Source organism: Cytobacillus sp. MT66 (assembly GCF_058792595.1).
On the sequence record NZ_JBXAFB010000007.1, the window covers coordinates 173,014 to 230,684 of the forward strand.

59 protein-coding genes (1 of these 59 running past the window's edge) are annotated in these 57,671 nt (G+C 42.8%); 58 read left to right on the forward strand and 1 reads right to left on the reverse strand.

The window, feature by feature from the left end; all coding sequences use genetic code 11:
* The 4 genes from icmF to pyrG form a co-directional block, all read left to right on the forward strand.
* Positions 1-2,780: the 3' portion of a fused isobutyryl-CoA mutase/GTPase IcmF gene (gene icmF / locus AC1Q59_RS14585; protein ID WP_492366576.1), read on the forward strand. Its footprint begins 487 nt before the window's first position; 2,780 of the gene's 3,267 nt are visible here — the last part of the coding sequence; the start codon falls outside the window, past its left edge; it ends in the stop codon at positions 2,778-2,780.
* 94 nt (positions 2,781-2,874) lie between these two features.
* Positions 2,875-3,060: a hypothetical protein gene (locus AC1Q59_RS14590; RefSeq protein WP_492366577.1), complete on the forward strand. Its 186-nt coding sequence runs from the start codon at positions 2,875-2,877 to the stop codon at positions 3,058-3,060.
* A gap of 185 nt (positions 3,061-3,245) precedes the next feature.
* Entirely contained in the window at positions 3,246-3,827 is a 582-nt protein-coding gene (gene rpoE / locus AC1Q59_RS14595; protein WP_492366578.1) for a DNA-directed RNA polymerase subunit delta, read from the forward strand.
* Between the two features lie 234 nt (positions 3,828-4,061).
* Complete coding sequence (pyrG, locus tag AC1Q59_RS14600; protein WP_492366579.1) at positions 4,062-5,663, forward strand: CTP synthase; 1,602 nt, start codon at positions 4,062-4,064, stop codon at positions 5,661-5,663.
* An 85-nt stretch (positions 5,664-5,748) separates the two neighbouring features.
* Here the strand turns inward: pyrG and AC1Q59_RS14605 are convergent, their stop codons facing one another.
* The gene (locus tag AC1Q59_RS14605; RefSeq protein ID WP_492366580.1) at positions 5,749-6,276 is read right to left on the reverse strand and encodes a DUF2529 domain-containing protein; all 528 of its coding nucleotides are present in this window, start codon (positions 6,274-6,276) and stop codon (positions 5,749-5,751) included.
* A 177-nt stretch (positions 6,277-6,453) separates the two neighbouring features.
* On the opposite strand from AC1Q59_RS14605, the gene AC1Q59_RS14610 reads away from it, so the two are divergent.
* From AC1Q59_RS14610 to AC1Q59_RS14875, 54 genes are all read left to right on the forward strand, one after another.
* Positions 6,454-6,828 carry a response regulator gene (locus AC1Q59_RS14610; protein ID WP_492366581.1) on the forward strand — a complete coding sequence of 125 codons (375 nt, stop codon included), beginning with the start codon at positions 6,454-6,456 and terminating at the stop codon, positions 6,826-6,828.
* A 234-nt stretch (positions 6,829-7,062) separates the two neighbouring features.
* Entirely contained in the window at positions 7,063-7,920 is an 858-nt protein-coding gene (locus AC1Q59_RS14615; protein ID WP_492366582.1) for a class II fructose-bisphosphate aldolase, read from the forward strand.
* A gap of 95 nt (positions 7,921-8,015) precedes the next feature.
* Entirely contained in the window at positions 8,016-8,663 is a 648-nt protein-coding gene (gene fsa, locus AC1Q59_RS14620; RefSeq protein ID WP_492366583.1) for a fructose-6-phosphate aldolase, read from the forward strand.
* A 156-nt stretch (positions 8,664-8,819) separates the two neighbouring features.
* Positions 8,820-10,106, forward strand: coding sequence for a UDP-N-acetylglucosamine 1-carboxyvinyltransferase (gene murA / locus AC1Q59_RS14625; RefSeq protein ID WP_492366584.1), 1,287 nt, complete (start codon positions 8,820-8,822; stop codon positions 10,104-10,106).
* 38 nt (positions 10,107-10,144) lie between these two features.
* Positions 10,145-11,107, forward strand: coding sequence for a class II fructose-bisphosphatase (glpX, locus tag AC1Q59_RS14630; RefSeq protein WP_492366585.1), 963 nt, complete (start codon positions 10,145-10,147; stop codon positions 11,105-11,107).
* A 368-nt stretch (positions 11,108-11,475) separates the two neighbouring features.
* Positions 11,476-12,741: a transcription termination factor Rho gene (rho, locus tag AC1Q59_RS14635; RefSeq protein ID WP_492366660.1), complete on the forward strand. Its 1,266-nt coding sequence runs from the start codon at positions 11,476-11,478 to the stop codon at positions 12,739-12,741.
* Positions 12,742-12,909: 168 nt separating this feature from the next.
* Positions 12,910-13,116: a 50S ribosomal protein L31 gene (gene rpmE / locus AC1Q59_RS14640; RefSeq protein ID WP_492366586.1), complete on the forward strand. Its 207-nt coding sequence runs from the start codon at positions 12,910-12,912 to the stop codon at positions 13,114-13,116.
* A gap of 113 nt (positions 13,117-13,229) precedes the next feature.
* Positions 13,230-13,850 (forward strand): thymidine kinase, encoded by a 621-nt coding sequence (locus tag AC1Q59_RS14645; RefSeq protein ID WP_492366587.1) that lies wholly within the window; start codon positions 13,230-13,232, stop codon positions 13,848-13,850.
* Between the two features lie 187 nt (positions 13,851-14,037).
* Positions 14,038-14,481 carry a hypothetical protein gene (locus tag AC1Q59_RS14650; protein WP_492366588.1) on the forward strand — a complete coding sequence of 148 codons (444 nt, stop codon included), beginning with the start codon at positions 14,038-14,040 and terminating at the stop codon, positions 14,479-14,481.
* 108 nt (positions 14,482-14,589) lie between these two features.
* Positions 14,590-15,570 carry a DMT family transporter gene (locus AC1Q59_RS14655; protein WP_492366589.1) on the forward strand — a complete coding sequence of 327 codons (981 nt, stop codon included), beginning with the start codon at positions 14,590-14,592 and terminating at the stop codon, positions 15,568-15,570.
* Positions 15,571-15,738: 168 nt separating this feature from the next.
* Complete coding sequence (gene prfA, locus AC1Q59_RS14660; RefSeq protein WP_492366590.1) at positions 15,739-16,812, forward strand: peptide chain release factor 1; 1,074 nt, start codon at positions 15,739-15,741, stop codon at positions 16,810-16,812.
* The gene (gene prmC, locus AC1Q59_RS14665; RefSeq protein WP_492366591.1) at positions 16,805-17,674 is read left to right on the forward strand and encodes a peptide chain release factor N(5)-glutamine methyltransferase; all 870 of its coding nucleotides are present in this window, start codon (positions 16,805-16,807) and stop codon (positions 17,672-17,674) included. Before prfA ends, prmC begins: the two co-directional genes overlap by 8 nt.
* Positions 17,675-17,835: 161 nt before the next feature.
* Entirely contained in the window at positions 17,836-18,492 is a 657-nt protein-coding gene (spoIIR, locus tag AC1Q59_RS14670) for a stage II sporulation protein R (protein WP_492366592.1), read from the forward strand.
* Between the two features lie 117 nt (positions 18,493-18,609).
* A complete protein-coding gene (locus AC1Q59_RS14675; RefSeq protein WP_492366593.1) occupies positions 18,610-19,059 on the forward strand; it encodes a GNAT family N-acetyltransferase in 450 nt (149 codons plus the stop codon).
* Positions 19,060-19,238: 179 nt separating this feature from the next.
* Positions 19,239-20,285, forward strand: coding sequence for an L-threonylcarbamoyladenylate synthase (locus AC1Q59_RS14680; protein ID WP_492366594.1), 1,047 nt, complete (start codon positions 19,239-19,241; stop codon positions 20,283-20,285).
* Between the two features lie 272 nt (positions 20,286-20,557).
* Positions 20,558-21,109 carry a manganese efflux pump MntP gene (locus tag AC1Q59_RS14685; RefSeq protein ID WP_492366661.1) on the forward strand — a complete coding sequence of 184 codons (552 nt, stop codon included), beginning with the start codon at positions 20,558-20,560 and terminating at the stop codon, positions 21,107-21,109.
* A gap of 209 nt (positions 21,110-21,318) precedes the next feature.
* The gene (locus AC1Q59_RS14690) at positions 21,319-21,777 is read left to right on the forward strand and encodes a low molecular weight protein arginine phosphatase (protein ID WP_492366595.1); all 459 of its coding nucleotides are present in this window, start codon (positions 21,319-21,321) and stop codon (positions 21,775-21,777) included.
* Complete coding sequence (locus AC1Q59_RS14695; RefSeq protein WP_492366596.1) at positions 21,777-23,072, forward strand: methyl-accepting chemotaxis protein; 1,296 nt, start codon at positions 21,777-21,779, stop codon at positions 23,070-23,072. The genes AC1Q59_RS14690 and AC1Q59_RS14695 overlap by 1 nt, the downstream gene beginning before the upstream one ends.
* 254 nt (positions 23,073-23,326) lie before the next feature.
* Positions 23,327-23,767: a ribose 5-phosphate isomerase B gene (rpiB, locus tag AC1Q59_RS14700; protein WP_492366597.1), complete on the forward strand. Its 441-nt coding sequence runs from the start codon at positions 23,327-23,329 to the stop codon at positions 23,765-23,767.
* 23 nt (positions 23,768-23,790) lie between these two features.
* Positions 23,791-24,366 carry a TIGR01440 family protein gene (locus tag AC1Q59_RS14705; RefSeq protein ID WP_492366598.1) on the forward strand — a complete coding sequence of 192 codons (576 nt, stop codon included), beginning with the start codon at positions 23,791-23,793 and terminating at the stop codon, positions 24,364-24,366.
* 171 nt (positions 24,367-24,537) lie between these two features.
* Positions 24,538-25,779, forward strand: coding sequence for a serine hydroxymethyltransferase (glyA, locus tag AC1Q59_RS14710; RefSeq protein WP_492366599.1), 1,242 nt, complete (start codon positions 24,538-24,540; stop codon positions 25,777-25,779).
* Between the two features lie 325 nt (positions 25,780-26,104).
* Positions 26,105-26,734 (forward strand): uracil phosphoribosyltransferase, encoded by a 630-nt coding sequence (upp, locus tag AC1Q59_RS14715; protein WP_492366600.1) that lies wholly within the window; start codon positions 26,105-26,107, stop codon positions 26,732-26,734.
* 186 nt (positions 26,735-26,920) lie between these two features.
* Positions 26,921-29,176 carry a S8 family serine peptidase gene (locus tag AC1Q59_RS14720; RefSeq protein ID WP_492366601.1) on the forward strand — a complete coding sequence of 752 codons (2,256 nt, stop codon included), beginning with the start codon at positions 26,921-26,923 and terminating at the stop codon, positions 29,174-29,176.
* Between the two features lie 291 nt (positions 29,177-29,467).
* On the forward strand, positions 29,468-29,689 hold the full coding sequence (locus tag AC1Q59_RS14725) for an AtpZ/AtpI family protein (RefSeq protein WP_492366602.1): 222 nt from the start codon (positions 29,468-29,470) through the stop codon (positions 29,687-29,689).
* 5 nt (positions 29,690-29,694) lie between these two features.
* On the forward strand, positions 29,695-30,069 hold the full coding sequence (locus tag AC1Q59_RS14730) for an ATP synthase subunit I (RefSeq protein ID WP_492366603.1): 375 nt from the start codon (positions 29,695-29,697) through the stop codon (positions 30,067-30,069).
* Between the two features lie 23 nt (positions 30,070-30,092).
* Positions 30,093-30,803, forward strand: a complete 711-nt coding sequence (gene atpB / locus AC1Q59_RS14735) for a F0F1 ATP synthase subunit A (RefSeq protein ID WP_492366604.1) — start codon at positions 30,093-30,095, stop codon at positions 30,801-30,803.
* Between the two features lie 74 nt (positions 30,804-30,877).
* On the forward strand, positions 30,878-31,090 hold the full coding sequence (atpE, locus tag AC1Q59_RS14740; RefSeq protein WP_492366605.1) for a F0F1 ATP synthase subunit C: 213 nt from the start codon (positions 30,878-30,880) through the stop codon (positions 31,088-31,090).
* A gap of 138 nt (positions 31,091-31,228) precedes the next feature.
* Positions 31,229-31,735, forward strand: a complete 507-nt coding sequence (atpF, locus tag AC1Q59_RS14745) for a F0F1 ATP synthase subunit B (RefSeq protein ID WP_492366606.1) — start codon at positions 31,229-31,231, stop codon at positions 31,733-31,735.
* Positions 31,732-32,268: a F0F1 ATP synthase subunit delta gene (locus tag AC1Q59_RS14750; RefSeq protein WP_492366607.1), complete on the forward strand. Its 537-nt coding sequence runs from the start codon at positions 31,732-31,734 to the stop codon at positions 32,266-32,268. The genes atpF and AC1Q59_RS14750 overlap by 4 nt, the downstream gene beginning before the upstream one ends.
* A 24-nt stretch (positions 32,269-32,292) precedes the next feature.
* On the forward strand, positions 32,293-33,801 hold the full coding sequence (gene atpA / locus AC1Q59_RS14755; protein WP_492366608.1) for a F0F1 ATP synthase subunit alpha: 1,509 nt from the start codon (positions 32,293-32,295) through the stop codon (positions 33,799-33,801).
* 103 nt (positions 33,802-33,904) lie between these two features.
* Positions 33,905-34,762, forward strand: coding sequence for a F0F1 ATP synthase subunit gamma (locus AC1Q59_RS14760; RefSeq protein ID WP_492366609.1), 858 nt, complete (start codon positions 33,905-33,907; stop codon positions 34,760-34,762).
* A gap of 18 nt (positions 34,763-34,780) precedes the next feature.
* Entirely contained in the window at positions 34,781-36,202 is a 1,422-nt protein-coding gene (atpD, locus tag AC1Q59_RS14765; RefSeq protein ID WP_492366610.1) for a F0F1 ATP synthase subunit beta, read from the forward strand.
* A 22-nt stretch (positions 36,203-36,224) separates the two neighbouring features.
* Positions 36,225-36,632, forward strand: a complete 408-nt coding sequence (locus AC1Q59_RS14770; protein WP_492366611.1) for a F0F1 ATP synthase subunit epsilon — start codon at positions 36,225-36,227, stop codon at positions 36,630-36,632.
* Between the two features lie 510 nt (positions 36,633-37,142).
* Positions 37,143-37,517 (forward strand): NADH-quinone oxidoreductase subunit A, encoded by a 375-nt coding sequence (locus tag AC1Q59_RS14775; RefSeq protein WP_492366662.1) that lies wholly within the window; start codon positions 37,143-37,145, stop codon positions 37,515-37,517.
* Positions 37,508-38,020, forward strand: a complete 513-nt coding sequence (locus AC1Q59_RS14780; RefSeq protein WP_492366612.1) for a NuoB/complex I 20 kDa subunit family protein — start codon at positions 37,508-37,510, stop codon at positions 38,018-38,020. Before AC1Q59_RS14775 ends, AC1Q59_RS14780 begins: the two co-directional genes overlap by 10 nt.
* A 3-nt stretch (positions 38,021-38,023) precedes the next feature.
* Entirely contained in the window at positions 38,024-39,127 is a 1,104-nt protein-coding gene (locus AC1Q59_RS14785) for an NADH-quinone oxidoreductase subunit C (protein ID WP_492366613.1), read from the forward strand.
* 3 nt (positions 39,128-39,130) lie between these two features.
* Positions 39,131-40,231: an NADH-quinone oxidoreductase subunit D gene (locus tag AC1Q59_RS14790; RefSeq protein WP_492366614.1), complete on the forward strand. Its 1,101-nt coding sequence runs from the start codon at positions 39,131-39,133 to the stop codon at positions 40,229-40,231.
* Positions 40,231-41,241 carry an NADH-quinone oxidoreductase subunit NuoH gene (nuoH, locus tag AC1Q59_RS14795; RefSeq protein WP_492366615.1) on the forward strand — a complete coding sequence of 337 codons (1,011 nt, stop codon included), beginning with the start codon at positions 40,231-40,233 and terminating at the stop codon, positions 41,239-41,241. The genes AC1Q59_RS14790 and nuoH overlap by 1 nt, the downstream gene beginning before the upstream one ends.
* Before the next feature lie 59 nt (positions 41,242-41,300).
* On the forward strand, positions 41,301-41,726 hold the full coding sequence (nuoI, locus tag AC1Q59_RS14800; protein WP_492366616.1) for an NADH-quinone oxidoreductase subunit NuoI: 426 nt from the start codon (positions 41,301-41,303) through the stop codon (positions 41,724-41,726).
* The gene (locus tag AC1Q59_RS14805; protein ID WP_492366617.1) at positions 41,723-42,244 is read left to right on the forward strand and encodes an NADH-quinone oxidoreductase subunit J; all 522 of its coding nucleotides are present in this window, start codon (positions 41,723-41,725) and stop codon (positions 42,242-42,244) included. Before nuoI ends, AC1Q59_RS14805 begins: the two co-directional genes overlap by 4 nt.
* Positions 42,241-42,555 carry an NADH-quinone oxidoreductase subunit NuoK gene (gene nuoK, locus AC1Q59_RS14810; RefSeq protein WP_492366618.1) on the forward strand — a complete coding sequence of 105 codons (315 nt, stop codon included), beginning with the start codon at positions 42,241-42,243 and terminating at the stop codon, positions 42,553-42,555. The genes AC1Q59_RS14805 and nuoK overlap by 4 nt, the downstream gene beginning before the upstream one ends.
* A gap of 73 nt (positions 42,556-42,628) precedes the next feature.
* Positions 42,629-44,494 (forward strand): NADH-quinone oxidoreductase subunit L, encoded by a 1,866-nt coding sequence (gene nuoL, locus AC1Q59_RS14815; RefSeq protein ID WP_492366619.1) that lies wholly within the window; start codon positions 42,629-42,631, stop codon positions 44,492-44,494.
* Positions 44,494-46,005 (forward strand): NADH-quinone oxidoreductase subunit M, encoded by a 1,512-nt coding sequence (locus AC1Q59_RS14820; protein WP_492366663.1) that lies wholly within the window; start codon positions 44,494-44,496, stop codon positions 46,003-46,005. Before nuoL ends, AC1Q59_RS14820 begins: the two co-directional genes overlap by 1 nt.
* 6 nt (positions 46,006-46,011) lie before the next feature.
* Complete coding sequence (nuoN, locus tag AC1Q59_RS14825; protein ID WP_492366620.1) at positions 46,012-47,529, forward strand: NADH-quinone oxidoreductase subunit NuoN; 1,518 nt, start codon at positions 46,012-46,014, stop codon at positions 47,527-47,529.
* A gap of 109 nt (positions 47,530-47,638) precedes the next feature.
* A complete protein-coding gene (locus tag AC1Q59_RS14830; protein ID WP_492366621.1) occupies positions 47,639-47,911 on the forward strand; it encodes a DUF1146 family protein in 273 nt (90 codons plus the stop codon).
* A 222-nt stretch (positions 47,912-48,133) separates the two neighbouring features.
* Positions 48,134-48,874 carry a YwmB family TATA-box binding protein gene (locus tag AC1Q59_RS14835; RefSeq protein WP_492366622.1) on the forward strand — a complete coding sequence of 247 codons (741 nt, stop codon included), beginning with the start codon at positions 48,134-48,136 and terminating at the stop codon, positions 48,872-48,874.
* A 33-nt stretch (positions 48,875-48,907) separates the two neighbouring features.
* Entirely contained in the window at positions 48,908-50,221 is a 1,314-nt protein-coding gene (gene murA / locus AC1Q59_RS14840; RefSeq protein ID WP_492366623.1) for a UDP-N-acetylglucosamine 1-carboxyvinyltransferase, read from the forward strand.
* 310 nt (positions 50,222-50,531) lie between these two features.
* A complete protein-coding gene (gene spoIID, locus AC1Q59_RS14845) occupies positions 50,532-51,563 on the forward strand; it encodes a stage II sporulation protein D (RefSeq protein ID WP_492366624.1) in 1,032 nt (343 codons plus the stop codon).
* A gap of 262 nt (positions 51,564-51,825) precedes the next feature.
* Positions 51,826-52,788, forward strand: a complete 963-nt coding sequence (gene spoIIQ, locus AC1Q59_RS14850) for a stage II sporulation protein SpoIIQ (protein ID WP_492366625.1) — start codon at positions 51,826-51,828, stop codon at positions 52,786-52,788.
* Between the two features lie 466 nt (positions 52,789-53,254).
* On the forward strand, positions 53,255-53,527 hold the full coding sequence (spoIIID, locus tag AC1Q59_RS14855) for a sporulation transcriptional regulator SpoIIID (RefSeq protein WP_492366626.1): 273 nt from the start codon (positions 53,255-53,257) through the stop codon (positions 53,525-53,527).
* 420 nt (positions 53,528-53,947) lie between these two features.
* Positions 53,948-54,949 (forward strand): rod shape-determining protein, encoded by a 1,002-nt coding sequence (locus AC1Q59_RS14860; RefSeq protein ID WP_492366627.1) that lies wholly within the window; start codon positions 53,948-53,950, stop codon positions 54,947-54,949.
* Between the two features lie 476 nt (positions 54,950-55,425).
* Positions 55,426-56,232 carry a flagellar hook-basal body protein gene (locus AC1Q59_RS14865; protein ID WP_492366628.1) on the forward strand — a complete coding sequence of 269 codons (807 nt, stop codon included), beginning with the start codon at positions 55,426-55,428 and terminating at the stop codon, positions 56,230-56,232.
* 93 nt (positions 56,233-56,325) lie between these two features.
* Complete coding sequence (locus AC1Q59_RS14870) at positions 56,326-57,150, forward strand: flagellar hook-basal body protein (protein ID WP_492366629.1); 825 nt, start codon at positions 56,326-56,328, stop codon at positions 57,148-57,150.
* Positions 57,151-57,269: 119 nt separating this feature from the next.
* Positions 57,270-57,581 (forward strand): DNA-directed RNA polymerase subunit beta, encoded by a 312-nt coding sequence (locus AC1Q59_RS14875; RefSeq protein ID WP_492366630.1) that lies wholly within the window; start codon positions 57,270-57,272, stop codon positions 57,579-57,581.
* The last annotated feature ends 90 nt before the right edge of the window (positions 57,582-57,671 follow it).

Genomic DNA, 57,671 nt, shown 5'->3' on the forward strand with positions numbered 1-57,671 from the left:
ATGTGAATGCCGTTGCCAGGCTCATTACGTTGGCTGAACATCATGTCAGTGCAGACAAGGAAGCAGCCGCAGCGCTTGATACTGTAATGGAAAAAGTAAAGTCACTGGAAAAGCAGGTTCCAGTCCTCGGTATCACAGGTACAGGTGGAGCGGGGAAAAGCTCACTGACAGACGAATTGATTCGCCGGTTTATCAATGAGGTTCCCGAAAAGAAAGTCGCTATTCTCTCTGTTGACCCAACAAAGCAAAAGACAGGCGGAGCTCTTCTCGGTGACCGAATCCGGATGAATTCCATCTTTAATCCTCGTGTATACATGAGAAGCTTAGCGACAAGGAAGTCAAAATCCGAACTGTCGCTGGCAATCAGGGATGCAATCTCTGTTGCTAAAGCAGCAGGCTTTGATTTAATCGTCGTAGAAACAAGCGGAATCGGGCAAGGGGATGCGGAAATAACTGAAATTTGTGACGTCTCTATGTACGTTATGACCAGCGAATTTGGTGCTCCATCCCAGCTTGAGAAGATTGATATGATTGACTTTGCAGATCTGATTGTCATAAATAAATTTGAACGAAAAGGCTCAGAAGATGCCAAGCGCCAGGTGCAAAAGCAATTCCAGCGAAGCCGCATGCTTTTTGAAAAGGATTTAGACGAGATGCCGGTTTACGGCACGATTGCCAGCCAATTTAACGATCCTGGCACAAATGCTGTTTTTGCCGTACTTCTTGAAAAAATCAACGAAAAAGCTGGAACTGACTGGAAGACGCGTTTGTCCAAGCATGCTGTTGTTGAAAAACAAAATGTCATTATTCCAAATGAGCAAAGATATTATTTAAGGGAAGTATCCGAAACCGTCCGCACTTACCACCGCAAAGCTGAGGAACAGGCAGAGCTTGCCCGGAAATTATTCCAGCTGGAAGGTGCGATACTGGAGGTTAAAGAGCAGGGTGAAAGTGCAGAAGTAATCGCTTCCCTTGAGGCCATTAAAGCAAGCACAGAAGCAAAGCTTACGGCCGAAACAAAGAACATTTTAAATGGCTGGGAAGCATTAAAGGAAAAATACTCCGGTGATCAGTTTGTCACAAGAATCCGTGATAAAGAAATTATTACTGTGCTAAAAACAAAAAGTCTTTCTGGTTTAAGCATTCCAAAGGTGGCATTGCCGAAGTATAAGGACTATGGCGAGATTATCCGCTGGGTGTATCGGGAAAATGTCCCGGGATCTTTCCCATATACAGCAGGTGTATTTCCGTTTAAGCGGGAAGGCGAGGATCCGAAAAGACAGTTTGCCGGTGAAGGAACGCCTGAAAGAACAAACCGCCGTTTCCATTATTTATCTAAGGATGACAGTGCTAAGCGTCTAAGTACAGCTTTTGATTCTGTTACTTTATATGGCGAGGACCCTGACTATCGTCCAGATATCTATGGGAAGGTCGGCGAAAGCGGTGTCAGCGTTTGTACATTGGATGATATGAAGAAGCTTTATAAAGGCTTTGATTTATGCCATCCGGCGACATCGGTGTCCATGACGATTAATGGTCCGGCACCAATCATTCTGGCTATGTTTATGAATACGGCAATCGAGCAGCAAATAGAAGCAAAGGAAAATGAACTGGGGCGGAAGTTGACAGACACTGAGTATGAAGAAGTAAGGGCGTATACGTTAAAAACAGTCAGAGGCACGGTTCAGGCAGATATTTTAAAAGAGGATCAGGGCCAGAATACATGCATTTTCTCTACAGAATTTGCTCTGCGCATGATGGGAGATATCCAGCAGTATTTTATTGACCAAAAGGTTCGCAATTACTATTCCGTTTCGATTTCTGGCTATCACATTGCCGAGGCAGGGGCGAACCCGATTTCGCAGCTGGCATTTACGCTTGCGAATGGCTTTACGTATGTTGAGTATTATTTAAGCCGGGGAATGAATATTGATGACTTTGCACCAAACCTATCATTCTTCTTCTCCAATGGTCTAGATCCGGAATATACCGTGCTTGGCCGGGTTGCCCGCCGTATTTGGGCAACGGTGATGAGGGAAAAATATGGCGCCAACGAACGAAGCCAAAAGCTGAAGTACCACGTTCAGACTTCTGGACGATCACTGCATGCACAGGAAATTGACTTTAATGATATCAGAACAACGCTGCAGGCACTGATGGCTCTGCAGGATAATTGTAACTCTTTGCACACGAATGCGTATGATGAAGCCATAACAACGCCAACAGAGGAATCAGTGAGACGGGCAATGGCGATTCAGATGATTATCACAAAGGAGCATGGATTATCAAAGAATGAAAATCCGCTTCAGGGTGCCTTTATCATTGATGAACTGACAGACTTGGTTGAGGAACAGGTGCTAAAGGAATTCGAGAGAATCAATGACCGCGGCGGTGTTCTCGGTGCTATGGAAACCCAGTACCAGCGCGGGAAAATCCAAGATGAATCCATGTATTATGAAATGAAAAAGCATAGTGGCGAGCTGCCGATAATTGGCGTGAACACATATTTAAATCCAAATCCGCCGTCTGAAGAAGATATGAACAATATGGAGCTAGCGCGGGCTACGCAGGAAGAAAAGGAAACTCAAATCCGTAACCTGCGCAGCTTCCAGGAGCGAAATAAAGATCAGTCCGCGGAGGCGCTGAATCGCTTAAAAGAAGCAGCCGTGAGCGGAGGCAATATTTTTGCCGAACTGATGGAAACCGTCAAATTTGCCAGTCTCGGCCAAATTACGCGGGCATTATACGAAGTAGGCGGACAATACCGCAGAAATATGTAATACTAAGGGACAGGGGACAGGTTTCCTGTCCCATTATTTATTTTGAGAGCGGGACAAGGTGCCTGTCCCTCTGTCTCTTTGGGATGTGTGGAATGTGAGGGCAATAGGGAGATTTGTCATTGTATTGGGCGTTTTGGCTGGTGTTTATTTTCTTTATACGAAGCAGCTTGGGTCTGCTGCTTTTTTATTGCTTTCTATTTATTTCTTTGTTTTGGCCTATCGGCAGGTTGCTAAAAAGCAAAGTAAGGAAAATGAGAATGGAAACGATAGATATAGCTAGCATAAACACCAAATATTTGTTTATAATGAAGAATATGCATTATTTTGGATAATAATAAGGCTGGAATAGCCTTGTGTTTACAGGCATATTCGGCTAAAATAAAACGTATTTTTGAAAAACATATTTTAATTTAGAGGTATTTTTGCTTGCATGCAAGCGTTACATAGGGAAAGGACGTGCTAATCGTGAGCTTATTGGATTACTCAAAGGAAGAATTGCTTGAAATATCTTTAATTGAGGTTGCTTATGAACTATTAAAGGACAAGAAAGAAGCAATGGCATTTAAAGATATTATGGATGAAATCCAAAATCTTCTTGGGATATCAGAAAAAGAAGTAAAGGCGAAAATTGCGCAATTTTATACTGATATAAATATAGACGGGCGATTCCTTGGTTTGGGAGATAACCGCTGGGGCCTTCGCGTCTGGTATCCAATTGAGCAGGTAGAAGAAGATGTCGTCACTGAAATCAAGCCGAAGAAGAAGAAATCAAAGAAAAAGGCAAAAGACGAAGATCTTGATGATTATGATGAACTTGATGAAGAGGATATCGATTACGATGATATCGATGGATTTGATGATGACGAGGAAGAGGAAGAAGAAGAGATTTTGGATGATGAAGAAGTAGACGAAGATCTTCTTGAAGAAGATGAAGACGAGGATTTAGAAGAGGATCTTATAGATGATGAAGAATATGATCTGGGCGATGAGGATGAAGTGATTGAAGATGAGGACCTGGATCTGGATGAAGACGAGGAAGATTTATAATCTTGACTTTTTTTTCACAGGCTTGTAGAATACTTTTTGGGCTCCTTAAAAGGAACGAATCAATAGAAGAGTCATGCGCTCCCTTACTTTTATGAAGTAAGCGGGGCGTTTTTTGTTTTTTTTCAAAAGGTGAATCAAACCCCTAATTGACAGGCAAAATCAAGATAAGTTAAGTCAGCTAAATTTAGTTAAATAAAAGCTAATATGCACAAACTGTAATAAGGGGGAATTTAGATGACAAAGTATATTTTTGTTACAGGCGGCGTTGTTTCATCATTAGGGAAGGGGATTACGGCAGCTTCCTTAGGCCGATTGCTGAAAAATCGCGGATTAAGCGTAACAATGCAAAAGTTTGATCCATACATAAATGTGGATCCTGGAACAATGAGTCCATATCAGCATGGTGAAGTGTTCGTCACAGCAGATGGAGCAGAAACAGATTTAGACCTTGGACACTATGAGCGTTTTGTTGATATTAATTTAACAAAATATAGCAGTGTAACGACAGGTAAGATTTATTCAACGGTTCTTAGAAAAGAACGCCGCGGGGAATATAATGGCGGTACGGTACAGGTTATTCCTCATATTACAAATGAAATTAAGGAAAGAGTGTTCCGTGCAGGACATGAAACAAATTCCGATGTGGTTATCACTGAAATCGGCGGTACAGTAGGGGATATTGAATCTCTTCCTTTCTTGGAAGCCATCAGACAAATCAAAAGTGATGTTGGCCGGGATAATGTGATGTATATTCATTGTACGCTAGTTCCTTATATTAAAGCTGCTGGCGAAATGAAAACAAAACCTACTCAGCATAGTGTTAAGGAATTAAGAAGCTTGGGCATTCAGCCAAATGTGGTTGTTGTTCGTACAGAAATGCCAATTTCTCAAGATATGAAGGACAAGCTTGCCTTATTCTGTGATATTGATAAAGAAGCGGTTATTGAATGCCGCGATGCGGATACATTATATTCCATTCCGCTTGCACTTCAGGAGCAAAATCTTGACAGCATTGTCTGCAACCATCTAAAACTTGTGTGCGGAGACGCTGACATGACGGAGTGGAAAGAGCTTGTCAATAAGGTTACTCATTTAACCAAGACAACGAAGATTGCACTTGTAGGTAAATATGTTGAGCTTCAGGATGCTTATATTTCCGTTGTTGAAGCATTAAAGCATGCTGGTTATGCACATGATGCTGACATTGACATTAAGTGGGTTAATGCAGAAGAAGTAACAAAGGATAATGTGGCAGAACTTCTTGGCGATGCCAATGGAATTCTTGTTCCAGGCGGATTTGGTGACCGAGGTGTAGAAGGCAAAATCCTTGCGATCCAATATGCCCGAGAGCAGAAAAAGCCGTTCTTGGGAATTTGCTTAGGCATGCAGCTGGCATCGATTGAATATGCAAGAAATGTGTTAAATCTGCAAGGTGCCCATTCTTCTGAAATCAATCCTGAAACGAAACATCCAATCATTGACCTTCTTCCTGAACAGAAGGATATTGAGGACCTTGGCGGAACACTAAGACTTGGCATTCAGGCATGTAAATTAGCTGAAGGCACAAAAGCCTATGAGGCTTATCAGGATGAAGTGATTTATGAGCGCCATCGTCATCGCTATGAATTTAACAACCATTACCGTCAGGATATGGAGGATGCTGGCTTTGTCTTCTCTGGTACAAGCCCAGACGGCCGTTTAGTTGAAATCATTGAATTGAAAGACCATCCTTGGTTTGTGGCATCACAATTCCATCCAGAATTTATCTCAAGACCAAACCGTCCGCAGCCGCTATTCCGTGAATTTGTTGGTGCGGCAGTAAAAATGAGTGAATAATTGAGGATAAATAGGGGGGACAGTCCCTTCGGTGCTTTAAAGCACCGGGGGACTGTCCCCCATTTGTTTAATGCACTAAATTGTTTTATTCATATTCGCTGAGGATCTCGTCCAAGGTGAATTTGATGCCGTAGTAGACAAACAGTGCAGCCATGGATGATGGGAAGCCGAAGCGATTGCCTGTCTCATCCGGGAGCAGTCCCTTTGTGAGCCTTAGGTTGATATGAACATCAGCTAGGCCGTCTAAGCCTTTTCCTTCATCATTGACCGTTGAAATGGCAACGAATGGAGTTTCCCTTTCCTTCAGCCCATGGGCAAATGCAATGGCATCTTTGTCTGCAGAATCTCTTGCCACAATTAAAAATCGGTCAACATCAGAAACAGTATCCAACGACTGCCCATCAGGCCAGGTGGCTGCGTTTTTTAATGGCTCTCTGCTCTCTGCCGCTTCAAAGGCGACGGCTTTCATTTCCTCTTTGGCATAAATATATATTTTTCCATCCCCGACCGCTGCTTGGGCCAGAAGGCGGGCACCATCCTCAATGGCAAAATCCTCATGTTCTTGAATCCTGTTAAAAAGGCCGGAAAGCTGGGTTGAAAACATTTTTAGCATAAATAAACTCCTCCCTATGTAAAGCCGACTATCTGCATATAATTATAGTAAACAAAAATTACGATTGCCAATTCATATGGAAGGCAGGAATTTACAGCGGAAAAATCGAATAAATTGAATGGGAATAAAAAGAGGAGCCAGAACTGCAGATAATTAAATTAAATAGGAAGAGGTGGCTTGATGAAGGGGAAAATTTTAATCGTTGATGATCAATTCGGTATTCGTATTTTGCTTAATGAAGTGTTGCAAAGAGAAGGGTACGAAACATACCAGGCTGCTAACGGCATCCAGGCTCTTGATATTGTAACAAACCATTCACCGGATTTAGTATTGCTTGATATGAAAATCCCCGGAATGGACGGGATTGAAATTTTAAAACGAATGAGAAAGATTGACCAGGAGATCAGTGTTATTATAATGACTGCCTATGGCGAGCTGGATATGATTCAGGAGGCAAAGGATTTAGGAGCATTAACCCACTTTGCCAAACCATTTGATATTGATGATATCCGTTCGGCTGTGAAAAAATATCTTCCTGCACCAAAAGTATAAAGAAAAATTTTTTAAACTGTATAACATAATTGAAAAATTGTCCTGCATAATAGCAATTCTTTTTCCAATTTGGTATGATACAAATGAATTCAACAAGATCGTTCCAATTGGGCAGGAAGTACATAATTGATTGGACCAAAGGAAAGACTCATAGAAGAAAAATGATTTTTTTTATGTGCAAACAAACATACCTTCCTGTTGAAGTAAAACGATGAATAGTTAGGAGGACGTAAGATGCCTTTAGTATCAATGACCGATATGCTTAACAAAGGAAAATCAGAAGGCTATGCTGTAGGTCAGTTCAATTTAAATAACCTTGAATTTACACAAGCAATTCTTCAAGCAGCAGAGGAAGAAAAATCCCCTGTTATTCTTGGTGTTTCTGAAGGAGCCGGCCGTTATATGGGCGGTTTTAAAACAGTTGTTAAAATCGTCGAGGGATTGCTTGAAGATTATAAAATTACAGTTCCGGTGGCTATTCATTTGGACCATGGCTCAAGCTTCGAAAAATGTAAAGAAGCTATCGATGCTGGTTTCACATCTGTCATGATTGATGCGTCACACCATCCATTTGAAGAAAATATTGAGCTTACTTCTCAGGTGGTTGAGTATGCTCATGCAAAAGGTGTATCTGTAGAGGCCGAATTAGGCACTGTCGGCGGACAGGAAGATGATGTGATTGGCGAAGGCGTCATTTATGCAGATCCAAAGGAATGCGAGGAGCTTGTGAAGCGTACGAAAATTGATTGCTTAGCACCTGCTTTAGGCTCTGTACACGGTCCATATAAAGGTGAACCAAATCTTGGCTTTGCTGAGATGGAGGAAATCGGCCAACTTACTGGTGTTCCTCTTGTCCTTCATGGTGGTACTGGAATCCCAACAAAAGATATTCAAAAGGCTGTTTCTCTAGGAACGGCAAAAATAAACGTAAATACTGAAAACCAGATTGCTTCTGCCAAACGTGTCCGCGAAGTGCTGGCGGCTAACCCCGACATGTATGATCCACGCAAATACTTAGGGCCTGCCAGAGAGGCTATTAAAGAGACAGTCATTGGTAAAATGCGTGAATTTGGCTCTTCAGGCAAAGCATAAAAGGTATGTCTTATCATGGAAACCGCTTCTGAACATGAGGCGGTTTCCATGCATTTGTAACACCTTTTGCAAAATTCATTAAGGAGGGAATATTCTTGAAATTTTTTATCGATACTGCAAATATGGAAGAGATCAAAGAAGCGTATTCACTTGGCATTTTATCGGGTGTAACGACAAACCCATCTTTGGTCGCAAAAGAAAAAAATATTACATTTGAAGACCGTCTTCGCGAAATTACTTCCTTGGTTTCCGGCTCTGTAAGTGCAGAGGTGATTGCCCTTGATGCTGAGGGAATGATTAGAGAGGGAAAAGAACTGGCTGCCATCGCACCGAATATTACGATTAAAGTGCCAATGACTCCTGATGGACTTAAGGCGGTTCATGCTTTTTCGCAAGTTGGTATTAAGACAAACGTTACACTGATTTTCAGTGCAAACCAGGCTCTTTTAGCTGCAAGAGCTGGTGCCACATATGTTTCTCCATTCCTTGGAAGACTCGATGATATTGGGCATAATGGACTTGAGCTTATTTCAACGATTGCTGATATTTTTGCTATCCATGATATCAAGACAGAAATCATCGCGGCTTCCATCAGACATCCGCAGCATGTGACTGATGCGGCATTAAGAGGAGCTCACATCGCAACTGTTCCTTATAAGGTCATCATGCAACTATTCAAACATCCATTAACTGATAAGGGAATTGAAGCATTTCTTAATGACTGGAATTCCCGAGAAAAATAAAATTAGCGAAAAATGTTTTATTGGCCCTGAAAATGGGATAGAGTGATAGTATCAATAGGACGAGCCGGGATAAGCAAGACTGTTATCCCGGACTTGTATATGATTAATCTCCAAAACGTGCAGCACTTTTTTACAGCGGCTAGAAGGGAGCTAATAATGGAAAAGCTTATGATTGCAGGCGGTTATCCTTTAAAAGGAACTGTTCGAATTAGCGGAGCAAAAAATAGTGCAGTAGCTTTAATACCAGCAACAATTCTCGCTGATTCACCTGTCACTATTGAGGGATTGCCGGATATTTCGGATGTTCAGATTTTAAAGGGACTGCTTGAGGAACTCGGGGGAACTGTCCAATTTACTGAGAATGATATGATTGTCGACCCAACTTCTATGATTTCCATGCCTTTGCCGAACGGAAAAGTAAAAAAACTGCGTGCTTCCTATTATTTAATGGGTGCCATGCTTGGCCGGTTTAAAAAAGCGGTAATTGGGCTTCCAGGCGGCTGTCATCTGGGTCCAAGACCGATTGACCAGCATATTAAGGGATTTGAGGCCCTTGGCGCAAAGGTGACAAATGAGCAGGGCGCGATCTATCTTCGTGCAGATGAACTCATCGGTGCCCGTATTTACCTTGATGTTGTCAGTGTCGGAGCAACAATAAACATCATGCTTGCTGCGGTAAAAGCTAAAGGCCGAACAGTTATTGAAAATGCAGCAAAAGAACCAGAGATTATTGATGTTGCTACATTGTTAACAAATATGGGGGCAAAAATAAAAGGCGCAGGTACCGATGTCATCCGCATTGACGGGGTTGACGAGCTTCATGGCTGCCAGCACACAATTATCCCTGACAGAATTGAGGCAGGGACCTATATGATTTTAGGTGCTGCAGCAGGCGAGGGAATGCTGATTGATAACGTAATCCCCCAGCATCTGGAGTCTCTGATTGCTAAGCTTAGGGAAACGGGTGCCTATATCGAAGCAGGCGATGACCAAGTGTTTATTAAACCGGCCGACAGGATGAAGGCTGTTGATATAAAAACACTTGTATACCCGGGATTCCCAACAGATCTTCAGCAGCCATTCACCTCTCTGCTCACTAGTGCGGAAGGTTCCAGCATGGTAACTGATACCATCTATGGTGCCCGTTTTAAACATATTGATGAGCTAAGAAGAATGAATGCAAATATTAAAGTTGAAGGCCGTTCGGCTATTATTCACGGACCTGTTAAGCTTCAGGGGGCCAAAGTGAAGGCAAGCGATCTTCGTGCAGGCGCAGCTTTATTTATTGCCGGTCTAATGGCTGAGGGCGTAACAGAAATTACGGGCCTTGAACATATTGACAGGGGATACAGTCATCTCGTTGAAAAATTAAACGGTCTGGGTGCTACTGTCTGGCGTGAACAATTAACAAAAGAAGAACTAGAGCAAATGAAAAATGTTTAATAACTATGGTTTGTAAATCAGAGGGGGAAGAATTTAGGATGGAACGCAGTCTAACAATGGAGCTTGTCCGTGTAACAGAAGCTGCAGCCTTAGCCTCAGCCCGCTGGATGGGCCGCGGCAAGAAGAATGAAGCGGATGATGCAGCAACAACAGCAATGAGAAACGTTTTTGATACCGTACCGATGAAAGGCACGGTCGTGATTGGCGAAGGAGAAATGGATGAAGCGCCAATGCTTTATATTGGAGAAAAGCTGGGAACAGGCTATGGACCGCGCGTGGATGTAGCTGTGGATCCGCTTGAAGGAACAAATATCGTTGCATCAGGCGGCTGGAATGCCTTAGCCGTACTTGCTATTGCCGATCATGGCAATCTGCTTCATGCACCTGACATGTATATGGAGAAAATCGCTGTTGGGCCAGAAGCAGTAGGCCAAATAGATATTAATGCATCAGTGCTAGATAATATTAAGGCAGTGGCACGGGCGAAAAATAAAGACGTCGAAGATATTGTAGCAACCGTACTTGACCGTCCGCGACACGCACACATAATTGCCCAGCTTCGCGAAGCGGGAGCGAGAATTAAATTGATTAATGACGGAGATGTCGCTGGAGCAATCAATACAGCCTTTGACCATACAGGTGTTGATATATTATTTGGATCAGGAGGAGCACCAGAAGGGGTCATCTCTGCAGTGGCTCTTAAGTGCTTAGGCGGAGAAATTCAAGGCAAGCTTGTTCCTCAAAACGATACAGAAGTGGAACGCTGCATAAAAATGGGTATTGATGTTAATAAAGTATTGTTAATGGAAGACCTGGTAAAAGGTGATGACGCCATTTTTGCAGCAACAGGGGTAACTGATGGTGAATTATTGCGCGGCGTTCAATTCAAAGGCTCACACGGATCTACCCACTCAGTAGTTATGAGGGCAAAATCAGGAACAGTCCGCTTTATTGATGGCCGTCACAGCTTAAAGAAAAAGCCAAATCTAGTAATTGGATAATATTTTCTTCTTTATTGAATAGGCTGAAATATGTTTCATAGAGGATAAATAGAAAACAATAGGTCTGGCTTAAACAGTCAGACCATCCTCTTTATATTTTCCTATCGCCCTTTCTCTGTAAAAATTAGAGTTGATTTAAACACCTATATAGGAGTAAAATAAAGAATGTTTTAATAGATTATAAATGGAAGACCACTGGAAATTACCATTCAGTTACAGTAAGAAAGCTTCTAATGGATCATCCTCGAGCCGATATAAATAGAAATTCAATTACCTCTAACATTCATTCCCTTTTCTATATTAATTATCTATTGGTGTTATTTTCTTATTAGGGGAGAAGAGTGAAAATTCAAAAGTGTGGTGTCAATATGGGATTAAATATTTCGAGTCTTGAAAATATGAAATTAAAAGAGCTCTATGAGCTTGCACGTGAATATAAAGTTTCTTATTACAGCAAATTAACAAAAAAGGAACTAATCTTTGCTATTTTAAAAGCAAGGGCTGAAAAAGAAGGCTATTTCTTTATGGAAGGCGTCCTTGAAATAATTCAGTCTGAAGGCTTTGGTTTTTTACGTCCAATCAATTATTCGCCAAGTTCAGAGGATATCTATATATCCGCATCGCAAATTCGCCGTTTTGACTTAAGGAATGGAGATAAGGTATCCGGCAAGGTTCGTCCTCCAAAAGAAAACGAGCGCTATTTTGGACTTTTGCAGGTTGAAGCAGTCAATGGCGACGACCCTGAAACGGCTAAGGAACGTGTCCACTTCCCAGGTTTAACCCCATTATATCCAGATGCACAGATGAAGCTTGAGACAACACCAAAGCATATATCCACCCGAATTATGGATATTATTGCACCTGTTGGCTTTGGCCAGCGCGGACTCATTGTTGCCCCGCCAAAAGCAGGTAAAACTATGCTATTAAAGGAAATTGCAAATAGTGTAACAACCAATCATCCGGAAGTAGAATTAATTGTTTTGCTGATTGATGAGCGTCCGGAAGAAGTAACGGACATTGAACGATCTGTCAATGGCGATGTTGTCAGCTCGACTTTTGATGAAGTCCCAGAAAACCATATAAAGGTGGCAGAACTTGTATTAGAGAGAGCGATGCGTTTAGTTGAGCATAAGCGGGATGTTGTTATTTTAATGGATAGCATCACACGTTTAGCGCGAGCTTACAATCTAGTGATTCCGCCAAGCGGAAGGACTCTATCTGGAGGGATTGATCCAGCTGCTTTTCATCGTCCAAAGAGGTTCTTTGGTGCAGCGCGTAATATCGAAGAGGGCGGAAGCTTAACGATTTTGGCAACAGCCCTTGTAGAGACCGGTTCACGTATGGATGACGTCATTTACGAGGAATTCAAAGGAACTGGTAATATGGAGCTCCACCTTGACCGTGCGCTGGCTGAACGCAGGATTTTCCCGGCCATCGATATTCGCCGTTCAGGCACAAGGAAAGAAGAGCTTCTTATTCAGAAAGATCATCTTGATACCTTATGGGCCATCAGAAAGTCGATGACGGATTCACCTGATTTTGCTGAGAAGTTTTTGCGCAAGCTTCGACAGACAAAATCAAATGAAGAGTTTTTCGCCAATCTTTTAGAAGAAATGAAGGCAAAGCGCTCATAAGCTAGCTGGCAAAAATTCCTTCTGTTTAAAAGGGAAATCAAATATTGCAAAATGGGATATGCCTTGTTATAATAGTTCCATGCGCTTTTGGAAATAGGGCAATTCAATGATTTGCCTTTAATATAACTCTGTCTCAGAATGATTCAGGGCGAAAAGGAGATGAAAAGAATGAAAGCAGGAATTCATCCTAATTATAAAAAAGCAATGGTGAAATGTGCATGCGGAAACGAGTTTGAAACAGGCTCTATCAAAGAAGAAATCCGCGTTGAAACTTGTTCAGAATGCCATCCATTTTATACTGGCCGTCAAAAATTCGCTGAAGCTGGCGGACGCGTTGACCGCTTCAATAAAAAATACGGTCTTAAGCAACAATAATAAAAACCAAAACAGGCAAGCGCTTTTTCTTGCCTGTTTTTATTTTGAAAAGAAAATTGTCATTTAGCGCTAGAAGCATTGCGCTTTTCTAATAAAGGGGGAAGAAACCTTCTATGTATGTTATGAATCACCATGGATGGGTTGAGGTGATATGCGGAAGTATGTTTTCCGGTAAATCCGAAGAACTGATCCGCCGTGTGCGCAGGGCACAATTTGCTAAACAGCAAATTGTTGTCTTTAAACCGCAAATCGATAACCGCTACAGCGACGAAGCTGTTGTTTCCCATAATGGTACGGCCTTTACAGCCATACCCATCTCCAAATCAAGTGAAATTTTTAATCATATTCATCCTGATGTCGATGTCGTTGCGATTGATGAGGTTCAGTTTTTCGACACAGAAATTGTCAAGGTAATCCAGCATCTTGCCAACAGTGGCTATCGGGTCATTGCAGCAGGGCTTGATCAGGATTTTCGCGGCGAACCTTTTGGGCCAATGCCAGAAATCATGGCGATTGCGGAATTGGTATCAAAGCTTCAGGCCGTTTGTGCAGTATGCGGATCTCCAGCTAGCCGAACTCAAAGGCTAATTAACGGAGAACCGGCATCATACGATGATCCCATCATTTTAGTGGGTGCCTCTGAAGCGTATGAGCCACGCTGCCGCCATCATCATGAAGTGCCAAAATCTCCTGTCCTGCTGGAGAATCAAGAGACACCGGCATACGAATCCTAAGTAATTACTAAAAAACTGTCTGATGCATCAGATGGTTTTTTTATTTGGCATTATTCAATGTTGACTGCGGTGAGGGGTATATCGCGTTCTTTAAGGCAGCAGAGCAGTAACACTAGTAAAGTTGCCTTATTTTGGCCAGTAACGTCCTTTGAAATAGCGGACATGCTATGAGAAGGAGGTGGATTTGATGAAAAAACTTGGAGCCCTTTTTATCTTACTTTTTGTTTTTGCTGCCGGCTGTGCGAATAATAATCAGGGCGGGGAAAATTTGACCGGTGATAATGATATCAGAGACAATACTTCCTATATGTCCAACACCTTGAATCGTCAAATGGACAATACGAGAGGCTGGCAGATGAGCGATCAAAACCCGAATCTCCCTAATACAGACGGCGGCCGGGTCGACCAGCACGCAGTAATTGAAAAAGCGACAAAGGTAGTGAACGATACAGGCAACTACCGTGCAGATTCCGTCTGGATCAATGGCGATGACCTTTGGGTTACGGCTTATAAAAAGGGAAGGCTGACTGACCGCGACCGTAACGAGGCAGCGGCAGAGCTCCGCAAAAAGCTAATACAAGCATTTCCGCGCTACCATGTCAGAGTGAAAATTCAAGAAGATCGTACGTAACGAGACTGTCCCTGTGACAGTCTTTTTTTCTTTAAAAAATAAACAAAAGAAGAACTAAATTTGTTATGATTAATTTTACATAATATTCCTTCAATTGGAGAGAGACATGTGAAACCGATTATCATTGGTATCTTGGCATCATTCTTTTTTGCCTTTACGTTTGTTTTAAACCGCTCGATGGAGCTGTCGGGCGGCAGCTGGATTTGGAGCGCTTCCTTAAGGTACATATTTATGATTCCATTTCTTTTTCTGCTTGTTTTAGGCAGACGGAATCTTAAGCCGCTTTTTACCGAAATGAAAAAGAACCCTGGGAGCTGGCTTCTTTGGAGCACGATTGGCTTTGGCTTTTTTTATGCTCCCCTTAGCTTTGCTGCCGCATATGGCCCAGGCTGGCTCATTGCCGGAACATGGCAGATAACAATAATATCCGGTTCGCTGCTGGCGCCGATCTTTTTCGTGGTCAAACAAACAGCTGATGGTCCGCTGAAGGTTAGAGGAGAAATCCCATTATTGGGCCTCATGATGTCTGGAATTATTCTGGCTGGGATTGCTCTAATGCAATTGGATCAGGCCACCAATCTGCCCGCAAAGGCTATTATTTTTGGCGTCCTTCCCATCATTGTCGCTTCCTTTGCCTATCCGTTAGGGAACAGGAAAATGATGGACCTTTGCGGTGACCGCCTTGATGCCTTTCAAAGGGTGCTTGGAATGACGATTGCAAGCCTGCCGCTATGGCTTCTGCTCTCGCTGTATGGTGTGGCAACGGTTGGGCTGCCAAGTGCTGGGCAAACCCTACAATCTTTATTAGTGGCACTTTTTTCTGGCGTTATTGCCACCGTCTTGTTCTTTATGGCCACTGATTTGGTTAAAGGAGATATGAAGCGGCTGGCTGCTGTTGAAGCCACGCAGTCATTTGAAGTTCTTTTTGCGGTATTGGGTGAATTGGTTCTTTTATCAGCGCCAATCCCTTCGGCCATGTCATGGATAGGCATTCTGCTGGTTGTTGCCGGCATGGTGCTGCACAGCTATGTGTCTAATAAGGAACAGCCGATCCAGGCAGTTTCCTCGATAAAATATAAATCAAGCTGAGCTTATCAGGTGGTTCGTCACGAAAGTTTTTGACTGGATCTTGTTCGCTATACTATAATTATTATGTTTAAGACTGATAAAGATTTTTTGCATAATATAACGTATTTAATAGATCCTTCGCGGAAATAATAGTCCGAAGGTATCGTGGAAAAATTGAGGTGAACTGTTTTGTTTGATCGTCTTCAATCTGTTGAGGAACGCTACGAAAGATTAAATGAGCTTTTAAGTGATCCGGATATCGTTAATGATCCGAAAAAGCTTCGCGAATATTCAAAAGAACAATCTGATATACAAGACACCGTTGAAACGTATCGCGAATATAAAGATATTCACGAGCAGTATCAGGATGCAAAGGCCATGCTTGAAGAAAAGCTGGATCCGGAAATGCGCGAAATGGTTAAGGAAGAGCTTGATGAGCTTGGAGGAAAAGTAGAGGAGCTTCAGGCCCGTCTAAAAATTCTCCTTGTTCCTAAAGACCCGAATGATGATAAAAACGTTATTATGGAAATCCGCGGTGCAGCGGGCGGTGATGAGGCGGCTCTTTTTGCCGGTGATTTATACCGTATGTACAGCCGCTTTGCTGAGTCGCAGGGCTGGAAGGTAGAAGTCATTGAAGCCCATACAACAGGAGTCGGCGGCTACAAGGAAATTATCTGCATAGTGAATGGTAATGGCGCTTATTCTAAATTGAAATTTGAAAACGGCGCCCATCGTGTTCAGCGTGTGCCTGAGACGGAATCTGGCGGCCGTATTCATACGTCTACGGCAACGGTAGCTGTGCTTCCAGAGGCGGAAGAAGTAGAGGTCGATATACATGAAAAAGATATCCGTGTGGACACCTTTGCTTCAAGCGGACCTGGAGGACAAAGTGTAAATACAACGATGTCGGCTGTCCGTTTAACACATATACCGACTGGGACCGTCGTTTCATGTCAGGATGAAAAATCGCAAATTAAGAATAAAGAAAAGGCGATGAAGGTACTGCGTGCCCGTGTCTATGATAAATTCCAGCAGGAGGCTCAAGCGGAATATGATCTGGCGCGTAAATCAGCAGTAGGTACAGGAGACCGTTCCGAACGGATTCGCACATATAACTTCCCGCAAAACCGTGTAACGGATCACCGCATCGGCTTAACGATTCAAAAGCTTGATCAGATTCTTCAAGGAAAGTTAGATGAAGTAATCGACGCTTTGATTCTTGAAGAACAATCTGCCAAGCTTGAAAGTGCATCTAATGAGTAAGCAAACGATGAAAGCATTTGAAGCCCTCAACTGGGCTTCTTCTTTTTTAAAAGAGAAAAATCGTGATGCAAATGCGGGAGAGCTCTTATTAAGGCATTTTGTAAAGATGGATCGCTCTAAGCTGCTGGCTAACCTAAGGGAAGAGGTAGATCCTGCAGCCCTGGAGGCTTTCCAAGCGGCTGTTCATCTCCATGCAAAAGGCAGGCCGGTTCAATATCTGATAGGGCACGAGTATTTTTATGGCCGCAGCTTCAAGGTAAATGAGGATGTTTTGATTCCTCGTCCGGAAACGGAGGAACTCGTTTATGGCCTATTGCAGCGGATGGATCAGCTGTTTGGCCGTAACGATCTTGATGCTGTGGATATTGGGACGGGGAGCGGAGCGATTGCGATTACTTTGAAGCTTGAAAAACCGGGCTTAAAGATGACGGCGACAGATATTTATGAACCGACATTGAGACTGGCAGAGGAGAACGCCAGAGAACTTGGTGCAGAAATTTCCTTTATACAGGGGGACCTCCTGCAGCCGTTTATTGATAAAGGCAAAAAGCTTGATATGGTGATTTCAAATCCGCCGTATATACCAGAAGGGGATAAAGAATGGATGTCGGAAGTGGTCACAGGCTATGAACCGCACCGTGCTCTTTTTGCTGGAATAGATGGGCTGGATATGTATAAAAAAATGGCACGGCAGCTGCCGAAGGTGCTGAGACCTCAAGGATTAGTCGGATTTGAGGTGGGGACTGGACAGAGTGAAGCTGTAGCCAGTCTGCTTAAACAGGCTTTCCCTCAGGGGAAAGTTGATATTGTTCATGATATTAATGGCAAGGACCGTATGGTATTTGCTGAGGTTGGGTTTTAAGATTGGGTTAAAATTTTAGCATAAGTTTAAATCAGCTTAGGGGGAAGTCCATAAGCTGATTTTTTTTGCCTAGAAAAATGAAATTGCTAGATTTTTGCTTTTGCTAGTTTAAGATTTTTCTTCTTTGTCCACAATGGATTGTGAAGGGGCGGTGGCAGAGAATGAAAACAAATACAGCAGTGAAACTATATTTAATTATCTTATGCTTAGGTACAATGTTAAGTTTATATATACCAAAAACAGAAGCGGTGGCTGATGAGCCAATGGTTATCCCGAATGAAGCGATTCGGCTGCGGATTCTAGCAAATAGTGATAGGGAAAAAGATCAGATTATTAAGCGTATGGTCAGAGATGCAGTCAATGAAAAAATTACGGACTGGGTAGCTGAGCTAACATCGCTTGACGAAGCAAGACAGCTAATGCAGTCAAGACTTCCTGAGATTCAAAAAATCGCAGAAGAAGTCGTAAGGGGAGAAGGGTCCACACAGTCAGTGAATGTAGAGTTTGGCAAGGTCAAATTTCCAACAAAGCTTTACGGACAATTTTTATACCCTGCAGGTGAATATGAAGCGATTCTGATTACTCTAGGAGAAGGGAAAGGAGCTAATTGGTGGTGTGTATTGTTCCCGCCATTATGCTTTCTTGACTTTTCAAGTGGAACAGCAGTAAGCGATGGATTTGATGATAATGATAAAAAAGTAGAGGAAAAACAATCTAAAGAAGATAAAGAACATCCTCCGGTATATGCTGAAGAAGATGAAGAGCCGGTTAAAGTGAAATTTTTCTTAGTGGAACTTTGGCAGAAGATATTTGGTTAAGGGGTCTTGCCTGGGAAGGGTAAGGTCTCTTTTTTTAATTCTATCATTTAAAATGGTTCTACTTATCCTTTTTCCTCATATTAATAGAGTAACAATGAAAAAAGAGGTGGAACCCTAATGAAGGCGTTAATAAGATGTGCAGGCGGAGAGGATCTGGCAAGTTTGGAAGAGTTTTTGGGAAAAGCCAATTTGAACACGGACGGAATTGGGGAAATGCTGGATTATTTTATTATCTTGGAAAATGGCAACGGAAAAATAATAGCCACACTCGGCATTGAGCCGCTAGGAAAAATAGGGCTGCTTCGCTCGCTTGCTATGGATCCACAAGCAAATGCTAGTGAGCAGGATTTATTTATTCTTTTTGAACAGGCCTTTCTTTTAGCCAAAGATAAAGGGATTAAAACACTCTATCTTGCATCCAATAAAAAGAACTCTATGCAATTTTTTCGCCTATTAGGGTTTCGAGAGGAAGAGAAGGGAAATCTTCCTGAAGAACTGCATAAGTCCGATCATGTTACACACATTTTAACTGTGGACAACTCCTTCTTTTTAAAATTATCAATGTAAAATGTGGGTAACATGCCAAAGTTATTCACAAAAACATAATAACTATCCACAATTTGTGGATAATACTTGAGTTATCCTCCATCTTCTTTTATACTTTCAAAAGTAATTAACATATAAAATCACGGGAAATATAGGAGATTCTTTTAGTTTGTTAACGTGATAAATGAAGGTGGATTTGCATGGAAACAAAAAGCTGGTCCGTGGATAAATCTGTGGATGGACTAGAGGGTTATCCACAAATTACACAGGCTGCGGATCTTTTGAAAAATAATGAACTGGTTGCATTCCCGACTGAAACCGTTTATGGACTGGGCGGAAATGCAGAAAATGATGAGGCTTCAGAAAAAATCTTTGCTGCCAAGGGCAGGCCGAATGATAATCCACTGATTATCCACATTGCTGAAGAACAGCAGCTAGAGGACTTTGTAGAACAGGTGCCGGAAAAGGCAAAGATATTAATGAGTGCATTTTGGCCGGGACCGCTTACGCTTATTTTTAACAGAAAAGAAGGGAAACTTTCAAATAATGCAACAGCAGGGTTATCCACAGTGGCAGTCAGAATGCCTGGACATCCTGTTGCACTGGCACTGATTAAAGCAGCAGGGCTTCCGATTGCAGCACCAAGCGCCAATCGTTCGGGAAAACCAAGTCCTACAACCGCCGAGCACGTCATGAACGACCTAAATGGCCGGATCGCCGGTATTGTGGATGGCGGGCCGACGGGTGTGGGTGTGGAATCAACGGTGTTGGACTGCACGGGAGAGGTTCCGATCATATTACGGCCGGGCGGTGTAACGAAAGAGCAGCTTGAAGAAGTGGTGGGACAAGTCAAGGTTGATGTTGGCCTTACCGACCAAAGCCAAGCACCGATTTCGCCTGGAATGAAATACCGCCATTATGCACCAGATGCACCGCTGCATTTGGTCGACGGTCCCAGAGCATTCATTCAGCAGCTTGTCGATGATAAACGAAAAGAGGGCTTAAAGGTTGGAGTGCTGACAACCGAGGAAAACGTAAACTTCTATCAGGCAGATTATATCATCGCCTGCGGCAGGCGCAGTGAACTGCCGACAGTTGCAGCCTCTTTATATGATACATTAAGGAAATTTAACAACACTCAAGCAGACATCATCTACAGCGAAATGTTCCCGGCAGAAGGCGTAGGCCATGCCATCATGAACCGGCTCATGAAAGCAGCCGGACACCGGGTGATAAAAGGTGAATGATAATTGACATGTAGAGAATAATGGAGCGGGAATTTAGCACATTAAAGCGTCGGGGGCCAGTCCCCCGGCGCTTTAACGCTTTACAATGCCGGGGGCCTGACCCCCAGCGAGTTACCGCATCACAGCAATGGGGGCCTGACCCCCAGCAGTTTACCGCGGTGAAATAGTGAAGGAGCTTCCCCGCAGGGTTGAGGAATGTACGCCTGTTTTTTTTCTTCTAAATCCTTTTGGACGTGCATATGCTGAATTAGCAAGTCCAAGGGGGAGAAATGATGGCAGACATAATAGGGGAAGTAATTACACTTACGATAATGGCATTTGCCTTAGCCATGGATGCCTTTTCGGTTGGATTAGGCATGGGCATGTTTAGGCTCCGCCTTAGGCAAATTTTTAAAATCGGCATTACGATCGGATTATTTCACGTTTGGATGCCTTTACTAGGAATTTTTGTGGGAAGATTTATTTCCGAACAATTTGGTGCCATCGCCAGTTATATAGGCGGCGGACTGCTATTAATACTTGGGGTTCAAATGGTTTTTTCGGGTTTAAAAAAGGATAAAGAGACATTGATCGCTCCTTTTGGCTGGGGATTAGTCTTTTTTGGCTTCAGCGTCAGCCTAGATAGCTTTTCCGTCAGCTTGACCCTCGGAATCTATGGAGCAAAAACAGTATTAGTGCTCATGTGCTTCGGCATAACCGCTACCGTCCTTACGTGGATAGGACTTCTCGTTGGCCGAAAAGTCCAAAGTTGGCTTGGTTCTTACAGTGAAGCCTTCGGGGGCAGCATCCTCCTCGCTTTCGGAATTAAGCTGCTTCTTGGATAAATAAATGAAGGAATTTAGCACTTTAAAGCACTGGGGGCCTGACCCCCAATGGGTTAACGCTTTAAAGCGCCGGGGGTCAGGCCCCCAGTGCGTTGATGCGATAAAGGGATCTGGGGCAGGTCCTTTTTTTATTTCATTAAATTTTCTTAATTCACTGCTATGGAATATGGGGATTTTGGATTATAATGGGTGGAAAGGAGGGCGCAGCTATGACTCGCATTTTATTTGTTTGTACAGGCAATACGTGCCGGAGCCCAATGGCTGAAGCCATATTGAGAGAAATGGGGATACAGGGGCTAGAAGTAAGGTCGGCAGGAGTATTTGCCCAGGATGGAAGTGCCGCATCGCGAAATACAATTGATGTTTTAAAAGAGCAAGGGATTGAGTCGGACCACAGGTCATCAATGTTAACGGACGAATTAATTAACTGGACAAACTATATTTTCACCATGACCAACGGACATAAGGAGTCCGTGATCCGCATGTTTCCGCATGCAGCTGATAAAACATTTACTTTAAAGGAATTTGCCGGCAAAGAGGCGGATGGGGACATTTCTGATCCATTTGGCGGGCCGATTGAAGTTTATCGGGAAACGTATACAGAAATTCACAGTCTCATTACAGAAATCATACATAAGCTGAAAGGCGAAGATTCAGGGGGAGCGTAATGGAAGAGAGACAGCGGTACAAATTTGGCTTAAAAAAGAAGCTTGTTATTTTTACAACCATTTTAGCTTTAATTACATACTCCACGAGCATGCTTGTTATTTACTTCTTATATCCAATCATTAAAGACTCTGTTCCGGTCAGCGAAGGGATGTTTAATATTTTTACCCTCAGCTTAGGAATCATCTGGTCAGGCATCCTTGCCTATTTTGCTGCGGGCTTCATCACCAAACCGCTGCATAAGCTGGAAAAAGTCGCTTTAAAGGCAGCAAACGGCGATATCCGCGAAGATGCGGAACTGCCAAAAACAGATGATGAGATCAGGTCTCTTGGCCTTGCTTTCAATCATATGCTTTCAAGTTTGAGAGAAATGGTGCTGCAAATCGATACAAACTTCAAAGAAACAAATGAGCGCGTTCTCGAGATTTCCAGAGAATCCACAATCGCTGCTGAACAGGCGGATTCTATCGCAAGAACGATTAATGAAATTTCTGTAGGCGCCGATAATTCCGCCTACTCCATCCAAGCTACAGCAGAATCTGTCGAGGATGTGATCAGCATCGCCAGGGAAGTTCAGGAAAAGGCAAAAGCATCCGAATCGGTATCAAAGGAAATGGTTCAAGACCTTTTCGATTCGAAAAAAATTATTCATTCGCTTGTGTCAGGCATTGAACACCTAGCAGACGAAAATCAGCAATCCTTACAAACAGTCAGACGATTGGAAGAAAATGCAGCAAAGGTTGAGCAGATTATTCAATTAGTTGGCGATATGGCTGCCCAGACAAATCTTCTTGCCTTAAATGCTTCTATTGAAGCTGCCCGTGCCGGCGACCATGGAAAGGGATTTGCTGTGGTAGCAGAGGAAGTAAGAAAGCTTGCTGACGAAAGTGCCAAAGCGGTTCAAGGAATATCCGAGCTGATTGCCAATATTCAAGATGAGGTTCAAAATGTAGTGCAGCAAATTACAGATCAGGTTGAAACGGCAAATAAAGAGGCGAAAAAGGGTACAGAAACTAATGTTGTCATTGAAGAAATGACAAAAACAGTCAATGAAATGGCTGAATCGGTTTCAACGATTACTCATTTAGTAGACCGCCAGATGGACAGCATCCAGCAGACGTCCATGCAATCACAGGAGGTTGCCGCCATTGCTGAAGAAACCTCCGCTGGCGCTCAAGAAGTTGCAACCGCTACTGACCAGCAGACAGCCGTGATGACTAACGTGGAGAATCTAGCGAAACAATTAAAAGAACAAGCAGAAAACCTGAAAAATACGATAACTCGATTCCATATATAGTAGAGCAGGGCCCTGTGCGATAAATGCAGGGCCTTATTTTTTTAAAAAGACTGTGTTAAAGCTTAAGTTTTAACCGCTTAGTTGATTGGGGCGGAAATCAACGGCCAAATTTAATATAGCTTTTGCAAAAAGAGGTCCGCTTAACGATTGAGCGGATAACTTGCGCGAGCAGGTGAACTCCCTTTATAAAATTAACGCTTTGTGTCAAAATAAAAGCAGGACTTAAAGTTTGCTTTTTACAGGAGGATTATCAAATGAAAGTAGCAATTGCTTCAGATCATGGCGGTGTAAATATTCGGGAAGAGATCAAAAGTTTAATGACTGAAATGGGCATTGAATTTGAGGATTTTGGCTGTGAATGCAATACCTCTGTTGATTACCCGGATTACGCACTGCCGGTTGCAGAAAAGGTAGCAAACGGGGAATTTGATAGAGGCATTTTAATTTGCGGGACAGGCATTGGCATGTCAATTTCAGCCAACAAGGTGAAAGGGATCCGCTGTGCTCTTGTTCATGATGTATTCAGTGCAAAAGCTACACGGGAGCATAATGACAGCAATATGCTGGCCATGGGTGAGCGTGTCATTGGACCAGGACTGGCAAGAGAAATTGCCAAGGTATGGCTGACAACAGAATTTGAAGGCGGACGTCATGAAAAACGCGTAGGCAAGATTACAGCTTACGAGAACAAATAGTTTTTCCAAAGGGGTGAGCTTTTTTGACAGAATCGATTGAAACCTGGGGAAGTCAGTTTGACCAATTGATCAGTGAGTTTTCTGAACAGGTGCCATTAACAGAAAAAAGCATCCTTGTGATAGGGTGCAGCACAAGTGAAGTGATTGGTAAGAAAATTGGAACTGCTGGTTCGGAGGAAGTCGCGGAAATGCTTTTTGCCCGTCTGAAAAAATTTAGCGAATCAACGGGGGCATCACTGGCTTTCCAATGCTGTGAACATTTAAATCGCGCCCTTGTGATTGAGCGAAAAACGGCCGAAGAGAATCGGCTGGATGAGGTAAGTGTAATCCCTGTGAGAAATGCAGGCGGTTCGATGGCTACCTATGCTTTTAACCATTTTACCGACCCGGTTGTTGTAGAACATATTAAAGCTGATGCCGGAATCGATATTGGTGATACTTTTATCGGCATGCATTTAAAGCATGTAGCTGTGCCGATCAGAACATCGCAGAAAAATATTGGTGAGGCACATGTAACCATGGCAAAAGTGCGTCCAAAGCTAATTGGCGGTGTAAGAGCAGTATATGAACGCAAGCAAGAAAACGAAGCGTGCCGATAGAAAAAAGGCGCGCTTTTTAAAGGTTTGCGCCTAGAGCTTGGTCACCCTTTCCGCACTCTGCTAAAATCTACTTCTTTTAAACATTAAAACATGATAATATGAAAGAGAATTTTCAAAATAGAGTCGTATTTTCTTCTATTAATAATAGTTTTATAAAGGGGAGGATTACATATGAAACATTTAGCACAGCAAGATGAGCAAGTTTTCAAATCGATTCAAGATGAGTTAGAGCGCCAAAGAACCAAAATTGAATTAATTGCATCAGAAAACTTTGTCAGTGAAGCAGTGATGGAAGCTCAAGGATCTGTTTTAACAAACAAATACGCTGAAGGTTATCCAGGAAAACGCTACTACGGCGGCTGTGAGCATGTCGATGTTGTAGAAAACCTAGCCCGTGACCGTGCCAAGCAAATTTTTGGAGCCGAACATGCGAACGTGCAGCCGCACTCTGGTGCACAGGCAAATATGGCTGTGTATTTCACCATCCTGCAGCAGGGCGATACGGTTCTTGGTATGAACCTTTCCCATGGCGGACACTTAACACACGGAAGCCCGGTTAACTTCAGTGGAATCCAGTACAACTTTGTTGAGTACGGTGTTGACGAAAAGTCACATCAAATCGACTATAATGTCGTATTAGAAAAAGCCCGCGAGCATAAACCAAAGTTAATTGTGGCTGGTGCCAGTGCATATCCTCGTGAAATTGATTTCAAACGTTTCTGGGAAATCGCTGATGAGGTTGGCGCTTACTTGATGGTTGACATGGCCCATATTGCTGGTTTAGTGGCTGCTGGTCTTCATCCAAACCCAGTACCATATGCAGATTTTGTTACGACCACTACGCATAAGACGCTAAGAGGTCCACGCGGAGGTATGATCCTTTGCAAAGAAAAGTATGCCAAGCAAATTGACAAGTCTATTTTCCCAGGAATCCAAGGCGGTCCGCTTATGCATGTCATCGCTGCTAAAGCAGTAGCATTTGGAGAAGCGCTTCAGGACGATTTCAAGCAGTATGCGCAAAACATTGTTGCCAATGCAAAGCAGCTTGCTGAAAGTCTGCAGCAAGAAGGAATTAACTTAGTTTCCGGCGGAACAGACAACCACTTGCTTCTTTTAGATGTCCGTTCACTTGGCTTAACAGGTAAAGTGGCAGAAAAGGTACTTGATGAAGTCGGCATTACTGTTAATAAAAATACGATTCCATTTGAAACTGAAAGTCCGTTTGTAACAAGCGGTATCCGTGTTGGTACAGCTGCCGTTACATCCCGCGGATTCGGTCTAAAGGAAATGGAAGAGATTGCTTCAATTATCGCATTTACATTGAAGAACTATGAAGATGAAGCGAAGCTTGAAGAAGCCAGACAGCGTGTTATCGCTTTAACAAGCCAATTTACTCTTTATCCAGAAAAGTAATCGTTGCGTTATGAATAGACCCGGCTCTCCGAACAATGAGAGCCGGGTTTTTTTCGGGGGTTCAAACCGCGAAATACCTGCGATTAATTTGCAGCTTCATCTTTAAAAATCCAATCCAAGGGAATAATATCGACTGCAAAGAGTATGGCAATTCTTTAACATTTTTAAAAGCAGGAGCTGGAACTAGCAAATCGCGCATTTTCGTGGTTGCTCCGAAAACGCTTTTTCTGTAAAATTGACGGGGTGCAGTTAGAAAGAAATGTCGAAGTATGAAGATTTTTGCGTTTAAGCAACTTCTTCCTCATTCAAGAAAGGAGAGATTTACATGGCAAAGGTGTATGTGTTTGACCATCCACTGATTCAGCATAAGCTTACATATATCCGCAGTAAAGATACAGGAACAAAGGAGTTCCGTGAACTGGTTGACGAAGTGGCAACGCTAATGGCATTCGAAATTACAAGAGATATGACCTTAGAGGATGTTGAAATTGAAACACCGCTAAGCTCGATGACAGCAAAAGTTTTATCAGGGAAAAAGATCGGTGTAATCCCTATTCTTCGTGCGGGCATTGGCATGGTAGACGGAATTATTAAGCTGATCCCTGCTGCAAAAGTCGGCCATATCGGTTTATATCGTGATCCGGAAACATTAAAGCCTGTTGAGTATTACATAAAGCTTCCTAGTGATGTAGAGGAAAGAGACTTTATCGTTGTGGATCCTATGCTTGCTACTGGAGGTTCTGCTGTCGAAGCTATTAATGCTTTGAAAAAGCGCGGAGCCAAGCATATTAAATTCATGTGCCTAGTGGCAGCTCCGGAAGGGGTCAGCGCTTTACAAGAAGCTCACCCTGATGTTGACATCTACATTGCGGCATTAGACGAAAAGCTCAATGACCACGGCTATATTGTTCCAGGCCTTGGTGACGCAGGAGACCGTCTATTCGGAACAAAATAAAACAGAAAAACTGGCCCGCGCGGCCAGTTTTTTGCTTGTTTAGCGCTTTAAAGGAGCGGGGGCCTGACCCCCGGTGGTTTAACGCGTTAACATGGTGGGGGCCTGACCCCCACTGCTTTAAAGCAGTAAAAGGCTGTATATTTCCCGCTTGTGAGGAAAACCCTATTTGAAAAAAGGGTGATTTTCATGAAGAAGCTGCTGGCCATTATTTCGATTTTCCTCTTTTTCTTTTTTCATTCCACGAGTTACGCTCATACGCTGAATCACCCTCCTATTCCTAAGGAATCTCCTGATGCTGAAAAAGTACAGATTATTGTTTTAGATCAGGAAAAAAGTGAACAGGAGATTAGAAGGCTGGTTGGATCGGTGCCTGATGTGGAGCTAAGGCATATTTACAAGTATGCGTTAAACGGTTTTTCGGTAAAAGGAAAACAGGCAGATATCAATCAGCTTTCTGCCATTGTGGGCTCTTCACATGTCTCTCCTGTCCATACTTATACGGTTCATGCAGAAGAAAGCAATAAAGTGATTGGTGCTGAAGAGGTAAGAGGAATTTTTGATGGTCAAAATAGAAGGCTGACTGGCAAAGGGGTAAGAATCGGTGTGATTGACACTGGGATCGATTATACCCACCCGGATCTAAAAAATAACTATGCGGGCGGCTATGATTTAGTAGACAATGATCAGGATCCCATGGAGACACTTGCTGCCCAAGGAGCGCCGACCCTGCACGGCACCCATGTTGCAGGGATTATTGCAGCAAACGGGAAAATAAAAGGCGTGGCGCCGGAAGCAACAATCCTGGCTTATCGGGCTCTTGGCCCAGGGGGAAGCGGAACCACAGAGCAGGTCATTGCCGCTATCGATCAGGCAATCAAAGACAATGTAGATATTGTGAATTTATCGCTCGGCAATAATGTCAATGGTCCAGACCTGCCGATTAGCCTGGCACTTAATAAGGCTGTCGAAAAAGGGGTTATAGCAGTAACCTCATCAGGCAATTCGGGACCAAACAGCTGGACGGTCGGCTCACCGGGGACTGCTTCAAAAGCCATATCTGTCGGTGCCTCAACCCCGACTATGGAAATTCCTTATATTGATGCAGGAGGACTCAGGCTTCGGCTAGAACCATTGCATGGTTCTAAAGACTGGGACTTTAATCGCTCCTACGAGATGGTGTATGCAGGCCTTGGCAAGCCAGAGGAATTAACGGATGCAGACGGAAAAATTGTTCTTCTGGAAAGAGGGGAACTAAGCTTTACAGAGAAGGCGGTCAATGCCAGCAAAGCCGGTGCAGTGGCGGCTATTATTTTCAATAATACAAAAGGAACGTTCTTTGGTAACTTAGAGGCGGATGTTTCTATCCCCGTTTCCGCTATTTCAAAGGAAAAAGGCGAAGAGATAAAAAAGAAAATAACAAAAGGAAAGCTGCTTGTCCGAACGGAAATTCATGAGGAAAAAGACATCCTTGCTGATTTCAGTTCACGCGGACCGGTCACTTCTACTTGGGAAATAAAACCTGATGTATTAGCGCCAGGTGTGGCTATTAATAGCACCGTGCCAGGAGGATATTTGCCCCTTCAGGGAACGAGCATGGCAGCCCCGCATGTAGCAGGTGCTTGTGCCCTTATTAAACAGGCGCATCCCGACTGGGGACCGGAAAAAGTGAAGGCTGCTTTGATGAATACAGCGGTATCGCTTGATAATCGCAGAGGGGAACCGTATCGGGCATTTGAGCAGGGGGCAGGAAGGATACAAATTGAAAAAGCCCTAAAAACCAATGTACTGGCAATGCCAGCATCCCTGCAATTTGGCAAATTTCAAATTGCTGATCGGATGCATGAACACAGCGGTTTTGTCACGGTTGAAAACACCGGCGAGGTGCCGCAGCAATTTTCCTTTACTATTCCACGCGCGGAAAACGGGCTGTCCTGGAAGTTTCCTTTATCATTCTATTTAAAGCCAGGGGAAAAGAAGCGGGTTGAAATCAAACTGTCCGTTGAACCAAAGCTTTTGGAAAAAAAGATCTATGACGGCGCCATTATTTTACATGCAGGACCCCAGCAGGTAAGGATTCCATATTTATATGTCCTTGAAGAACCCGATTATCCAAGGGTTATGGGATTTGGCTTGGGGAAAGGGGACTCCCAGGAAACCTACCGCTATGAGGTATATCTGCCGGGGGGAGCAGAGGAATTTGGCATAGCCGTATTTGATAGTGACAGCCTTCGCTTTATCCAATTTCTCGATTGGAAAAGAAACGTCAGCAAAGGGCAGGTAATGAAAGAGATCAAAAGCAGCCAGCTGCCAAAGCCTGGTGTATATATTATGAAAGTGTTTGCGAAAAAGGCCGGACAGGAGGATTCTATTGAAACCTATCTGATAGTCCAGCCCAACGGAGAAGTCCTTGAGGAATCAAGTCCTGAAAGACTAAGGAAGTAATAGAAAAAGGCGAGGAAACTGCACCTCGCTTTTTTTTTATTATAGAAAAATGAAATTGTGACTAAAATGTGAACATACCAAATTCTAGCGGATTTGTTAGTGAGCTTTTTCACTATAAACGCATTGACATTGACAAATCACTATTGTATGCTTACAAAGGGTATAAACCTATAGGGTTTTCTTAAATATTTTGCAGTGATTTTCTTGTAAGCAAGTGATGAATTTCGCTGGCATAACCTCGAAAAACCCGCTAAAAACATTCTCTTAGCAGCAAAGAGAGGATGCGTTTCAATGCGTCAGAAAAACCGCAGCCCCTTTCAAGCGATGGGCTTGATGTCCGCTATTCTATCACAATTAGTCGGATCTGTCTTAATCGGCATTTTCATTGGAAGATGGCTTGATAGGGCGGCAGGTACCGAACCGCTATTTTTAATCATAGGTTTATTAATGGGGCTATCGGCTGGGGTTTATGCGATGCTTCGCCTAATCCAGCACTTTTTCACAGGAGAATAAACAAAATGTCTGAATTAAGCGGAATATATAAACGACAGCGAAAATATATGTTTCTTCTGTTGTCTGTTTATGTGCTTGGCTGGGGGTTTACTGATTACCAATCTGTCTTCCTTGGGCTTCTATTGGGTACTGCTTTAAGTTTATTTAATCTGTGGCTTTTAGTTAGAAGAACAGAGCGATTTGGAGAAGCGATTGTCAATGGGACAAAGGTGCGGTCGCTTGGAATGATTACTAGGATGGCTTCTGCTGTTCTGGCAGTGATGGTTGCCTTGGAATATCCCGAGAAAATCCATCTGATAAGTGTGGTTGTTGGATTAATGACATCCTATATTGTCATTATGATAGATTATTTTTTTCAATCTTTTCATTTACATAAATAGTGGGGAAGAGAGGTGAAACACTAATGCATCACGAAGCTCCTTTATATGACTTTATGGGGTTAACATTTAACTTAGCTAACGTACTGATGATTACAGTTGCAAGTCTCATTGTCTTCATCATCGCAGTACTTTCCACCCGTCGTTTAGCCATGAAGCCAACAGGAATGCAGAACTTTTTCGAGTGGATCATGGATTTTGTTAAAAATATTATCAATAGTACGATGGACTGGAAAACAGGCGGAAGATTCCACATTCTAGGTATTACATTAATTATGTATATTGCCATTTCTAACTTTCTAGGACTTCCGTTCTCAGTAGTAATAAATGATCAACTATGGTGGAAATCACCTACAGCTGACCCTGTCGTAACATTAACATTAGCGACAATGGTTGTTGGACTTTCACATTATTATGGAATTAAAATGCACGGGTTTGGCCATTATGGTAAAACCTTTGTACAGCCAATGTGGTTCTTATTCCCATTGAAAATCATTGAAGAGTTTGCCAATACCTTAACACTTGGCTTGCGTCTTTACGGGAACATCTACGCAGGGGAAATCCTGCTTGGACTACTAGCTGGAAGCTTGGCTACTGGCGTAGGCGGTCACCTTGCGGCCATTATTCCAACTCTTGCATGGCAAGGATTCTCAGTCTTTATTGGTGCCATCCAGGCATTCATTTTTACCATGTTAACAATGGTTTACTTGTCTCACAAAGTGAGCGCAGACCATTAATATATACTGTTCATTTTATGAACAAACCATTATAAATAATATATTTTTATACAATTTTAAGGAGGAACTTAATAATGGGTCTTTTAGCAGCAGCAATTGCAATCGGTTTAGCAGCACTAGGTGCTGGTATCGGTAACGGTCTTATCGTGTCTAGAACAGTTGAAGGTATTGCCCGTCAGCCAGAAGCTCGCGGTATGCTTCAAACTACAATGTTCATCGGGGTTGCGTTAGTTGAGGCGATTCCTATCATCGGCGTAGTTATCGCGTTCATGGTTATCGGTGGCTAATTCATACGATAGAAATTTTTAAATGGCGAAGATCATTCAATTGAGAACCTTCGCCATTCCTTTATGTATTACTAAATTCCTGAAAAGAAAACGTTAATATAAACCTTTTTGAAGACTCTTGAAGGGAGTGAATCGTCGGTGTCAAGTTTAGTACTTGGATCAGCTTTTAACGGCGGGGATATTTTATTCCAGCTTGCGATGTTTATCATTTTGCTTGCGCTTCTTAAGAAATTTGCCTGGGGTCCATTGATGGGCATTATGCGTGAGCGTGAAGAGCATATCGCTAGTGAAATTGAATCAGCAGAACAAAGCCGTGCCGAAGCGAAGAAGATTTTAGAAGAACAAAGAGAACTTTTAAAAGAAGCTCGCGGTGAGGCGCAAGGCTTAATTGAAAATGCGAAAAAGCAAGGCGAAATCCAGCGTGAGGAAATCGTTGTGGCAGCCCGCGAAGAGGCAGATCGCTTGAAAGAATCCGCTAAGATTGAAATTGAACAGCAGAAAGAAAAGGCTGTTGCTGCTATTCGTGAACAAGTTGCTTCATTATCTGTATTAATTGCTTCTAAAGTAATTGAAAAGGAATTAACTGAAGCCGATCAAGAAAAGCTTATTAATGAATATATTCAAGAGGCAGGAGAAGAGCGATGACAGGCTCAACTGTAGCAAAGCGCTATGCGTTAGCTCTTTTCCAGCTCGCAAATGAACATCAGCTTCTTGACCAAATGGAAGAAGAGCTTCGTGTAGTAAAAGAAGTTGTGAACACGAACCCAGAGTTAGGTGCCGTTTTGAAATCTCCAAAGCTTACCATTGAAAAGAAGAAGGAGATTCTAAAAGGTGCATTCGCATCTGCAAGCACATACGTGCAAAATACACTAATGATTTTAATTGAACGCCATCGTGAAAACGAAATTATTGAGGTGGCTGATCAGTTCATCCAGCTCGCAAATGATGAAAGAGGCATTGCTGAAGCGAAGGTTTATTCTATTCGCCCGCTAACAGATGCGGAAAAGAAAGGCTTGTCTGAAACGTTTGCAGCAAGAGTTGGAAAAAAATCACTTAGAATTGAAAATATTGTTGATTCCAATTTGCTTGGCGGCCTAAAGCTTCGCATTGGAAATCGTATATTAGATGGCAGCTTGCGCGGCAAGCTAGCCCGTTTAGAACGTCAATTATTAGGCTAAGATTCGTAGATAGGGGTGAAACTCATGAGCATCAAAGCTGAAGAGATCAGTGCGCTGATAAAGAAGCAAATAGAAAACTATCAGTCGGAAATTCAAGTGAGTGATGTAGGTACTGTTATCCAAGTCGGTGACGGTATCGCCCGTGCTCATGGCCTCGATAATGCCATGGCTGGAGAACTTGTTGAGTTTTCAAACGGCGTTATGGGTATGGCTCAAAACCTTGAAGAAAATAACGTCGGTATCATTATCCTTGGACCTTATACAGACATCCGTGAAGGTGACGAGGTTCGCCGTACGGGCCGCATCATGGAGGTTCCAGTTGGTGAAGAGTTAATCGGACGTGTTGTTAACTCTCTAGGACAACCTGTTGATGGTATGGGTCCACTTAATACAACAAAAACACGCCCAATTGAAAGCCCAGCTTTCGGTGTTATGGATCGTAAATCCGTACACGAGCCGCTTCAAACGGGTATTAAAGCGATTGATGCACTTGTGCCAATCGGACGCGGACAGCGTGAGTTAATCATCGGTGACCGTCAAACTGGTAAAACATCTGTTGCAGTCGATACAATCTTGAACCAAAAGGATCAGGATATGATCTGTATCTATGTGGCAATCGGACAAAAAGAATCTACAGTCCGCGGATTAGTAGAAACTTTACGTAAAAATGGTGCGATGGATTACACAATTGTTGTTACTGCATCTGCATCACAGCCAGCTCCATTGCTATTCTTAGCACCATATGCTGGGGTTTCAATGGGTGAAGAATTTATGCTTCAAGGCAAGCACGTACTTGTTGTCTATGATGACTTAACAAAGCAAGCATCTGCTTACCGTGAACTTTCCTTGTTATTACGCCGTCCTCCAGGCCGTGAAGCCTATCCAGGGGATGTATTCTACTTGCACAGCCGTCTGTTAGAGCGTGCAGCTAAATTAAGTGATGCAAAAGGTGCTGGTTCTATCACAGCATTGCCATTTATTGAAACACAAGCAGGTGACGTATCTGCTTATATTCCTACAAACGTAATCTCAATCACTGATGGACAAATCTTCCTTCAGTCTGACCTATTCTTCTCCGGTGTTCGTCCGGCGATTAATGCGGGTCTTTCTGTATCACGTGTTGGTGGTTCCGCGCAAATTAAAGCGATGAAGAAGGTTGCTGGTACACTACGTCTAGACCTTGCATCTTACCGTGAATTGGAAGCATTTGCTCAGTTTGGTTCAGACCTTGATAAAGCAACACAAGCAAAACTAAACCGTGGTGCTCGTACAGTAGAGGTTCTTAAGCAGGATCTTAACAAACCTCTTAAAGTCGAAAAACAGGTTGCAATCCTTTATGCACTTACTCGCGGTTTCTTAGATGATATTCCTGTTCAGGATATCCGCCGTTTCGAAGAAGAGTTCCATACTTGGATGGATCTTAACCACAAAGAATTGTTAGACCATATCGCAACAACAAAAGAACTTCCTGCTGATGACGATATGGCTGCTGCGATTAACGAGTTCAAGAAAACCTTCGCAGTATCCGAATAATTCTATACCAAAGTCTCGGACTAACATATAAAGGTGGAAAGCGCCCTGCATATAAGCTGGGCCTTTCCCTTTGACAATCTTTGAAAAAGGGTGGTGAGAACCTGTGGCATCATTACGCGATATTAAAAACCGTATAAATTCGACAAAGAAAACGAGTCATATTACCAAAGCCATGCAGATGGTATCTGCTTCAAAAATGAGCCGTGCCGAATTGAATGCAAAATCTTTTGTTCCTTACATGGAGAAAATCCAGGAGGTAACAGCTTCCATCGCAATCGGAAGCAAGGATGCATCACATCCAATGTTAACGCACCGCCCAGTTAAAAAGACTGGCTATATCGTGATTACCTCCGACCGTGGTCTTGCTGGGGCATTTAACAGTAACGTCATTCGCCAGGTATTCCAAACGATTCAAAAGCGTCATAAATCAAAGGATGAATATGCAATCATTGCTATCGGCCGTATGGGACGCGATTTCTTCAAGAAACAAGGTGCGAACGTGATCCTTGATATTGTTGGTGTGCCAGATCAGCCTGAGTTTGCCGAAATAAAAGATATTACAAGCAAAACAGTTGGCATGTTTGCCGATGAAACATTCGATGAACTGCACTTAGTCTATAACCACTTTATCAATACCATTTCACAGGAAGTAACAGAGAAGAAGCTTCTTCCGCTTACCGATATTGCGACCTCTGCTAAGCTAACTTCCTATGAGTTTGAACCATCTGCTGAAGAAATTTTAGAAGTATTGCTGCCTCAATATGCAGAAAGCTTAATTTATGGTGCGCTTCTTGACAGTAAGGCTAGTGAACATGCCTCAAGAATGACAGCCATGAAGAGTGCCACGGATAATGCAAACGAGCTTATCAACTCACTAAGCCTAAGCTACAACCGTGCACGTCAAGCAGCAATCACACAAGAAATTACTGAAATTGTTGGCGGAGCAGCCGCCTTAGAATAAAGCTTAGGAGGGAAAAAGATGAACAAAGGACGCGTACTTCAAGTCATGGGTCCGGTTGTTGACGTAAAGTTCGATGAAGGTCAGCTTCCTGAGATCTATAATGCATTGACAATCAAAAGCGACGCGCGTAACGAATCTGAAGTTGCTATCAACTTAACTCTTGAAGTTGCCCTTCATTTAGGTGATGATACAGTTCGTACCATTGCAATGGCATCTACCGATGGCGTACAACGCGGTATGGAAGTAACGGACACTGGTGCACCAATCTCTGTACCGGTTGGGGACGTAACCCTTGGACGTGTATTCAACGTTTTAGGAGATTCCATTGATTTAGATGAGCCTGTTCCTGCGGATGCTGAGCGTAATTCTATCCATAGAGAAGCGCCAAATTTTGAGCAACTATCAACGAAGGTTGAAATTCTTGAAACTGGAATTAAGGTAGTAGATCTACTTGCTCCATATATTAAAGGTGGAAAGATCGGTCTATTCGGTGGTGCCGGTGTAGGTAAAACCGTATTAATCCAGGAATTAATCAATAACATCGCTCAAGAGCACGGCGGTATTTCTGTATTTGCCGGTGTAGGTGAGCGTACACGTGAAGGTAATGACCTTTACTATGAAATGACAGACTCTGGTGTTATCAAGAAAACAGCGATGGTTTTCGGTCAGATGAACGAGCCTCCTGGTGCACGTATGCGTGTTGCCCTTACAGGTTTGACAATGGCTGAATATTTCCGTGATGTACAAGGACAAGACGTTCTTTTCTTCATTGATAACATCTTCCGTTTCACACAAGCAGGTTCTGAGGTTTCTGCCCTTTTAGGCCGTATGCCTTCAGCGGTTGGTTACCAGCCGACACTTGCGACAGAAATGGGTAAATTACAGGAGCGTATCACATCAACTAACGTAGGTTCTGTAACATCAATCCAAGCGATTTATGTTCCTGCCGATGACTATACTGACCCAGCTCCAGCAACAACTTTCGCTCACTTAGATGCAACAACAAACCTTGAGCGTAAGCTTTCTGAAATGGGTATTTATCCTGCGGTTGACCCGCTTGCTTCAACTTCTCGCGCCCTATCTCCTGAAATTGTTGGAGAAGAGCATTACGAAGTGGCTCGTCAAGTACAGTCAACATTACAGCGTTACAAAGAATTACAAGATATCATTGCAATCCTTGGTATGGATGAGCTTGGTGATGACGATAAGCTTGTCGTAGCACGTGCTCGCCGTATTCAGTTCTTCTTATCACAAAACTTCCACGTTGCTGAACAGTTTACTGGTCAGCCAGGTTCATACGTACCAGTTAAAGAAACCGTTAAAGGATTCAAAGAAATTCTTGAAGGTAAATATGACCACCTTCCAGAAGATGCATTCCGCCTCGTAGGACGTATCGAAGAGGTTGTTGAGAATGCTAAGAAAATGGGCGTAGAGGTCTAATTTAGGACCAGGAGGGTAAAAAATGAAGACAATTCATGTCAGTGTTGTTACTCCTGATGGCCCGGTGTATGAATCCGATGTGGAAATGGTAAGTACAAAAGCTCAAAGCGGTGAGTTAGGAATTTTGCCTGGCCACATTCCAATGGTTGCACCGTTGAAAATTGGAGCCGTTCGCTTGAAAAATGGCGGACAAACCGATTTTGTTGCAGTTAGCGGCGGTTTCATTGAAGTTCGTCCAGATAACGTTTCGATTCTTGCACAATCAGCTGAAAAGGCTGACGACATTGATGTTGAGCGTGCAAAGAAGGCGAAAGAACGCGCTGAACAGCGTCTGCAAGACAACAAACGTGAGAACGTTGACTTCAAACGTGCAGAACTTGCACTGCAGCGTGCCATCAACCGTCTTAACGTAACAGATAAGCATTTTTAATAAATAGACCCTGATAAAAAAGTTACTTTTATAACTCAGTTGATTGGAACGGAAGGCACGGAGACTCCTGCGGGAGAAGCGTGTCAACGGGAGACCCCGCAGGAGCGTTAGCGACGAGGAGGCTCACGGACCGCCCTAAGGTGCGCGCAGTGCCTTAAGTGGAAATCAACGACTTTAACAGAGCCTATGATAAAACACCTTCTAGTATTTACTAGAGGGTGTTTTTTTTGTTCTGATTCTGTTTGTCTATAATAGACTGTCTAAAAAGGGGTGTTTTATTGAAAGAGATATCCGAATCTTGACATATCTCACTGACAAAAGAAAAAAATTCCCTTTTAATAAGATGGGGGGATCGTTTCAATTGTTATATTGTATTGGATTTATCTATAGTTTTTAAAGAATTCTTAAAAATCCCATGGGTTTGATGACACAAATTGGATCCAATGCTATAATGAATACGGTTACAATTGTAATGATTTTGAAAATTAAATAAAATCGGAGGGGATGGACATAGAGATGCTAAATGTGTATCAAAATAACTATTTGATCGTCTTTGTGTTCCTGTGTCTGGGAATTTTGCTGCCTGTAGTGGCTATGTTTTTAGGAAAGCTGTTGCGTCCTCATAAGCCAATCGACGCAAAGTACACTACATATGAAAGCGGTAATGATCCGTTTCATGATTCAAGGGTGCAATTTAATGTGCGCTATTACATGTTTGCACTGATGTTCGTTATTTTTGACGTAGAAACAATCTTCCTATACCCTTGGGCAGTTGCTTATGAAAAACTCGGAATCTTTGCACTAATTGAAATGCTCATTTTTGTATTCATGCTTGTGATTGGACTTGTATATGCTTGGAAAAAGAAGGTGTTGAAATGGACCTAAAATTAGAAAACGTCTCACCAGAAGAAATGGAATCTGTTCAGCGTAGCGTGTTCATGTCTACTTTGGAACAAATCAAGGCATGGTCGCGAAGCAATTCTTTATGGCCAATGACTTTTGGACTTGCTTGCTGTGCTATCGAAATGATGCAGGCCAGTAATGCGCACTATGATTTGGAGCGATTTGGGACATTTTATCGAAACTCCCCTCGTCAATCAGATGTCATGATTGTATCGGGCACAGTTACAAAGAAGATGGCTCCGATTCTTCGCCGGCTGTATGATCAGATGCCAGAGCCAAAATGGGTAATCGCTATGGGATCTTGTGCAACAGCCGGGGGTCCATATGTTAAATCCTATTCGGTTGTTAAAGGTGTCGACCAGATTGTGCCTGTTGATGTGTATATTCCTGGATGCCCTCCAAACCCAGCAGCACTTATTTATGGAATAAATAAATTGCGGGAAAAAATCCGCTATGAGGCAAAGACGGGGAAGAAGGTGATCTAACCGATGAGCGGGGAAAAGGATTTTGATCAGCTTAAGAAAGAAGCAGCGGAGAAGGCGAAAGCTGCCGCCAAAGCAAAGGCCGCCGCTCTTGCAAAAATGAAAGCGAAAGAACAAGCAGAACAATCAGAAGCAGAGGCAGAAGCGCCGGCTGAAGATCTGGACAAAGCGAAGGCGAAAGCTGCTGCCGCCGCCAAAGCAAAGGCCGCCGCTCTTGCAAAATTGAAAGCAAAAGAACAGACAGAACAAGCGGAAATAGAAGAGCCAGCTGAAGCTCTTGATGATGAAAAGGCAAAAGCCGCAGCAGCCGCGAAGGCGAAGGCCGCTGCCAAAGCAAAAGCTGCCGCAGCTGCAAAAGCAAAGGCTGCTGCAATGGCAGAGCAATCAGGTGAGGCAGGAGAAGCTGGCGATGATGAAAAGGCTAAGGCGATCGCTGCTGCCAAGGCAAAAGCTGCAGCCGCAGCAAAAGCGAAAGCCGCCGCTGCAGCAAAAGCAGGAGGCGGAGCAAGTGCTGACGAAAAAGCCAAGGCGATTGCTGCTGCCAAGGCAAAAGCTGCCGCGGCCGCTGCTGCACGTGCCAAAGCAGGCGGTGCAAAAGCTGCGGATGTGCCAGCTGAAGAAAAGAAGCCATCAGCAAACCAGCCATTCCTTGATAAGTATGTAAAGGTAATTGAGGAGAACTTAGGTAAAGAAGTTTTAGAAGATTCTTATATTAATAACCTATCAAAAGAAGTCCCAACATTGGTTGCAAAGAGAGAATCATATTTCAAAATTGCCGAGTTTCTGAAATACAATGAACAATTAGGCTTCGATTATCTTTCAGAGCTGCATGGAACCGACTTTGAAACACATATGGAGGTCTATGTACATTTATACTCGTATAAAAATAGTCAAACCGTTGCCCTTAAGGTGAAAATTGACAGGGATGAACCAGTCATTGAATCTTTAGTGTCATTATGGGCGGGCGCTGACTGGCCAGAGTGTGAAGCATATGACTTGCTTGGGATTAGATTTACAAACCATCCTAATCTGCACCGCATCATGCTTGGGGAAGATTGGGTCGGTCATCCGCTTAGAAAAGACTATGAACCGTATGATGTGGAGGTGTAACCGATGTTACGAACAGAAGAAATGCTTTTGAACGTAGGACCTCAGCATCCCAGTACACACGGTGTTTTCCGTTTAGTTTTAAAAATTGACGGGGAAACGATTGTAGAAGCTAAGCCAGTCATCGGCTATCTTCACCGCGGTACAGAAAAGCTGGCAGAGAACCTTCAATATACCCAAATCATACCTTATACCGACCGGATGGACTATGTTTCTGCCATGACCAATAACTATGTCATTTGCCATGCGGTTGAAACGATGATGGATATTCAGGTTCCTGAAAGGGCTGATTATTTAAGAGTCATAGCTATGGAGCTTGGCCGTGTGGCCAGCCACCTTGTCTGGTGGGGGACGTTTTTGCTCGACCTCGGAGCGACAAGTCCGCTTCTATATGCTTTCCGTGAAAGAGAAATGATCATAAATATGCTCAATGAGCTTTCCGGGGCCCGGCTGACTTTTAACTATATGCGTGTAGGCGGAGTCAAGTGGGATGCGCCAGAAGGCTGGATTGATAAAGTAAGAGAATTTATTCCTTATATGCGTGAACAATTAAAAGGCTACCACCAGCTTGTTACAGGCAACGAAATTTTTATGAACCGTGTAAAAGGAATTGGTACATATACGAAGGAGGATGCGCTCAATTATTCACTAAGCGGAGCTAATTTGCGCTGCACAGGGGTAAAATGGGATCTTCGCAAAAATGAGCCATACTCTATTTATGACCGGTTTGATTTTGATATCCCTGTTCAGGAGTCAGGAGATGCATGGGCGCGCTACCACGTTCGCCTGGCTGAAATTGAAGAATCCTTGAAAATTCTAGAACAGGCTGTCGAGCAATTCCCTGCTGAAGGTGAAATCATGGCAAAAGTGCCAAAGATTATTAAAGCGCCTAAGGGTGAGGCGTTTGTCCGCATTGAATCACCGCGCGGAGAAATCGGCTGCTATATTGCCAGTGATGGAAAAAAAGAACCGTACCGGCTGAAATTTAGAAGGCCATCATTCTATAATCTTCAAATTCTCCCTAAGCTGTTAAAGGGGGCAAATATTGCAAACTTAATTTCCATACTAGGAGCTGTTGATATCATCCTAGGGGAGGTGGATGGCTAATGATAGAAGGTTTACTGCACTCACAGCCAGGACTGCTTAACTTTGGAATTTTCTTTTTGCTTGCGACTGTCTTTTTATTTGTCATTTTGGGATTTGTTACGTACGCCATTCTTGCAGAACGGAAAGTCATGGGATTTATGCAAATCCGTCAGGGGCCGAACCAGGTTGGAGGACGCTGGGGATTATTGCAAACAGTTGCTGATGTTCTAAAGCTTCTATTAAAGGAAGATACCATTCCAAAGCTTGCAGACCGGCCATTGTTTATTTTGGCGCCTGTCATTGCCTTTGCTCCATCATTTATGGTTATTGCCACCATCCCGTTCACGGATAAACTGCAGTTTGCAGACATTGGCGTGGGCCTGCTGTATTATATCGCCATTTCGGGATTAACTACGATTGGCATGGTGACCGGCGGCTGGGCGTCCAATAATAAGTATGCCTTACTAGGCGGAATGCGGGCAGCTGCTCAGATGATTTCCTATGAGATCCCGCTGGTTATGTCCATTGTTGGCGTCATTCTTTTATCTGGAAGCTTGAACTTGAACGATATTGTTGAAGCACAGAAAGGACTCTGGTTTATTGTTTGGCAGCCGATTGCTTTCATTGTTTTTTTAATAGCATCGGTGGCTGAATTAAATCGTGTGCCATTTGACCTTCCTGAATCGGAAAACGAGCTCGTTGCCGGTTTTCATGTAGAGTATTCAGGATTCCGCTGGGCATTCTTCATGCTTTCAGAATATGTGTATATGTTTGCCATGGCATCATTAACAACTGTTTTATTCTTAGGCGGCTGGCTGCCGTTATTCTCCTTCCTGGACTTCATTCCAGGTGCAGTCTGGTTTGCCCTTAAATTTATGCTTGTGATCTTTTTCCTTATTTGGATACGAAGCACATTGCCGCGGATACGGGCGGACAAATTAATGGAATTTGGCTGGAAAGTCCTTTTGCCAATTGCGCTGGCGAATATTTTCTTAACTGCATTAATAAAAGAGCTAGTAGACCTGCTCTAAGCTTTGTACCGTATTTTAAGATTCATAGAAATGTATACAACTGCAAGGGGTGAAAAAACATGCTTGGATTTGGATTAGCAAAAGGTTTGTCATATACCCTGAAAAATTTATCGAGAAATAAGGTCACATATGAATATCCAAATGAGCCGCTGCCGCTTCCGGACCGTTTTCGCGGGATACAGAAGTTTTACCCGGAAAAATGTATTGTCTGCAACCAGTGTGCCAATATTTGCCCGACAGATTGCATCCAATTAACAGGGAAAAAGCATCCGGACCCTAATAAAAAAGGAAAAATTATTGACACCTATGATATCAACTTTGAAATCTGTATCTTATGTGATTTATGTACAGAAGTCTGTCCAACAGAAGCAATCATCATGACCAATAACTTTGAATTGGCGGAATACAGCCGTGATGAACTATTTAAAAACTTGGAATGGCTGGATGAAAATGATGAGAACATACGGAAGGTGAATAAAGCATGACGTTTTCAGGCGAGTTTCTTGCATTTATCGTACTTGCAATTGTTGCTGTTGTCGGCGGCGTGCTGTTATTGAACCTTTCCAAGGTCGTGCATATGGTATTGGCATTGGTTTTATCCTTTGTCAGCATTGCAGGGATCTTTGTTCTGCTATCTGCTGAATTCCTTGCTTTCGCGCAGATTTTAATCTATTCCGGGGCTATCACTATCATGATGCTTTTCGGCATCATGCTTACCCGTCATGATGATACACAGGTGCCAAAAACAGGACGTCTGCGAACACTGTTTCTTTTTCTCGGCGTTCTAGGATTTGCCTTTGCAGTTTATGTGGGGATTTACAATCTTGATATTGAGCAGGTACCAGCTGCCCTGCATGAAAACAATACAGAACAAATTGGCATGGCGCTGTACTCAAAATATATCATCCCGTTTGAACTAGTTTCAGTTCTGCTTTTGGCTACACTTATCGGGGCCATCATCTTGGCGAAAAAGGACGATGAAAAGGAGGCGGAAAAGGAATGAGTTCAGTTCCATTGTCGGCCTACCTGGCATTGGCCCTCATTTTATTCTGTATCGGGCTATTCGGAGCATTAACCAAACGAAATACAGTCATAGTGTTAATTTCTATTGAATTAATGCTCAATGCTGTCAATATCAATCTAGTTGCATTCAGTAAATTTGGCGTCATGCCATCCATTACAGGCCAAGTGTTTGCCCTCTTTGCAATGACTGTTGCAGCAGCAGAGGCAGCCATTGGACTTGCCATTTTAATAGCTTTATACCGCAACCGCAAAACAGTGAATATTGACGAAATGAACACAATGAAACATTAAGGAGTTTCAATCTGGCGCGCTAATGTGTATCAATCATATAAAGACAGCGTGTTCTAAAAAGGGGATTGTGATATTGATGGAGAGTGCATGGATCATACCGCTTTTCCCGCTTTTATCGTTTTTGCTCCTTGTCTTATTCGGCAAACGGCTAAAAGATGCAAGTGCGTACATAGGAATTCTGCTTTCGCTTGCATCCCTCGTTTATTCTTTGCTGGTGCTATTTGAACGATTTTCGGCGCCGACCTATAAAGGGGAAGCTGTTTGGCTGACGATAGGAGATCTTCAGTTAACGGCGGGTTTTGAAGTCAATCAGTTAAATGCATTAATGCTGGTGATCGTATCACTTGTCAGTTTCCTTGTCCATACCTATTCCAAGGGATACATGCATGGTGATGAACGATTCCCGATTTACTACGCTTATCTAGGGTTATTTACCTTTGCAATGCTTGGGCTGGTCCTATCGCCGAATTTATTGCAAACCTATATCTTTTGGGAGCTTGTCGGTTTAGGTTCGTTCTTGCTCATCGGTTTTTATTTTTATAAAGAAGAAGCAAAGAAGGCAGCGAAAAAGGCATTTATTATGACCCGTATCGGCGATGTCGGCCTTTTGATCGGAATGATTCTGTTATTCTGGCAGGCTGGCAGCTTTGAATATGATGAAATCTTCGCAGCTGTTGAGGCGGGTTCCATTTCATCCACAATGATTACTTTGACGGCGATTCTTATTTTCGTAGGAGCTGTCGGAAAATCAGGCCAGTTTCCGCTACATACCTGGCTTCCGGATGCGATGGAAGGTCCGACGCCAGTATCTGCATTAATCCACGCCGCAACGATGGTTGCTGCAGGGGTCTATTTAGTTGCTGCGTTATTCCCGCTGTTCACGGCAAGCCCAACAGCCTTGATGACCGTTGCGGTTATCGGAGCGTTTACAGCGATTTTTGCAGCGAGCATTGGTCTTGTACAAAAAGATATTAAAAGAGTACTAGCCTATTCGACAGTCAGCCAGCTTGGCTATATGATGCTTGCCCTTGGCTCTGCAGGATATGTGGCTGGTGTATTTCACTTAATGACACATGCATTCTTTAAGGCATTGCTGTTCCTTGCGGCGGGAAGTGTTATCCATGCTGTTCATACACAGGATATTGAAAAGATGGGTGGGCTTTGGAAAAAGCTGCGCCTGACGGGTCCGCTGTTCTTAATTGGAACTTTGGCCATCAGCGGGGTTCCGCTATTTTCCGGGTTCTTCAGCAAGGATGAAATTCTCATTGCTGCATGGTCCCATGGACATGTGGTTTTATTCTGGCTTGCAGTGATTGCGGCTTTCTTTACAGCCTTTTATATGTTCCGTCTGTTCTTTATGGTGTTCACAGGAGAATCGCGCAGCCATATGGACAATGTCAAGGAATCACCAAGCGTAATGACCGTTCCTATGATGATCTTAGGGGTTCTTGCGATTGTTGCCGGTTATGTCAACACTCCTTGGTTTGGCACATTCCTTGGCGACTGGCTGACAGAAGGCAATGAGGCACTGGGACATGGGCATATTGAAGGTCCTGCATGGATCATGATCGTTGCCACGATTGTATCGCTTGCGGGAATTATTCTGGCATGGCTGATGTATGGAAAGCGTACCTTATCAAGAGATTGGCTGTCTGGCGGGGCACCGACCTTGTACAGCATTTTATATAACAAATACTTTATCGATGAGATTTATGAAATGACTGTTGTAAAAGTTACTAGCTTCTTTAGTCTGTTCCTGCGGTTTATTGAATCCTTTCTTGTCGAGGGGATTGTTAAGGGAGTGGCTGGCATCATTTCTGGCCTTGGAAGCGCAGGATCCAAGTTCCAAAGCGGACAAATCCAAAAGTACGGAACGGTTGCTTTTGTGGGATTAGCTATTTTGATCGTTGTATTTGCGGTAACAGGGGGGTATCTATGATGGGTATGGCATATTTTTTAACAGTTCTTGTCTTCTCCCCTTTACTCGGAATCGCTATTATTTCATTGCTGCCGAAGTCTAATGAAGCATTAATTAAATTAGTCGGTTTTTTGGCTACATTGCCGGCACTTATTTTATCGCTAACAGCCTTTTTTCAATATCGGGCTGGAGCGGATTTAGCAGAACTCAGTGAAAAAGTGAAATGGGTTCAATTTGCCGATCCAAAGACGCTGGGAGATCTGTTTTCTATTAATTATGAAATGGGTGTAGACGGATTCTCGCTCATTATGCTTGTGCTGACAGCTATCCTATCAACACTTGCTGCCGTAGCATCCATGTATATTCAGAAAGAATGGAAAGGTTATTTTCTCTTGTTCCTTCTTTTAGAAATTGGCATGCTTGGTGTATTTGCGGCGGAAAACCTGATTCTGTTCTTTATCTTTTTCGAAATCACACTTATTCCGACTTTCTTCCTTATTGGTAAATGGGGTTATTTTGAAAAAGAAAAAGCAGCGTTCAGCTTCCTTATTTATAATGGCTTAGGTTCTGCAGTGCTGCTTATTGTGATTGTGGTGCTGTTTGCCCGGACAGGGACATCCAATATCGCTGATTTAACGGCCATCCTTGCATCTGATACCGAGAATTTAGCGTTTTCTCCAGGAGCAAAAATGGGATTGCTGATTGGCATGCTGATTGCCTTTGGCGTTAAATTGCCTATTTTCCCGTTGCACAGCTGGATGGTGCGTGTTCACGTACAGGCCTCACCATCGGTTGTTATGCTGCATGCCGGGATTCTATTAAAGATAGGTGCTTACGGTTTAATTCGCTTTGGAATGGGGATTTTTCCGGAGCAATTTCAGGAATTAGCAGGATTTATTGCCCTTTTAGGTGTGATCAATCTTTTGTACGGGGCATTCCTGGCACTTGTGCAAAAGGATTTCAAAATGGTCCTTGCTTATTCATCCATTTCCCATATGGGCATTGTCTTAATCGGATTAGGCGCCCTTAATGAAGCAGGCATTCAAGGAGCCATTTTCCAAGTGGTTTCACACGGTCTGATTGCAGCGTTACTGTTCTTCCTTGTTGGGGTGTTCTACAATCGTTTGGAAACTTCGAACATCGAGAACATGGGCGGTTTGGCAAAAGCTATGCCGTTGACAGCAGGATTCCTGCTTGCTGCAGCAATGGCTTCGCTTGGCATGCCGGGTATGTCTGGATTTGTCAGTGAATTCATGGCATTCCTTGGGCTATTTAAGGAGCAGCCAGTTTTAGCTGCAGTTGGTGCACTTGGCATTATTTTAACAGCTGTTTATATGCTCCGTGCAGTTCTGGGAATGACTTATGGAAAGTCTCAGAGAGAATACGGGGAAATGTCAGATATTCGTAAAACCGAATGGATTCCCGCTGTGGTTTTATTGGGAATGATTGTACTGATTGGTGTATATCCAAGTGTGCTGAGCGGACCGCTGACTTCAACGATAGAAACTATAATGCTTGGGATTGGAGGATGATGAAGGATGGATCTCGATACTTTACTGTCATTTAAATGGAGCATCATGGCACCAGAGTTCATCATCCTCGGTGTGGCAACTTTATTATCGCTTCTAGATCTGTTTATGCCAAAGTCACAGAATAGGAAGATCCTAGGCTGGATTGGCCTGGCGGGTATTCTGGCAGCCATTGCTTCGCTCATTAGCATGCTTGGAGCGGGACCGGAATCAGTTCTATATGATACCTTCCGCTTGGATTCATTTGCCAAGGCATTTAAGCTGCTTCTGTTGGTTGGATCTATTTTTGTTTTCCTCATTGCTCTTAGCTATGAGCCAGATAAGGAAGATTTAGGGGAGTATAAAGGGGAATTTTACTATCTGTTTCTGACGGCCTTGCTGGGCGCCATGATGATGTCTTCCAGCGGCGATTTAATCACTTTGTTTGTCGGGCTGGAGCTTCTGTCGATTTCTTCCTATATCCTTGCCGGGATAAGAAAGAAAAATGTTCAGTCCAATGAATCTGCGATGAAATATGTAATCAATGGCGGTATTTCAACAGCCATTACACTTTTTGGAATGAGCTATGTATACGGACTGACAGGGACAACTAACTTAATGGATATGGCCCGTCATCTCGTTACATTATCAGACCCGCAGCATATCTATTTAATGGGTCTTGCCCTGTTTATGGTGTTTGTTGGGTTATCCTTTAAACTGGCGACAGCGCCGTTCCATATGTGGGCGCCCGATGTGTATCAAGGAGCACCGACGCCCGTTACGGCCTTTTTAAGCGTAGTTTCAAAAACAGCTGGGTTTGTCATCATGGCCCGCATATTAATGACCATTTTCATCAATACGCCTTCTGAAGGTCCTAATTCAATGCCGCTTCTTTTGAAGGTGCAGGATTACATATCCTTCCTGGCTGCGGCAACCATGATTATTGGCAACCTGGTTGCCTTAAGGCAGCGGAATATTAAACGCATGTTTGCTTTTTCAAGCATTGCACAAGCAGGGTATCTCCTTGTTGTCATTGCAACGATGTCTGTATTTACTTTTAATACGCTATGGTTTTATCTAGGGGCTTACTTATTCATGAACCTTGGAGCGTTTGCTGTGATCCAGCATATGACACAAAAGTCAGGAACAGAGGATATAAGCGAATTTGCCGGGTTATACAAAAAGGCGCCACTCCTTGCGATTGCGATGGCGATCTTTCTTCTCAGCCTGGCAGGGATACCGGGTACGGCAGGATTTATCGGAAAGTTAAACATCTTTATGGGAGCCCTTGCCGTGCAGCCGGCCCATTATGTATTAGCATCAATTATGATTGCGACTTCAGTCATATCCTACGTCTATTACTTTGGCGTTATGGTGCAAATGTTCTTTAGACCGGCATCCAGTCAGGAGAAGACAAAACTTCCGGCTGGACTAGGGATTGTCATTGGCGTATGTGCCGCGGCAACGATTTTGTTTGGAGTCGCACCAAATATTGCCTTTGATTTCCTGCAGGGGAATTTTAACCAGTTCAGCGATTTCTTTCAATGATATTAGTTTTATTTTCAGGAAATAAGGGTATGAAATGAAGGGGACAATGGTCTCCTTCTATTTTTTTGCTGCGGTCTTTAATTCCTACAATTAACAGGAGAAAAATGATATGATGGTAGTTGGGACTTTTGAGGAAAGGGGTTATGCTATGCCTGGTTTAGGACAACAAGCATTGCTCAGCATTATTTCACATTTGATTTTTATTGCTCTTGCCTGGTGGGCACTTCAGGCAATAAGGCTTGATAAGCTATTGAAACCAAATCATGTATTTCAAGCAAGAATGCTGTACATACTTTTATCCATTGTCATAGGATCAGCTGCAAGTAATTTTTTCCTTGACTATCTTCTGTGGTCTCAGCAACTGCCCCTTTTACTGAAGTAATAAATGGGTAAAGATAGGACTTCGTACATGTTTTCATTTATACAGGATTTAAGTACAATTCTATTTGGATTATAGAAGAGCTTCTAAAAATCAGTTCCGAATTTATTTTTTTAGAATATTATAAAAGATAAATGGAAAACCAATTGTCAAAAAGTGACGACTTTTCCCAAGTATGCTCTCTCTCTCCTTGGTAACAATGGTAATAAGGGAGAGGAAGCAGATATGAAGAAAAGTAATTTTGTGTTAGCTGCAATTGGTTTTATTTGTTTTATGATTGTGACCTTCGAAAGCAAGGCGACTGTTGCCGAAGGAAGTCAGGATCTTTTAAAGATCGCTGCCATTTTTCAAGACGAGAATATTTTAATCAATGAATGGTCTTTATATGCAAGAGAAAAAGTGGAAAATTTGAATAGCTCTGATGAAGTAAGCGATTATGTAGAGAAACTAAAGCAGAAACATACAGAGTGGGATTGGACAAGTAAAACCTCGAAAGATCATGTGGAAACTGCGGCTGTTCTGAAGAGTGGATCTCGGACAGAGATAATTAAAATCCTTTCGACCCCCACAGCGGGTGAATTTCAAACGTATGTCATTTATGAAGTGAAAGGTCATAAATTCGGCCCAGAAGCAGAAAAACAGCTGCCTGAATTGTTTGAAAGCAGATTATCCGACATATTTCGAGGAAATGTCACAGTTTTCTCTTGTTTAAAAGGCGAATTCAGTGTTAAAATTGATGAGACTTTGCCAAAAATGGAGCAATTATTAGATTCTTTTCAAGCTAAGGAAATAGAATCTTTAAAAGAAGAGAACTTTATTGCTGCTTCGGCATATTCAACCATGTTTACAAATGAAATTGATACAAAAGAAGGTCAAATGAATCTGCAAATTGGTATGCGAAGTCAAGGATTGGGCGCAAAGACTACCCTTGTAGTTGGCACACCCATCTTGACGATTGAATATTAATATAGAGAAATTGGACGCGGAGGGGAATACACTTTGGAAAAAATCATCGTCCGCGGCGGAAATAGGCTAAGCGGCACAGTGAAAGTAGAAGGGGCAAAAAATGCTGTTTTACCGGTTATCGCCGCATCATTATTAGCAAGTGATGGAAAAAGCGTAATTCGTGATGTACCTACACTCTCCGATGTATATACAATCAATGAAGTGCTACGCTATTTAAACGCCGAAGTGGAGTTTGAAAATAACCAAGTCATCGTAAATGCATCACGAGAGTTAAGCGAGGAAGCACCTTTTGAATATGTTCGGAAAATGCGCGCTTCAGTATTAGTCATGGGCTCTCTTTTAGCCCGTAATGGCCGTGCCCGTGTTGCACTGCCTGGAGGCTGCGCAATTGGATCTCGCCCCATCGATCAGCATTTAAAAGGCTTTGAAGCAATGGGTGCTTTAGTTAAAGTAGGAAATGGCTTCATTGAAGCGGAGGCGGAAAACGGCCGTTTACATGGAGCAAAGATTTATTTAGACTTTCCAAGCGTAGGTGCGACAGAAAATATCATGATGGCAGCGACCCTTGCAAAGGGCACAACCATTCTTGAAAACGTCGCTAAAGAACCTGAAATTGTTGATTTAGCAAACTTCCTAAATAAAATGGGCGCTAAGGTTAGAGGCGCCGGCACAGGCACGATTCGTATAGAGGGTGTAGATAAGTTATATGGCACAGACCATAATATTATTCCTGATCGCATCGAAGCAGGAACATTTATGGTAGCTGCTGCTATTACCGGCGGAAATGTGCTTGTTCAGGGTGCTGTTCCTGAGCACTCCACATCTTTGATTGCAAAAATGGAAGAAATGGGCGTTCTTTTTATTGAAGAATCTGAGGGCATTCGCGTCATTGGGCCTGAGAAGCTAAGAGCAGTTGATATTAAAACAATGCCGCATCCAGGATTCCCAACAGATATGCAATCACAAATGATGGCTCTTTTACTTCATGCCAATGGAACAAGTGTAATTACAGAGACTGTCTTTGAGAACCGTTTCATGCATGTGGAAGAATTCCGCCGCATGAATGCCGATATTAAAATTGAAGGCCGTTCTGTTGTTATTAATGGCCCATCCAATCTTCAAGGCGCAGAAGTCGCTGCAACCGACCTTCGTGCTGCAGCTGCATTGATCCTTTCTGGATTAGTAGCAGATGGCGTGACTCGCGTGACTGAATTAAAGCATTTGGATCGTGGCTATGTAAACTTCAATGAAAAGCTTGCAAGCTTAGGTGCGGATATCGAAAGAATTACAGAACAAGATGAAAACAGCACCAATGTAACAAGATACGTTACAGACCTAAACGCATAACAAAACCTCCAAAACACGCAAAATTTACCTGCCGCAAAGGACGGGTTAATTTTGCGTGTTTTTTCGCTTTAAAGCAACGGGGGACAGTTCCCCGTTGCTTTACTGCTTTAAATCGCTGGGGGTCAGGCCCCCAGCAGTTTAAAGTGATAAAGCACGTTTATCCCTCCCCAAGTTGACCTGTTCGACTTTTATTTTTTCATTTATATTTCAAATCAAAACTTGTCATAATAGCCTGTCCAATACCATAAGAATGAATTGAGAAAGGGCTCATACCATTGAGTTCTTTGATTACTTTCTTGGAGGCTAAATCATGACAAAAATCAAACCATTCATCGTACTAGGATCACTGCTGTTCGCCATTACCCTGATTATTCCATCCTTATTAGTCCTGCCGTTTAAAGATGATCAGACAAGCGCAAAACTGGGAGAAAATGTGTCAGGTGAGAAAAAGGAAACAGAGATTGCAGTGAATTCAGCTACATCAGATGTCGAAGTTGCCGTTTTTCGAATGCAGACAAAGCAGGTAGAAAAGCTGCCTTTAGAAAAGTACTTAGTCGGTGTGGTTGCCTCGGAAATGCCTAGAGATTTTGAAAAGGAAGCTTTAAAAGCACAGGCTCTAACAGCAAGAACCTATATTGTTAATCAGCTAATGAATCCCACAAACCCAGAGCTGCCGGGAGGAGCCATCGTCACTGACACTGTGAATCATCAAGTATATAAAGATGAAGCCGAGCTAAAACGTATCTTTGGATCTGATTACGATTGGGCTATGGAAAAAATTACTGAAGCTGTGATGGAAACGAGCGGACAGATTATTACCTATGAAGGTTCGCCGATTGAAGCAAGTTTCTTTTCTACAAGTAACGGGTATACGGAAAACTCAGAGGCCATTTGGCTGCATCCATTACCATACTTAAAAAGTGTGGAAAGCCCTTGGGATCTCGAATCCCCGAAATTTAACAACCGCGAAATTTTTGCGGTGAAGGATTTTGAACAAAAACTTGGCGTGAAGCTGCCGAATAATGGAACAATCGGCCAGGTAACGGAAAGAACGGCTGGAAAACGAGTGGGAAAAGTAAATATTAACGGTAAGGTTCTGACAGGAAGAGAAATAAGGGAAAAGCTTGACCTGAAATCAACAGATTTTACCTGGGAGCGCAAAGGCGACAATATTGTCATTAATACAAAAGGCTTTGGCCATGGGGTAGGTATGAGCCAATACGGCGCCAATGGAATGGCTGAAGAAGGAAAAACCTACAAGCAAATCATCGACTACTATTATAAAGGGGTAGAAATCACCGACTCCGAATACCTCCTTAACAAAGTAATGGCAAAAAAATAGACGCGGGGACGGTTCCTGTGTCCCTTTTAGAACGCTGCTGATGTTTTCATCAGTGGCTTTTTTATTTTAAATGTATTTGAAATCACTAAAATTGCCAGAAGCGGAAACCACCGGCAAATTTTAATTAAACTTTTTTAATAAAATATTTTCGATTTAACGAATATTTTCTTATACCCTAACAAAAAATAATCGAAAAAATATTTTTTGGTGACAGGTATATAATTCCTCCAATCTGTTCAGAATGATTGCTGAGGTGATGAAAATGAGAGAGGAAGAAAAGAAACGATCTTCTCAAGATTCAAGCATTAAACGCTTTTTCAAAAAGCGTTGGGTATTCCCAGCCATCTACATTGCAAGTGCAGCAATCATTCTAACCGCGGTTCTTTGGTATCAAAATGGAATCAATAGCGCTAATGATTCAGATACAATTGATCAAAGTGCTACAGATGCCCCAGGCAAGCAGTTCAATGAACCTGCTATTGAAGTAAATAAATCAATGGAAAACTTCGTTATGCCTGTGAAAGATGCTGACTCAGCTGTCATTAAGAGAAACTTCTATGATGTTAATGCAAAGTCAGAAGAACAGGAAGCAGCACTCGTATTTTACAATAACAGATACCATGAAAACACTGGAATCGATATTGGTGCGAAGGATGATGAGTCATTCGATGTTGTTGCTTCATTAAGCGGTACTGTAACTAATGTTAGTGAAGATGTGCTATTGGGGAACGTTATTGAAATTGAACATGAAGAAGGAATTGTTACACAATATCAGTCCATCAAGGATATTGCCGTTCAAGTTGGCGAGCAAGTGAAACAAGGACAAGTGATTGCAAAAGCTGGACAAAGTCTATTTGATGAAGAAGCTGGCGTTCATGTGCATTTCGAAATTCGCAAGGACGATGTTCCTTTAAATCCGCAGGAGTTTTTCCAAAAGCCATTAAGTGCAGTACAAGAGCTTGACACAAATAAAGCTCAAAGTGCTGAAAAAGAAGATGCTGCTACAGAAGAGGAAGCTTCTGACGAAACACCAAGTGCTGATGATAATGCAACAGAAGATAAGAAAATGGACTCTGAAGGCACAGACCAAACCGATGGCAAAGCCAAAGAAGATTCAACTGAATCCACTGACCAAACAGATAGCAAGACAAAAGATTCAACTGAATCAAAAGACCAAACTAATGATAAGGCAAAAGAAGGTTCAACTGAATCCTCTGCATCCTAATAGTTATATAAAGGTTAGTTCCCTAGTACATCTGGGTAACTAACCTTTTTTAATCGACAAATTTCTTGGGAAATATTCTATTTGTGACATTGGATGTTGAAAAAGGATATTTTCTTGGGAAATCTGTCCTCAAGCCGTTTGACAGGTGAAAATTACCGTCCATGACACAGAATTTTCAAAAAAATTTCATTAAACCTTGTCCCTATTCAGTTTTTCGTGCATATATCTGCAACCAAGCTAATAGACTGTTACAAACCTTACAAAGAGAGTGTTTGAGGTGAGGAGTCGTTTTGCAGCTAGTAATGATTATGCCTTAGGACATGTTTATTCACCGCAAGCTCAGAAAGTCATTCTTTCTGTCGCATGAAAGCGAATACAGCCTCTCATGCGTATTGAAGTAAAAATCCAAGTGAAAAGCGAGTCTCATTTCACACTTCTCACATCCAATTTAGGGAGGGCGAGTGGTGTGCACGATTACATCAAAGAGAGGACTATCAAGATTGGAAAGTATATCGTGGAGACGAGAAAAACGGTTCGCGTCATAGCGAAGGAGTTTGGCGTATCCAAAAGTACAGTCCATAAAGATCTAACAGAAAGACTTCCTGAAATAAACCCTGAACTGGCAAATGAAGTAAAGGAAATTCTAGATTATCATAAATCAATCCGGCATTTACGCGGGGGAGAAGCAACAAAAATGAAGTATAAAAAGGAGGAAGTCGAAGGAGAAGTTATGAAGTAGTGAGTACTAAATTGGCGGTAATGAGACAAAAAGCAATTGGCGAAAATATGCTGGTTGCTTTTTAAATTGGCACTAATTTTTGTACGGCCTTCTCTAGAGAGACGCAACTAAACTACCCTGTGTGCTCTATGTATCTTTTTTGACAAATTTCCGCAAAATCCCCCATATTTTTGATAAAAAATTATTTAATTTCCCTTGATTATGATACAATATAAAATTAGGATAGAACTTGGTTCGACGTAAAAACCATCTACTTAATTAATGTTACATACTTAATAACAAATGAAATAAAGCGAAGTTCGCTTACCAAACTTGAAAAACATAACGTGTGCTTGGCCATAGGGCTCAAGCACTTGATTGTGTTTGAGGAACCTATGGCGGACGGTGCTGGCCATTCGTACAAGGAGGAAAAGGATTAATATGTTTTCAAGAGATATCGGAATCGATTTAGGAACGGCCAATGTACTGATTCATGTGAAGGGCCGCGGGATTGTTTTAAATGAGCCATCAGTCGTTGCCATTGATAAAAATACAAACAGAGTATTAGCTGTTGGGGAAGAAGCACGCCGCATGGTTGGACGTACCCCGGGGAATATTGCAGCCATCCGTCCATTAAGAGATGGTGTTATTGCAGACTTTGATGTTACGGAAGCAATGCTGAAGCATTTTATTAATAAGCTGAATGTCAAAGGATTTTTATCCAAGCCCCGTATTTTGATTTGCTGTCCGACAAATATAACAAGTGTAGAGCAAAAGGCGATCAGAGAAGCTGCTGAAAAAAGCGGTGGCAAGAAGATTTATTTAGAAGAGGAGCCAAAAGTAGCTGCCATTGGAGCAGGAATGGACATCTTCCAGCCAAGCGGAAACATGGTTGTAGATATTGGCGGAGGTACAACGGATGTTGCTGTATTATCTATGGGTGATATCGTAACTTCCTCTTCCATCAAGATGGCTGGGGATGCCTTTGATAATGAAATTCTTCAGTATATCAAACGCGAATACAAGTTATTAATTGGTGAAAGAACAGCTGAAAATATTAAAACAAGCATCGGAACCGTTTTCCCAGGATCCAAGAGCGAGGAAATGGAGATTCGCGGCCGCGATATGGTTTCTGGTCTTCCAAGGACGATTACCGTTCGTTCAGAGGAAATCGAGCAGGCTTTAAGAGAATCAGTTGCGGTGATCGTACAGGCTGCTAAGAGCGTGCTTGAACGTACTCCTCCTGAACTATCTGCAGATATCATTGACCGCGGTGTGATTCTGACTGGTGGCGGCGCTCTGCTTCACGGCATTGACACACTGCTAGCTGAAGAACTAAAGGTTCCTGTATTAATCGCAGAAAACCCAATGGACTGTGTGGCGATTGGGACCGGCATCATGCTTGATAACATTGATAAGCTTCCAAGACGTAAACTTGGCTAACTAGAAGGCTCGCCTTTTTCTCGAGGCGGGCTTTATTTTTGGAGTTGGGTGCGGTAGAAAGGCCCTTTAAGCGCATCATCGGGTCATGAAGGACAAAGTGACCTGGTTTTACGGGGAAGAAGTCCATCATGGGGTTTATGAAGGACAAAGCGAACCGGTTTTTCGGGGAAGAAGTCCATCATAGGGTCTATGAAGGACAAAGTGACCTGGTTTTTAGAGGTAGAAGTCCATCAGGTCCTTTTATGAAGGACAAAGTAACTCGATTTTTCAAGGGAAAAGACCTTCATCAGGTTTATGAAGGCCAAGGCGAATCGGTTTTTCAAGAAAACAGACCTTCATCAATAATATGAAGGTAACATTGCAATCTTTTTCCAATAAAAGTATCCTTCATAACTGCCCTTCCCAATTTTCAGGATTTTTTTTATAATAAAGGTAATGTTAATTTGTTCGAAGATACATAAGAGAGGTGGATCTGTATGTTCAGGGGCTTTTATACAGCGGCATCTGGTATGCTGGCACAGCAGCGCAGGACGGAGATGCTTTCTAATAATATGGCAAACGCAAATACGCCGGGGTTTAAAGAAGACCAGTCTACATTGCGGGCTTTTCCAGAGATGCTATTACAGCATATCGATCAGCAAAAAGGGCTTAACGCACGTAAGAATCAGCAGGTGGGCACGCTGAATACGGGAGTGTATCTGCAGGAGGCGATCCCTGCTTTCAAGCAAGGTGACCTAAATGAAACGGGCCTGAAAACAGATCTTGCCCTCATTGATGTCATGATGCCTGAAAATTCCTCTGTCCTTTTTGCCGTGGCATCTCCCAATGGGCAGACCCAGTATACAAGAAACGGAAATTTCACCTTAGATGCTCAGGGATTTTTAACCACAGCGAGCGGACGGTTTGTTCTGGATGAGGGTGGAAATCCAATCCAGCTGTCAGGCGAGCAGTTTGTTATGAATGAAAATGGTACGATCACAGATGAAAGCGGGGAGACATTTAGAATCGGCGTTGGATTGACCGATAATGCCAACCGCCTGATAAAGCTCGGAGACGGGCTGTATCAGACTGAAGACGGTAATGCCCTGGATAATGCCTATAACGCTGGAAACGTCCAATTTAAGCTTCAGCAGGGCTTTCTGGAGCGGTCTAATGTTGATGTGTCTAAAACGATGACAGACATGCTCACGGCCTACAGAACCTTTGAGGCTAATCAAAAAGTGCTTCAGGCCTATGACCGCAGCATGGAGAAGGCTGCCAATGAAATTGGCCGGATTGGTTAATATCGAAAAAGGGATATTGGAGAAGCAAGTTCATATGTATAAAGGAACTGCCTCTTTTTTATAAAAAGATTGACCCGACTGGGGGAAACCGAAATGAATCGAACAATGATTACCGCAACTAATACATTAAACCAGCTGCAAAAACAGATGGATATTGTCAGCAATAATATGGCAAATATAGATACAACAGGCTTTAAACGCAGGGAAGCAAGCTTTACAGATCTTCTTGTGCAGCAGTTTCAAAATCAGACAGATGCTGCTTCTGAAGCAAACCGCCTAACACCAAACGGCATTCGCCAGGGGGTGGGTGCTAAAACTGCCCAATCTAAAATGGTTGGAACTCAGGGTAGCCTGAAAACTACTGGCCGTCCGCTTGACTTTGCTTTTACAAAAGAAGGCCAATATTTTCGGGTATTAGAACAAAATGAAACAGAATCAGCGATCCGTTATACAAGAGATGGCGCGTTCTACTTATCGCCAATTTCTGAAGATGAAAATATGCTTGTAACGGCAAAGGGCAATCCTGTTCTGGACGAGGAAAACAATCCAATCATTTTTAGTGAGCAGGTAAAAAGTTTCACGCTCAGCAATAAGGGGCAATTGACTGCCGAATTGAATGACGGGGAGACAGAGGCTTATAATCTTGGCATTACATTGGTGAAAAATCCCCAATTCCTTGAAGCGAAGGGAGATAATCTGTTTGCTATTTCCGAAGGGGCATCAGAAGAGGTCTTCATGGATTTAATAGATGACCTGCGCAGCCAAGCTTCCATAGAGCAAAATACCTTAGAACAATCTAACGTAGAGCTGGCAAAAGAAATGACTGAATTGGTTAATCTTCAGCGTGCCTATCAGTTCCAGTCAAGGTCTATATCACTGGCCGATCAAATGATGGGCCTTGTCAATGGGATTAGATAAAGCGAAACTTCAAGAAGCGGGAGATATCCCTGCTGATTGTTAGTTGACCAAATCGGACATTTGCAGGCAGCTAAACTTTTATTGTCGGTAAATGTGGGCTAAAAAGGGGAAATATAATCATGTCTTCAAACAACACACAGCAAGAAGAAGCGAAAGCAAAAACGAGAGAGCAAGTGAAAAATGAAGCGGCCAAAACTCGCGAACAGGTGAAGCAAGAGCGGCGTGAAAAAAGAGAAAAAGCCCAAAACCGCCGTGTTCGTGTCCGGATTCTCCCTATTTGGCTGCGGATTGTTATTATTGCGGGTTTGATTTGCCTGAGCACGCTTGCTGGTGCTGCTGTTGGATACAGTATGATGGGCAATGGGAAGGTGATGGATATTTTCAAATCATCCACATGGACTCATATTATTGATTTAGTGGAAAAAGAATAAGCGGGAGAGGGTTCATGCCCTTTCCCTTTTTTATTTTTGCCGAAAAGCTCTTTTTTAAGTAAAATGAAGAAGATATAACCTATTATTAGG

Coding starts and splice junctions, on each gene's coding strand:
- AC1Q59_RS14725 (WP_492366602.1), top strand. CDS start 29,468: ATGCGTCAGAAAAACCGCAGCCCCTTTCAAGCGATGGGCTTGATGTCC.
- AC1Q59_RS14805 (WP_492366617.1), top strand. CDS start 41,723: ATGACGTTTTCAGGCGAGTTTCTTGCATTTATCGTACTTGCAATTGTT.
- AC1Q59_RS14720 (WP_492366601.1), top strand. CDS start 26,921: ATGAAGAAGCTGCTGGCCATTATTTCGATTTTCCTCTTTTTCTTTTTT.
- AC1Q59_RS14790 (WP_492366614.1), top strand. CDS start 39,131: ATGTTACGAACAGAAGAAATGCTTTTGAACGTAGGACCTCAGCATCCC.
- AC1Q59_RS14780 (WP_492366612.1), top strand. CDS start 37,508: ATGGACCTAAAATTAGAAAACGTCTCACCAGAAGAAATGGAATCTGTT.
- AC1Q59_RS14645 (WP_492366587.1), top strand. CDS start 13,230: ATGTATGTTATGAATCACCATGGATGGGTTGAGGTGATATGCGGAAGT.
- glpX (WP_492366585.1), top strand. CDS start 10,145: ATGGAACGCAGTCTAACAATGGAGCTTGTCCGTGTAACAGAAGCTGCA.
- nuoI (WP_492366616.1), top strand. CDS start 41,301: ATGCTTGGATTTGGATTAGCAAAAGGTTTGTCATATACCCTGAAAAAT.
- AC1Q59_RS14875 (WP_492366630.1), top strand. CDS start 57,270: ATGTCTTCAAACAACACACAGCAAGAAGAAGCGAAAGCAAAAACGAGA.
- prmC (WP_492366591.1), top strand. CDS start 16,805: ATGAGTAAGCAAACGATGAAAGCATTTGAAGCCCTCAACTGGGCTTCT.
- atpA (WP_492366608.1), top strand. CDS start 32,293: ATGAGCATCAAAGCTGAAGAGATCAGTGCGCTGATAAAGAAGCAAATA.
- AC1Q59_RS14750 (WP_492366607.1), top strand. CDS start 31,732: ATGACAGGCTCAACTGTAGCAAAGCGCTATGCGTTAGCTCTTTTCCAG.
- AC1Q59_RS14650 (WP_492366588.1), top strand. CDS start 14,038: ATGAAAAAACTTGGAGCCCTTTTTATCTTACTTTTTGTTTTTGCTGCC.
- nuoK (WP_492366618.1), top strand. CDS start 42,241: ATGAGTTCAGTTCCATTGTCGGCCTACCTGGCATTGGCCCTCATTTTA.
- upp (WP_492366600.1), top strand. CDS start 26,105: ATGGCAAAGGTGTATGTGTTTGACCATCCACTGATTCAGCATAAGCTT.
- atpD (WP_492366610.1), top strand. CDS start 34,781: ATGAACAAAGGACGCGTACTTCAAGTCATGGGTCCGGTTGTTGACGTA.
- AC1Q59_RS14785 (WP_492366613.1), top strand. CDS start 38,024: ATGAGCGGGGAAAAGGATTTTGATCAGCTTAAGAAAGAAGCAGCGGAG.
- rpmE (WP_492366586.1), top strand. CDS start 12,910: ATGAAAGCAGGAATTCATCCTAATTATAAAAAAGCAATGGTGAAATGT.
- pyrG (WP_492366579.1), top strand. CDS start 4,062: ATGACAAAGTATATTTTTGTTACAGGCGGCGTTGTTTCATCATTAGGG.
- nuoN (WP_492366620.1), top strand. CDS start 46,012: ATGGATCTCGATACTTTACTGTCATTTAAATGGAGCATCATGGCACCA.
- glyA (WP_492366599.1), top strand. CDS start 24,538: ATGAAACATTTAGCACAGCAAGATGAGCAAGTTTTCAAATCGATTCAA.
- AC1Q59_RS14830 (WP_492366621.1), top strand. CDS start 47,639: ATGATGGTAGTTGGGACTTTTGAGGAAAGGGGTTATGCTATGCCTGGT.
- atpE (WP_492366605.1), top strand. CDS start 30,878: ATGGGTCTTTTAGCAGCAGCAATTGCAATCGGTTTAGCAGCACTAGGT.
- AC1Q59_RS14605 (WP_492366580.1), bottom strand. CDS start 6,276: ATGCTAAAAATGTTTTCAACCCAGCTTTCCGGCCTTTTTAACAGGATT.
- AC1Q59_RS14835 (WP_492366622.1), top strand. CDS start 48,134: ATGAAGAAAAGTAATTTTGTGTTAGCTGCAATTGGTTTTATTTGTTTT.
- AC1Q59_RS14730 (WP_492366603.1), top strand. CDS start 29,695: ATGTCTGAATTAAGCGGAATATATAAACGACAGCGAAAATATATGTTT.
- rpiB (WP_492366597.1), top strand. CDS start 23,327: ATGAAAGTAGCAATTGCTTCAGATCATGGCGGTGTAAATATTCGGGAA.
- murA (WP_492366584.1), top strand. CDS start 8,820: ATGGAAAAGCTTATGATTGCAGGCGGTTATCCTTTAAAAGGAACTGTT.
- rho (WP_492366660.1), top strand. CDS start 11,476: ATGGGATTAAATATTTCGAGTCTTGAAAATATGAAATTAAAAGAGCTC.
- AC1Q59_RS14685 (WP_492366661.1), top strand. CDS start 20,558: ATGGCAGACATAATAGGGGAAGTAATTACACTTACGATAATGGCATTT.
- nuoH (WP_492366615.1), top strand. CDS start 40,231: ATGATAGAAGGTTTACTGCACTCACAGCCAGGACTGCTTAACTTTGGA.
- AC1Q59_RS14860 (WP_492366627.1), top strand. CDS start 53,948: ATGTTTTCAAGAGATATCGGAATCGATTTAGGAACGGCCAATGTACTG.
- AC1Q59_RS14615 (WP_492366582.1), top strand. CDS start 7,063: ATGCCTTTAGTATCAATGACCGATATGCTTAACAAAGGAAAATCAGAA.
- AC1Q59_RS14690 (WP_492366595.1), top strand. CDS start 21,319: ATGACTCGCATTTTATTTGTTTGTACAGGCAATACGTGCCGGAGCCCA.
- AC1Q59_RS14675 (WP_492366593.1), top strand. CDS start 18,610: ATGAAGGCGTTAATAAGATGTGCAGGCGGAGAGGATCTGGCAAGTTTG.
- AC1Q59_RS14820 (WP_492366663.1), top strand. CDS start 44,494: ATGGGTATGGCATATTTTTTAACAGTTCTTGTCTTCTCCCCTTTACTC.
- AC1Q59_RS14695 (WP_492366596.1), top strand. CDS start 21,777: ATGGAAGAGAGACAGCGGTACAAATTTGGCTTAAAAAAGAAGCTTGTT.
- AC1Q59_RS14865 (WP_492366628.1), top strand. CDS start 55,426: ATGTTCAGGGGCTTTTATACAGCGGCATCTGGTATGCTGGCACAGCAG.
- spoIIR (WP_492366592.1), top strand. CDS start 17,836: ATGAAAACAAATACAGCAGTGAAACTATATTTAATTATCTTATGCTTA.
- spoIIQ (WP_492366625.1), top strand. CDS start 51,826: ATGAGAGAGGAAGAAAAGAAACGATCTTCTCAAGATTCAAGCATTAAA.
- atpB (WP_492366604.1), top strand. CDS start 30,093: ATGCATCACGAAGCTCCTTTATATGACTTTATGGGGTTAACATTTAAC.
- AC1Q59_RS14870 (WP_492366629.1), top strand. CDS start 56,326: ATGAATCGAACAATGATTACCGCAACTAATACATTAAACCAGCTGCAA.
- spoIID (WP_492366624.1), top strand. CDS start 50,532: ATGACAAAAATCAAACCATTCATCGTACTAGGATCACTGCTGTTCGCC.
- AC1Q59_RS14680 (WP_492366594.1), top strand. CDS start 19,239: ATGGAAACAAAAAGCTGGTCCGTGGATAAATCTGTGGATGGACTAGAG.
- AC1Q59_RS14770 (WP_492366611.1), top strand. CDS start 36,225: ATGAAGACAATTCATGTCAGTGTTGTTACTCCTGATGGCCCGGTGTAT.